At 73.9% G+C, this 42,519-nt stretch carries 51 protein-coding genes, 1 pseudogene and 1 riboswitch (1 of these 53 running past the window's edge); of the genes and pseudogenes, 27 read left to right on the top strand and 25 right to left on the bottom strand.

All coding sequences use genetic code 11. The features are described from left to right. Positions 1-136, bottom strand: partial view of a peptide-methionine (S)-S-oxide reductase MsrA gene (gene msrA / locus O2V63_RS13275; protein ID WP_269168035.1) — the beginning only. Its footprint begins 518 nt before the window's first position; the window shows 136 of its 654 coding nt (coding positions 1-136); the start codon lies at positions 134-136; its stop codon lies off the left edge, out of view. A gap of 97 nt (positions 137-233) precedes the next feature. Here msrA and O2V63_RS13280 point away from each other — a divergent pair, with 97 nt between their 5' ends. The 7 genes from O2V63_RS13280 to O2V63_RS13310 all read left to right on the top strand — a co-directional run bounded on the left by O2V63_RS13280 (position 234) and on the right by O2V63_RS13310 (position 5,139). Further along, positions 234-1,001, top strand: coding sequence for an SDR family NAD(P)-dependent oxidoreductase (locus O2V63_RS13280; RefSeq protein ID WP_269168036.1), 768 nt, complete (start codon positions 234-236; stop codon positions 999-1,001). Then, complete coding sequence (locus O2V63_RS13285) at positions 998-2,020, top strand: NADP-dependent oxidoreductase (protein ID WP_269168037.1); 1,023 nt, start codon at positions 998-1,000, stop codon at positions 2,018-2,020. Before O2V63_RS13280 ends, O2V63_RS13285 begins: the two co-directional genes overlap by 4 nt. A gap of 129 nt (positions 2,021-2,149) precedes the next feature. After that, the gene (locus O2V63_RS13290; protein WP_269168038.1) at positions 2,150-2,350 is read left to right on the top strand and encodes a hypothetical protein; all 201 of its coding nucleotides are present in this window, start codon (positions 2,150-2,152) and stop codon (positions 2,348-2,350) included. Between the two features lie 22 nt (positions 2,351-2,372). Next, positions 2,373-3,101 (top strand): alpha/beta hydrolase, encoded by a 729-nt coding sequence (locus O2V63_RS13295; protein WP_269168040.1) that lies wholly within the window; start codon positions 2,373-2,375, stop codon positions 3,099-3,101. Between the two features lie 81 nt (positions 3,102-3,182). Beyond that, positions 3,183-3,617 carry a hypothetical protein gene (locus O2V63_RS13300; RefSeq protein ID WP_269168041.1) on the top strand — a complete coding sequence of 145 codons (435 nt, stop codon included), beginning with the start codon at positions 3,183-3,185 and terminating at the stop codon, positions 3,615-3,617. A gap of 330 nt (positions 3,618-3,947) precedes the next feature. After that, entirely contained in the window at positions 3,948-4,376 is a 429-nt protein-coding gene (locus tag O2V63_RS13305; RefSeq protein ID WP_269168042.1) for a hypothetical protein, read from the top strand. 229 nt (positions 4,377-4,605) lie between these two features. Then, positions 4,606-5,139, top strand: coding sequence for a hypothetical protein (locus tag O2V63_RS13310; RefSeq protein ID WP_269168043.1), 534 nt, complete (start codon positions 4,606-4,608; stop codon positions 5,137-5,139). A gap of 132 nt (positions 5,140-5,271) precedes the next feature. Here the strand turns inward: O2V63_RS13310 and O2V63_RS13315 are convergent, their stop codons facing one another. After that, positions 5,272-5,697 carry a M67 family metallopeptidase gene (locus O2V63_RS13315; protein ID WP_269168655.1) on the bottom strand — a complete coding sequence of 142 codons (426 nt, stop codon included), beginning with the start codon at positions 5,695-5,697 and terminating at the stop codon, positions 5,272-5,274. Between the two features lie 190 nt (positions 5,698-5,887). Here O2V63_RS13315 and O2V63_RS13320 point away from each other — a divergent pair, with 190 nt between their 5' ends. Next, entirely contained in the window at positions 5,888-6,559 is a 672-nt protein-coding gene (locus O2V63_RS13320) for a DUF6461 domain-containing protein (RefSeq protein WP_269168044.1), read from the top strand. A 233-nt stretch (positions 6,560-6,792) separates the two neighbouring features. Here O2V63_RS13320 and O2V63_RS13325 read toward each other — a convergent pair whose 3' ends face one another. After that, positions 6,793-7,269 carry a hypothetical protein gene (locus O2V63_RS13325; RefSeq protein ID WP_269168045.1) on the bottom strand — a complete coding sequence of 159 codons (477 nt, stop codon included), beginning with the start codon at positions 7,267-7,269 and terminating at the stop codon, positions 6,793-6,795. Positions 7,270-7,703: 434 nt separating this feature from the next. Between O2V63_RS13325 and O2V63_RS13330 the strand changes: the two genes are divergently transcribed. Beyond that, positions 7,704-9,062: a hypothetical protein gene (locus tag O2V63_RS13330; RefSeq protein ID WP_269168046.1), complete on the top strand. Its 1,359-nt coding sequence runs from the start codon at positions 7,704-7,706 to the stop codon at positions 9,060-9,062. A 246-nt stretch (positions 9,063-9,308) separates the two neighbouring features. Here the strand turns inward: O2V63_RS13330 and O2V63_RS13335 are convergent, their stop codons facing one another. Beyond that, the gene (locus O2V63_RS13335) at positions 9,309-9,611 is read right to left on the bottom strand and encodes an antibiotic biosynthesis monooxygenase (RefSeq protein WP_269168047.1); all 303 of its coding nucleotides are present in this window, start codon (positions 9,609-9,611) and stop codon (positions 9,309-9,311) included. Here O2V63_RS13335 and O2V63_RS20860 point away from each other — a divergent pair. Continuing rightward, positions 9,612-9,857, top strand: a pseudogene (locus tag O2V63_RS20860) (MerR family DNA-binding transcriptional regulator); the annotation flags it as partial. Here the strand turns inward: O2V63_RS20860 and O2V63_RS13340 are convergent. The 4 genes from O2V63_RS13340 to O2V63_RS13355 form a co-directional block, all read right to left on the bottom strand. Next, positions 9,807-10,229: an RNA polymerase sigma factor gene (locus tag O2V63_RS13340; RefSeq protein WP_269168048.1), complete on the bottom strand. Its 423-nt coding sequence runs from the start codon at positions 10,227-10,229 to the stop codon at positions 9,807-9,809. The pseudogene O2V63_RS20860 and the gene O2V63_RS13340 sit on opposite strands and share 51 nt — an antisense overlap. Before the next feature lie 609 nt (positions 10,230-10,838). Continuing rightward, complete coding sequence (locus O2V63_RS13345; protein ID WP_269168049.1) at positions 10,839-11,897, bottom strand: 1-aminocyclopropane-1-carboxylate deaminase; 1,059 nt, start codon at positions 11,895-11,897, stop codon at positions 10,839-10,841. Beyond that, entirely contained in the window at positions 11,887-12,543 is a 657-nt protein-coding gene (locus O2V63_RS13350) for a GntR family transcriptional regulator (protein ID WP_269168050.1), read from the bottom strand. The genes O2V63_RS13345 and O2V63_RS13350 overlap by 11 nt, the downstream gene beginning before the upstream one ends. A gap of 326 nt (positions 12,544-12,869) precedes the next feature. After that, entirely contained in the window at positions 12,870-13,223 is a 354-nt protein-coding gene (locus O2V63_RS13355; protein WP_269164012.1) for a winged helix-turn-helix transcriptional regulator, read from the bottom strand. 105 nt (positions 13,224-13,328) lie between these two features. Here O2V63_RS13355 and O2V63_RS13360 point away from each other — a divergent pair, with 105 nt between their 5' ends. Further along, positions 13,329-13,982, top strand: a complete 654-nt coding sequence (locus tag O2V63_RS13360; RefSeq protein ID WP_269168051.1) for an FMN-dependent NADH-azoreductase — start codon at positions 13,329-13,331, stop codon at positions 13,980-13,982. A gap of 14 nt (positions 13,983-13,996) precedes the next feature. Here O2V63_RS13360 and O2V63_RS13365 read toward each other — a convergent pair whose 3' ends face one another. The 5 genes from O2V63_RS13365 to O2V63_RS13385 are packed head-to-tail and all read right to left on the bottom strand — an operon-like array spanning position 13,997 to position 18,537. Then, the gene (locus tag O2V63_RS13365; protein WP_269168052.1) at positions 13,997-14,548 is read right to left on the bottom strand and encodes a GNAT family N-acetyltransferase; all 552 of its coding nucleotides are present in this window, start codon (positions 14,546-14,548) and stop codon (positions 13,997-13,999) included. Continuing rightward, on the bottom strand, positions 14,545-15,270 hold the full coding sequence (locus O2V63_RS13370; protein WP_269168053.1) for a GntR family transcriptional regulator: 726 nt from the start codon (positions 15,268-15,270) through the stop codon (positions 14,545-14,547). Before O2V63_RS13370 ends, O2V63_RS13365 begins: the two co-directional genes overlap by 4 nt. Further along, on the bottom strand, positions 15,267-16,064 hold the full coding sequence (gene nagB / locus O2V63_RS13375; protein WP_269168054.1) for a glucosamine-6-phosphate deaminase: 798 nt from the start codon (positions 16,062-16,064) through the stop codon (positions 15,267-15,269). The genes O2V63_RS13370 and nagB overlap by 4 nt, the downstream gene beginning before the upstream one ends. A 2-nt stretch (positions 16,065-16,066) precedes the next feature. Continuing rightward, the gene (locus O2V63_RS13380; RefSeq protein WP_269168055.1) at positions 16,067-17,221 is read right to left on the bottom strand and encodes an N-acetylglucosamine-6-phosphate deacetylase; all 1,155 of its coding nucleotides are present in this window, start codon (positions 17,219-17,221) and stop codon (positions 16,067-16,069) included. A 23-nt stretch (positions 17,222-17,244) separates the two neighbouring features. Beyond that, a complete protein-coding gene (locus O2V63_RS13385) occupies positions 17,245-18,537 on the bottom strand; it encodes a PTS transporter subunit EIIC (RefSeq protein WP_269168057.1) in 1,293 nt (430 codons plus the stop codon). 213 nt (positions 18,538-18,750) lie between these two features. On the opposite strand from O2V63_RS13385, the gene O2V63_RS13390 reads away from it, so the two are divergent. Genes O2V63_RS13390 through O2V63_RS13400 form a run of 3 tightly spaced genes read left to right on the top strand, consistent with a single transcriptional unit; the run spans position 18,751 to position 19,980 of the window. Continuing rightward, on the top strand, positions 18,751-18,981 hold the full coding sequence (locus O2V63_RS13390) for a PTS glucose/sucrose transporter subunit IIB (RefSeq protein ID WP_269168058.1): 231 nt from the start codon (positions 18,751-18,753) through the stop codon (positions 18,979-18,981). Then, positions 18,978-19,454: a PTS sugar transporter subunit IIA gene (locus tag O2V63_RS13395; RefSeq protein WP_269168059.1), complete on the top strand. Its 477-nt coding sequence runs from the start codon at positions 18,978-18,980 to the stop codon at positions 19,452-19,454. The genes O2V63_RS13390 and O2V63_RS13395 overlap by 4 nt, the downstream gene beginning before the upstream one ends. 16 nt (positions 19,455-19,470) lie before the next feature. After that, complete coding sequence (locus O2V63_RS13400; RefSeq protein ID WP_269168060.1) at positions 19,471-19,980, top strand: PaaI family thioesterase; 510 nt, start codon at positions 19,471-19,473, stop codon at positions 19,978-19,980. A gap of 104 nt (positions 19,981-20,084) precedes the next feature. On the opposite strand, the gene O2V63_RS13405 is transcribed toward O2V63_RS13400, so the two are convergent. Beyond that, positions 20,085-20,597 carry a VOC family protein gene (locus O2V63_RS13405; RefSeq protein ID WP_269168061.1) on the bottom strand — a complete coding sequence of 171 codons (513 nt, stop codon included), beginning with the start codon at positions 20,595-20,597 and terminating at the stop codon, positions 20,085-20,087. 55 nt (positions 20,598-20,652) lie between these two features. Next, positions 20,653-21,261, bottom strand: a complete 609-nt coding sequence (locus O2V63_RS13410; protein WP_269168062.1) for an ATP-dependent Clp protease proteolytic subunit — start codon at positions 21,259-21,261, stop codon at positions 20,653-20,655. A 174-nt stretch (positions 21,262-21,435) separates the two neighbouring features. Between O2V63_RS13410 and O2V63_RS13415 the strand changes: the two genes are divergently transcribed. Both O2V63_RS13415 and O2V63_RS13420 read left to right on the top strand, forming a co-directional pair. Continuing rightward, positions 21,436-22,044, top strand: a complete 609-nt coding sequence (locus O2V63_RS13415) for a GNAT family N-acetyltransferase (protein WP_269168063.1) — start codon at positions 21,436-21,438, stop codon at positions 22,042-22,044. Positions 22,045-22,160: 116 nt separating this feature from the next. After that, the gene (locus O2V63_RS13420) at positions 22,161-23,459 is read left to right on the top strand and encodes an Nramp family divalent metal transporter (protein ID WP_269168064.1); all 1,299 of its coding nucleotides are present in this window, start codon (positions 22,161-22,163) and stop codon (positions 23,457-23,459) included. Between the two features lie 262 nt (positions 23,460-23,721). On the opposite strand, the gene O2V63_RS13425 is transcribed toward O2V63_RS13420, so the two are convergent. Then, the gene (locus tag O2V63_RS13425; RefSeq protein WP_269168065.1) at positions 23,722-24,714 is read right to left on the bottom strand and encodes a helix-turn-helix transcriptional regulator; all 993 of its coding nucleotides are present in this window, start codon (positions 24,712-24,714) and stop codon (positions 23,722-23,724) included. A gap of 61 nt (positions 24,715-24,775) precedes the next feature. Here O2V63_RS13425 and O2V63_RS13430 point away from each other — a divergent pair, with 61 nt between their 5' ends. After that, on the top strand, positions 24,776-25,183 hold the full coding sequence (locus O2V63_RS13430) for a VOC family protein (RefSeq protein ID WP_269168066.1): 408 nt from the start codon (positions 24,776-24,778) through the stop codon (positions 25,181-25,183). A gap of 183 nt (positions 25,184-25,366) precedes the next feature. Further along, complete coding sequence (locus O2V63_RS13435; RefSeq protein WP_269168067.1) at positions 25,367-25,921, top strand: dihydrofolate reductase family protein; 555 nt, start codon at positions 25,367-25,369, stop codon at positions 25,919-25,921. 127 nt (positions 25,922-26,048) lie between these two features. Here O2V63_RS13435 and O2V63_RS13440 read toward each other — a convergent pair whose 3' ends face one another. The 3 genes from O2V63_RS13440 to O2V63_RS13450 form a co-directional block, all read right to left on the bottom strand. Further along, complete coding sequence (locus O2V63_RS13440) at positions 26,049-26,429, bottom strand: GntR family transcriptional regulator (RefSeq protein WP_269168068.1); 381 nt, start codon at positions 26,427-26,429, stop codon at positions 26,049-26,051. A gap of 5 nt (positions 26,430-26,434) precedes the next feature. Beyond that, positions 26,435-27,373 (bottom strand): hypothetical protein, encoded by a 939-nt coding sequence (locus O2V63_RS13445; protein ID WP_269168069.1) that lies wholly within the window; start codon positions 27,371-27,373, stop codon positions 26,435-26,437. A gap of 218 nt (positions 27,374-27,591) precedes the next feature. Further along, a complete protein-coding gene (locus O2V63_RS13450) occupies positions 27,592-28,071 on the bottom strand; it encodes a hypothetical protein (protein WP_269168070.1) in 480 nt (159 codons plus the stop codon). 26 nt (positions 28,072-28,097) lie between these two features. Here O2V63_RS13450 and O2V63_RS13455 point away from each other — a divergent pair, with 26 nt between their 5' ends. Next, a complete protein-coding gene (locus tag O2V63_RS13455) occupies positions 28,098-28,892 on the top strand; it encodes an SDR family NAD(P)-dependent oxidoreductase (RefSeq protein WP_269168071.1) in 795 nt (264 codons plus the stop codon). 96 nt (positions 28,893-28,988) lie between these two features. On the opposite strand, the gene fabG is transcribed toward O2V63_RS13455, so the two are convergent. The 5 genes from fabG to O2V63_RS13480 all read right to left on the bottom strand — a co-directional run bounded on the left by fabG (position 28,989) and on the right by O2V63_RS13480 (position 33,327). Continuing rightward, entirely contained in the window at positions 28,989-29,744 is a 756-nt protein-coding gene (fabG, locus tag O2V63_RS13460; protein ID WP_269168072.1) for a 3-oxoacyl-ACP reductase FabG, read from the bottom strand. A gap of 63 nt (positions 29,745-29,807) precedes the next feature. Beyond that, a complete protein-coding gene (locus O2V63_RS13465; RefSeq protein ID WP_269168073.1) occupies positions 29,808-31,253 on the bottom strand; it encodes a DUF6297 family protein in 1,446 nt (481 codons plus the stop codon). Positions 31,254-31,415: 162 nt separating this feature from the next. Further along, entirely contained in the window at positions 31,416-32,093 is a 678-nt protein-coding gene (locus tag O2V63_RS13470; protein WP_269168074.1) for an ABC transporter ATP-binding protein, read from the bottom strand. Then, a complete protein-coding gene (locus O2V63_RS13475) occupies positions 32,093-32,722 on the bottom strand; it encodes a TenA family protein (protein ID WP_269168075.1) in 630 nt (209 codons plus the stop codon). The genes O2V63_RS13470 and O2V63_RS13475 overlap by 1 nt, the downstream gene beginning before the upstream one ends. Beyond that, positions 32,719-33,327, bottom strand: a complete 609-nt coding sequence (locus tag O2V63_RS13480) for a TenA family transcriptional regulator (protein WP_269168076.1) — start codon at positions 33,325-33,327, stop codon at positions 32,719-32,721. The genes O2V63_RS13475 and O2V63_RS13480 overlap by 4 nt, the downstream gene beginning before the upstream one ends. Positions 33,328-33,372: 45 nt before the next feature. Further along, positions 33,373-33,483, top strand: a riboswitch (TPP riboswitch). Between O2V63_RS13480 and O2V63_RS13485 the strand changes: the two genes are divergently transcribed. The 7 genes from O2V63_RS13485 (at position 33,474) to O2V63_RS13515 (ending at position 38,752) form a co-directional block, all read left to right on the top strand. Beyond that, positions 33,474-34,817, top strand: a complete 1,344-nt coding sequence (locus O2V63_RS13485) for a purine-cytosine permease family protein (RefSeq protein ID WP_269168077.1) — start codon at positions 33,474-33,476, stop codon at positions 34,815-34,817. (Overlaps the previous riboswitch by 10 nt.) After that, on the top strand, positions 34,814-35,440 hold the full coding sequence (thiE, locus tag O2V63_RS13490; RefSeq protein ID WP_269168078.1) for a thiamine phosphate synthase: 627 nt from the start codon (positions 34,814-34,816) through the stop codon (positions 35,438-35,440). The genes O2V63_RS13485 and thiE overlap by 4 nt, the downstream gene beginning before the upstream one ends. Continuing rightward, entirely contained in the window at positions 35,437-36,549 is a 1,113-nt protein-coding gene (thiO, locus tag O2V63_RS13495) for a glycine oxidase ThiO (RefSeq protein WP_269168079.1), read from the top strand. Before thiE ends, thiO begins: the two co-directional genes overlap by 4 nt. Beyond that, positions 36,546-36,752 (top strand): sulfur carrier protein ThiS, encoded by a 207-nt coding sequence (thiS, locus tag O2V63_RS13500; RefSeq protein ID WP_269164040.1) that lies wholly within the window; start codon positions 36,546-36,548, stop codon positions 36,750-36,752. The genes thiO and thiS overlap by 4 nt, the downstream gene beginning before the upstream one ends. A gap of 1 nt (position 36,753) precedes the next feature. After that, positions 36,754-37,581 carry a thiazole synthase gene (locus O2V63_RS13505; protein ID WP_269168080.1) on the top strand — a complete coding sequence of 276 codons (828 nt, stop codon included), beginning with the start codon at positions 36,754-36,756 and terminating at the stop codon, positions 37,579-37,581. Continuing rightward, the gene (locus O2V63_RS13510) at positions 37,578-38,165 is read left to right on the top strand and encodes a thiamine phosphate synthase (protein WP_269168081.1); all 588 of its coding nucleotides are present in this window, start codon (positions 37,578-37,580) and stop codon (positions 38,163-38,165) included. Before O2V63_RS13505 ends, O2V63_RS13510 begins: the two co-directional genes overlap by 4 nt. Before the next feature lie 146 nt (positions 38,166-38,311). After that, complete coding sequence (locus O2V63_RS13515; RefSeq protein ID WP_269168082.1) at positions 38,312-38,752, top strand: ATP-binding protein; 441 nt, start codon at positions 38,312-38,314, stop codon at positions 38,750-38,752. An 11-nt stretch (positions 38,753-38,763) separates the two neighbouring features. Here O2V63_RS13515 and O2V63_RS13520 read toward each other — a convergent pair whose 3' ends face one another. Beyond that, on the bottom strand, positions 38,764-41,181 hold the full coding sequence (locus O2V63_RS13520; protein WP_269168083.1) for a SpoIIE family protein phosphatase: 2,418 nt from the start codon (positions 41,179-41,181) through the stop codon (positions 38,764-38,766). A 187-nt stretch (positions 41,182-41,368) separates the two neighbouring features. Here O2V63_RS13520 and O2V63_RS13525 point away from each other — a divergent pair, with 187 nt between their 5' ends. Beyond that, positions 41,369-42,508, top strand: coding sequence for an FUSC family protein (locus O2V63_RS13525; RefSeq protein WP_269168084.1), 1,140 nt, complete (start codon positions 41,369-41,371; stop codon positions 42,506-42,508). Positions 42,509-42,519: the final 11 nt, after the last annotated feature.

The raw sequence follows: 42,519 nt of genomic DNA on the forward strand, positions 1-42,519 counted from the left end.
GGCCCTCGGGGAAGGGCGGCTGGATGCGGTTGCCGTTGACCGCGTGCACCTCGGGGATGCCGGGCAGCGGCTCGGTACGGCCGGTCAGGGCGTCCGCCGCGGTGACCGGCTGGGTCTTGGCGCGGGAGAAGAACATGCCTCGACTGTAGGTCCGTCCTGCAGGGCGTCCCGCCCTGCGCCAAGGTGGCGGGGACGCAAGGCAGCGCCACCGACGTGGAGGAGACCGCAGACACATGGGGACAGACGAGCTGTCGGGCCGGGTGGCCCTGGTGACCGGAGCGGCCAGCGGCCTGGGCCGGGCGGTCGCGGTCGCCCTGGCCGAGGCCGGGGCGACGGTCGCACTGGGCGACGTCGACACCGAGGGCGCGGAGAAGACCCGCGCCCAGATCGGCCGGGACGCCGAGGTGGTGGCGCTCGACGTCACCGACGACGCCGCCCGCCGCCGGGTGGTCGCCGACCTGTTCGCCCGGCACGGCGACCGGTTCGACCTGCTGGTGAACGTCGCGGGCATCGACCGCCCCGGCTACATCACCGACATCGACCTGGCCGACTACCGGATGGTGCAGGCGGTGAACTGCGAGGGCCCGGTCTTCCTGACCAGCGAGTTCCTCAAGACCGTGCAGCACCGCCCGGCCGACACCGTCGCCGACGTGGTGCACGTGACCTCGCTGTCGGCGGTGACCTCCGGGAGCGGGGCGATCGCCTACAACAGCTCGAAGGCCGCCTTCCGCAGCGCCACCCGGTGCATCCAGCGGGAGCTGCGGGAGAAGGGCACGGTCAGTGCGGACGGCACCGAGGTGCCCTTCCCGGCGCGGGTGCACAGCATCGTGCCGGCCGCGATGGACACCCCGATGATGGAGCGCTGGGGCATCCCGGCGCACCGGATGATGCCGCCGTCCGACGTGGCCCGGATGGTGCTGACCATGGTCACCATGCCGGACACCAGCTTCGTGCCCGAGGTCTTCGTGATCCCCCGCAACGAGCCGGACTTCCCGCGATGAGCATCTCCACCCGTGAGTGGCAGCTGGTCCGGCGCCCGCACGGCGAGCCGGTGGCCGAGGACTTCCGTCTCGTGACGACGGAGCGGCCGGACCCGGCGGACGGCGAGGTCGTGGTGCAGACCATCGCGATGTCGGTCGACCCGTACATGCGCGGCCGGATGAGCGCCGCGAAGTCCTACGCCGCCAGCTGGGAGCTGGGCGAGACGATGCAGGGCGGGACGGTCGGGCAGGTGATCGCGTCGCGGTCGGACGCCGTCCCCGAGGGCGCGCTGGTGCTGCACGGCCTGGGCTGGCGGGACGTCGCCGTCGTCCCGGCGAAGCACGTCTCCGTCGTCGAGCCGCTGCCGGGCCTGCCGCTGTCGCTGTACCTGGGCGTGCTCGGCATGCCGGGGCTCACCGCGTACGCGGGGCTGTTCCGGCTGGCCGGCTTCCGTGAGGGGGACGCCGTCTTCGTCTCGGGCGCGGCCGGGGCGGTGGGCAGCCTGGTCGGCCAGTTCGCCCGGCTGCGCGGGGCCTCACGGGTCGTGGGCAGCGCCGGGACGCCGGAGAAGGTGCGCTGGCTGCGCGAGGAGCTGGGCTTCTCTGCGGCGTTCGACTACCACGACGGAAAGGTCGCCGACCTGCTCGGCGCCGCCGCACCGGACGGGATCGACGTCTTCTTCGACAACGTGGGCGGGGAGCACCTGGAGGCGGCGATCGGCGCCTTCCGGACGTACGGGCGGGCCGCGCTGTGCGGGTCGATCTCCGGCTACAACGCGACCACCGCGCCGCCCGGGCCGCGGAACCTGGGGTTCATCGTCGGCAAGCAGCTGACGCTGCGCGGGTTCATCGTGGGCGACCACGCCGACCTGCGGCCGGAGTTCGTCGGCGCGGTGTCGGGGTGGCTGCAGGACGGCTCGCTCGTCGCCCGGGAGACGGTGGTCGACGGGCTGGACTCCGCCGTCGACGCGTTCCGGGCACTGCTGAGCGGTGGCAACACCGGGAAGATGGTCGTCCGGCTGGCGCCCGACCCGGCCTGACCCTCGCTGGGGTCGACCCGGTGATCACCACGGGCTGAGGGCTGTCTCCTGCTGATCGAGGCGACCCTCAGCCCGTGGTGATCATGGCGACCCGGTTGCCGGACGCCGGATCAGGGCAGAGTGCCGATCATGTGGCTCTTCCTCACCCGCCGTTTCCGCATGTGGGTCATCCTCACCGTCCTCGCGCCGCTGGCCACGAAGGTGCTGCGCAACCTGGGCCAGGCCCTGGAGAAGCGCAGCGGCCCCTCGGCGGTCAGCAACGGCCTGCTCAAGGCCGGCGACCTCGGGGAGAAGGCGCGTGTGAAGCTGGGCGGCAAGCGCCGCCGTTGACCGCCCCCACCCCGAGGACGACGTGACCGAGATCCCCAGCCCGGACGCCGACCGCCCCGATCCCCGCTCCCCCGAGCTGGAGCAGCGGTCGGCGGTCGGGGAGACCCGGGGCATCGCCCTGTTCTGTCACGGCGGAACTCCCGCCAGCATCGAGCCGCCGAAGACCCGGGCGCTCTCGCTGGTGCGGATGCGGGCCTTCGAGCAGTACGTGCACGCCACCACCGCCGACCAGGGCATCGCCACCGCCGTGCTCCGGTACCGGGTCGCCGGCTGGAACGGGGAGGCGGCGGACGCCTACCAGGACGTCCGCTGGGCGATCGGGCAGCTGCGCGAGCAGCACGGCACCGACGTCCCGATCGTGCTGGTCGGGCACTCGATGGGCGGCCGGGCCGCGCTCCGCGCGGGCGGGGAGCCGTCGGTGACCGCGGTCTGCGCCCTCGCCCCGTGGACCCCGCCCGGTGAGCCGGTCATGCACCTGGGCGGTCAGACGGTGGTGATCCTGCACGGCCGCGGCGACCGCTGGGTGCCCCCGCGGCTGTCCGCGGAGTTCGCCGTCCGCGCCCGGCGGGCGAAGGCCCGGGTCGCCCGGTTCACCATCGTCGGTGGGCACGGCATGGTCCGGCGGTCACAACGCTGGCACCGCTTCGCCCGGGACGTCGTCCTGGCCGGGACAGGCCTGGCGCCCATGCCGGAGGCGATCGCCGATGCCCTGGCCCAGCCCAGCCCCGAGGGCCTCGCCGTCCCGCTCTGACCCCTCACCGAGGCCCGAACGCGCGTGCGCGATGCGGGTCGGGGTCTGGACGCGGGCTGCCGACTCGGGGACGGTTCCGAGGTGGACCGTTCCTACGTCACCTACAGCGCCCGGAGCCGACACCGCCAGCGCCGCTTCCTGAGCACCGCGCGGCTGAACGCCGTCGGGTTCGGCGCCCTCGGTGGGGCGTGCCTGGTCGCGGCGGCCCTCTGCACACCGGTGCTGCGGAGGACGGGCTGGCCACTGGCGGTCCGGGCCGCGCCCGGACCGGTCGTCGTGGTGACGGGCCTGGTCGTCCTCGACCGGCGGAAGTGGGCCGGGATGGTCACGAGCTTCTCGTTCACCGACGACCCGGCGGAGATGCGGGCGGTGGCCGACCAGTTGAGCGCGCGCGGCCTGCCGGTGAGCCTCGAGGAGCGTCCTCCGGGAAGGCCCGTCCTGCGCTACGCCCACCGGCACGCCCCGCGGGTGCACGCCGCACTGGCGGACCTGGGGATCTCCGTGCCCGTTCCCTGACCACTACGACGATCCGCCGGGCCCTCGTCAGGGCGCTCTCCTCGGACCTTCGCCGCGTTGGAGTTGCAACTGGCGCACTGGTCTTCTGCTGAATGGTGGTTCGCGTGTCCAGGAGGTCCGCTGCCCGCGACCACGACGCGCTGAGCCCGCAGGGACAGATGGCGGGCACTGCCCCAGCGCCCCCGGCATGCGGACCGACCGATCCAGGGGAGCTCGAGCACGACCGGCTCGAAGAGACGGGCTGTCGAGCCGTTCAGCGCCGTTCCGGCAACGCCGGGGCGAGCGCTGCTGCGCCCCCGGAACCGGCGCCGCGTGGTGCAGGATGTCGCCGTGAGCGACGCGGCGGGCTGGATGCGGCTCAGCGGTGACCGGCCGGCCAGGACGTCCTCGGCCACGCTGCTGCTGATCTTGGTGGCCTGGGTGGTGGTGCCCCCGCTGCTCGCGTTCGGCGGCGCGATCGGTGCCGCGCCGTTCCTCGGCGAGCAGCCGACCACCGCCGAGCGGGCGCAGGCGACCGGGCTCTTCGTCGTTGCGGCCGTTCTCGCACTGGGCCTGCCGTTGCTCGGCGTCATGCTCACCTGGCGCACGCGCAAGGCCGCAGCTGCCTGCTTCGGAGCCGCCATGATCGTCGTCGCGATCCTCATCGCGCCCCTGCTGGCGCAGGAGTTCCGGGGCGACGTCGGGGGCGCGCAGGTCGACTCAGGACCTCCGGTCTGCCAGGAGCACAGCGGCGGCGACAACCGCTGCCCAGGCGGCTGATCAGCCAGAGGCGGACGACACGTCGTAGGAGTGCACGTCCGCCGGCCCGTCCGGGGTGATCTCCGGGCCCGGGGGTCCACCAGTGGCTCGCCCCACGCGACGAAGGTGGCGATCCCCGCTCCTCGAGCAGCTCGTCCAGCCCCCCCAGCTCAGTGAGAGCTGGACGTCGGTCCTCCGTGCAGCTAGACCGTTGCGCATGACCATCCCGCTGCCCGGCCTCGACATGCCCGTGCTGGTGCTCACCGGCATGGACCTGTGGGTGAGCGGTACGGGACTCGATCGGGTTGGCGGTGCCTCCAGGCCCGAGTTCTGGACGACGGTCGAGGTCGCGCCGCAGCCGGGTGACCAGGACGCGCCGTGGCGACTCACCACGCTCGCCCGCCGTGGGTGCCGGCCTGGCGGGAACGGCGGCTGGTCGGCAGACTCCGGCCTGCCGGACATCGCTGGCTCCGCTGTCGAGGGGGTGCTGCTGAGCAGTGCCCCCGTCGGCGCTCCGCGGGATGAACTGCACCTGCTGATGGAGTCTGCCCACGATGTCGGCCAGCGGGCCGGCGCCGCGCTCAGTGACCCGGCCGTCTGGGCACCGGGCGTGCTCGACGTCGACGGGCACCGGTTCATGTTGTGGGTGCACCACCGCGACGAGGGTTTCGCAGCAGTCGCGGATCTGGGGCCGGTCATGGTGAGCGCGCACGGGCGGACGCCGCCGTCCCGGTGGGCCGGCTCGTTGCTCGACCCCGCGGCCGCTCGGCGCCTGTTGCGCTGACACGCGAGGCAGCGGCCTGGATGAGCCGGACCCGATGACGAGGCGTCATGAGGTGGCTCACGGCGACCGTGCGGGCGGCAGGTCATCGAAGACGCGGCCCATCACTGCTTCATCGTCCGAGTGACCGGATGGTCAGGACTCGACGACCTCGACGTCCTCCTCGCGCACCTCGCCGTCGACGATCCGGAAGCTGCGGAACTCGACCTCGTCGCCGGCCAGGCCGGTCCGGGCGCCGTGCTCGCGGGTGGACACCAGCACGTAGTGCGCCTCGGGCTCGGAGGCGTAGCTGATGTCGGTGCGCGAGGGGCGGGCCTCGGTGGCGGTGTGTGAGTGGTAGATGACCACGGGCACCTCGTCCCGGTCGTCCATGTCGCGGTACAGCTTCAGCAGGTCGGCGCTGTCGAACTCGTAGAACGTCGGCGAGCGGGCCGCGTTGAGCATCGGGATGAAGCGCGCGGGCCGGTCGCTGCCCTCGGGGCCGGCGACGACGCCACAGGCCTCGTCCGGGTGGTCCTCCCGGGCATGGGCCACGATGGCGTCGTAGGTCACGCGGTCCATGCGCAGCACGCGAGGGAGCGTAAACGCTGCCGAAGAGCGTCACCTCCGTCATCACCACAGGCGATCGAGGCTGCGCCGTCGGACATTCGCCTTCCGACTGCCCGCCGTGCAGTTGGACGAGGCTGGTCCGTCCGTCTTGCCCCTTACGCTGCGGGCACGCAGTCATGCAACGAGCAACAGGATGCCGACCGTGAACTCACGCTTCGACTGGTTCCCCACCTGGCTGAAGCAGCACCTGTTGCTGACATTGACCGTGCTCTCCGCACCGGACCCCAGCCGGCTGCTCGCCACCTTCGGGTCGAGGGACTGTGACCGCGGCGTCCTGTCGTTGCGCGAGGCATACGACATCGACGAGACCACGGTCCGTCTCGGCGCGGCGGACGGCTGGACCTATGCGGTGGAGCACCGGTCGACGACAGCGGCCGACTCTGGCTTCCTGGAACGCCTGACCTCGGACGGCTCCTTGGCGGTCACCCTGTGCTTCACCCCGACGATCAGCGGGGTGCACGTCGCGCGTGGCGGCGAGTACCTGGCCGGCTTCGAACCCGATGCGCCCGACTTCATGCGCTGGGGCTCGGCTCCCCGTGCTCTCGACCCGCAGATCCAGGAGGCCGGGTTCGGGCACGAGGACCTTCTGCCACGAGGCGCAGCCTGCGCCTCGTTCCTCCAACTGCTGACCGACGTGGCACTGACCCCGGCCATGCTGGAGGACCCGCTGCCCTGCGCCACCCTGCCGGTCCTCCCCGGAACCCGGCGCACCGCCGAACCGAACCCTGCTGATCCGGCTCGGATCCCGCTCATGCCGGGTGCCCTCTTGCCCGAGGGATCCCAGGGCACGGGAGGCGGCACCGCGCGACTGTGAGGGCCTGACCAAGGATGGCCCGGTGCGAGCGCCTGTCCAGCCATCGAGCGGTGACGCCCTTGCGCCTCCTTGCGTCAGCACGTGCGGCACCGTCACTGGCGGACACGCCGCAAGCCGACAGCAGGCCTGTTGTCGGCATCAGGCCTGACGACGCGATCACGGCTGGTCAACCGAGCGGATCAACAGAACCTGGGCAGTCCCCGGTGCGGTCGACCAGAGCGCAAGTGGGCGGCTCAGTCTTCGATGCTCACGACTTCGCCAGCGGCGCCAAGCCACCGAGTCCTGTCGAAGTACGCCTGATCGCAGGCGGTGTCTCGCGTCGTCAGGCCTGGACTCATGCCGGTGGTCACCGTGAACTCGACGCACACCCGAGCCGTGAAATCCAGATATGTACCACCGGAGCCACTCTGGTCATGGCCGTCGAATGCCACCTTGACCTTCACGGTCTCGTCGGAGACGACATCCTGGCTGAAGGTCAATACGTTGCCGTAGTCGTCGGGCACTTCCTGACGTACCGCGTCCAGCAATCCGTCCCCTCGGGGCAGATCGGGCGCCTCGACCAGGTCTTCCAGTTGAGCCTTGGCGTCGTTGGCGCCCGCCAGTACCTGCTCGACAGCTCGGTCGCGCGCGCCGTCGTGGTCCGTGGTGCACCCGGCTGCGGCCAGGGCAAGGCACACAACGATCGATACCGCCGCAGGCGTAGGACGCACGTCATCGGCCCATCTGATCGGAGTGTGCCTCGCCAGGTTCACAAGCCGGACTCCCAGAGCGTGCGATGGAAGGAGGCCGTGCAGCGCGCCTGCCCGGAGATTCCTGCCGGTGATCCCGGTACGGCCCCGGCCGCCAGGTCACCTGCGGCATCAACGGCTCGATCACCGCCCACTGCTCATCGGTCAGCTCCGTGCGAGTGCCCACCCGTTCAAGATCCCCCCACGGACACCATCGATGGGGAGACACGCCCTGACCCACTCCATGCACTCAATCGATCAAGGTGGCAGCTGCAGGACACATCGTTCACGGATGCGTCAGGCGCGCCTTGCCACCGTCGACTGGTCCTGACAGCGTGGCCTCATGACCATCAACTGGGGCATGCCTCTCCGCCGTGGCTGAGCCACGCCGCCGCAACCTGCGCCCGGGTCTCCTGGTGCCGGTCGGTGAGCGGATCTGGGTCATCGATGAGGTGCAGCCGGTCGCCGTTGTCCTGGACGCTGGAACTGGCGCTCTGCAGACGGTGGTCGCCTGGCCGCAGGTGCCGCCGCCGGTGGCGGAGAACTGGCGGGGCTCCTGGCAGGTGCGTCCCGCGGCGGACGGGCTGTGGGTCCAGCAACCGGGCGGTCCGCTCGCGCTGGTCACCGAGGACGGATTCCGCAGCGGCCACCTCACCACCGGCCTGACGTTGGGTGGGGTCTCCGCCCACGGGGCATGGTGCCTGCCCGACCCGCCCGTGCAGGACATCGCCGCACGCGAGGACACCCCGCCCCCCGGAGGGGGCGGTGTCCACCAGTTGCTCGTCGCCCACCCAGAGCGCACCACGAGATCGGTGTACGTCGACTCACCGGTGCACGGTGCCCGCTCCATCGACGGAGACCTCTACCTGCAGGTGGAGTCCGGTCGCTGGAGTCGCCGCAACCTGGGCACCGAGGACAGTTGGGTCCTTGAACCGGAGACGACCTGGCTGCACCTGCCGGCACAGGATCCCATCCCGCCTCGGCTGAGCCTCACCACTCACACCTCCGCCGCACCGCGCGGCGAGCAGGTCTTGGACCTCGAGGGCGGCCGACAGCACACCTCCGGCTGGCTGAGACTGCCCGGGTCGTCGGAACGACGGCAGACGCCCTCATGGTCGACCGCAACACCTCGTGGGATCACCTGGTACGCCGGTCGGGATCGGGAACACCCCGGTCGCGATGTGGCAGCCGTCGCTTGGGACCCCGCCTCCGGCACTGAACTGTCCCGGACGCGGCTGGGCCCGGGCATGGTCCGGGCGATGACGGCGACCCAGGACTGGCTGTGGATCGCGATCGAAGGGCCGCGCAACTTCGCCACCTACAGCGACCCGTCACCGACCCGCCTGGTCCGGCTGCGAGCCGACGGCGGCCGCTTCGAGACCGTGCTGCCCCCAGACACCGTGAACATCACCGACAACTGCTGGCCACTGCCACCCGAACCGATCGACGCGGCCGACTACACGGCCCATTGGCGTGAGCGCCTCACTGACCTCGAGCACTACTGGACCCACTCCGATGGTCGACGCGGACCGCTGACCGGCGGGATCAGCAACAGCAGTGTCGCTGTGGTCGGCAGCTGGCCCAACACCGAACTGCACGTCACCTTCGCCCATGCGCTCCGGCCCGGTCACCGGATACGCCGGATCGTGCCTCTGTTCGACGAACTTGGCCGCCACGCCGCCCCTGAGTACGCCGCCATCCACCTGATGGAGACGCTGGACACCGAAGACCTCCCCAATACCGCACCGATGGACGCCGACTACCTGGACGTGTAGGTACGGAGGATCCGGTGCTCTATCAGGGCGTCCTCGGCGCGCAAGCGACGATCGGCGTCAAATGACGATCATCGGCGTTGCGGGTGACGAGCTGGCTCAGGGTGGACAGTCCGAACGATCACAAGGAACTCCGATCGCGTCCGACAACGACGCCCTCACGTACGACGAGCCACGGATACGAATGAGTCGTGGTCTGGGTCGACATCACGCCGAGAGCCTCGGTGACGGGTCGCGTCCCGGACCAGGTCAGGACGCGGTCGGCTCCACGAGCAGATCGCTGACCAGTTCGAGCGTCAGCTCGGGGAAGCGTTCGACCACCGACTCCGACATCAACCGCTCCCCGTCGTGTTCGTCGAACACGCAGCGCTCCCGGGTGGCCGCGTCGGGCCAGCAGGCATAGGCGACCCACGTGCCATCGGCTGCGCGGTGCAGACGGGACCCGTAGCTGCCGCAACCGGCGTGGATCGCACGAGTCACTCGTTCCCAGCCGTCACGGAACTGCTCCTCGCCGCCTGGCCGTAGCCGCCACCGGTAGACCACCGCGAACATGTGTCCTCCTCGTCCGGCGACGCGCAGCGCGTCGTCCAGGGCGACCCTCACATCTCAAGGGCACTTGAGATCAACCCGTCAGCCGCCAGGCTGCCGCCGTGCTGGCTGACCATCGGGGAGCTGTCCTCCCGGGCCGGGCTGCCGCCGGCGACCCTGCGCTACTACGAGGGGATCGGCCTCATCAGCAGCACCCGGTCAGCGGGTCGCCACCGTCGCTCTGCGCGCTGGACATTGCGCCGGCTCGCCGTCGTGGCCGCCGGGCAACGCGTGGGACTGTCCCGGGCCCTCGTACGTCAGCTGCTCCCAGGCGAACAGCAGCAGGACGTCGCGGTCAGCGGCCTTGAGACCGGCCAGCGCGGCTGCGATCGGGCCGCGCAGCGCCTGGGCGGTCAGTCGGTCGGAGAGGTCGTCGTCGGCCGGCAGTGCAGGCGCGAGCGGAGCGGTGCGGCTCAGTGCCCGCAACCGACGTTGTTCGGTGCGCTGCTGGCCGTGGACCAGCTGGGTGGCGATGCCCAGCAGCCAGGGGCGGACCTCGACGTGCACGGCGCGGTAGGCAGAGCGGCGGCGGAACGCGATGAGGAACGTCTCACTCAGCAGATCGTCGGCCAGGTCGCCCACCCGTCGGCTACTGAGCAGTGGTCACTCCCGCTGCTGCCGCGCCACAGCCGTCACGCACCAGACGTTCAACGCCGGCTCGGTCAGACACCGGAACGGGTGCGTACGGTCTGGTCCGACCAGGCCGTCGATGGGATGGGCGGAGGGGGCTGCTCCGCTGCCACCCAGAGCCATGTCCCGGTACCGGTTGATCGGCGCGCCCATCGTCGAGTCGACGTTGTTGGGCACACTCGCCGGAGCGACGGCCCAGCTCCTCCTGCCCGGCGTCCGCCGGGAGCCTGGTCAACGGCGTCGTGCCTGGCTTCGCGCTGGGCCTCGTGGCGGGAGCGTTGCTCGCTGGAGTGACCCATCACGTCGACGGCCAGCGCTCGGATCTCACCGGGCACGCTGCGCCGTCGTTCCCCCTGGTGGCCGGTGCCTGTGTGCTCTCCTTCTTCGTCATGGCGGCGGCCACCTCCAACCCGCAGATCCCATGGCCGGGGCGCATCGTCTTCTGCGCTGGAGTGGCCACAGCGTCTGGCTGCGTCACGTACCGAGCTCTCCGGTCTCAGGAGCACCAGGCGAGCAGCGTGCGAAATCGGCGGCGCCGATGACCTCGCCGGCTCAGCGGCGTCAGGAGAAGAGGGCGCTGTAGCCGTTCAGCGCCGGCTGCCCGCCGAGGTGGGCGTAGAGCACGGTGGACGACCGGTCGATCTCGCCCCGGCCGACGAGGTCGATGGTCGCGGCCATCGACTTCCCCTCGTACACCGGGTCGGTCACCATGCCCTCGGTGCGCGCGGCCAGCTCCATCGCCCGGATCGTCGTCTCGTCCGGGATGCCGTAGATGCCGGCGTGGTATCGCTCGTCGAGCTCCACGTCGTCGAGGGTCAGCTCGCGCTGCAGCCCGATCGCCGACGCGGTCCGCTGGGCGATCCGCAGCACCTGCTCCCGGGTCTCCGCGGGCTTGGCCGAGGCGTCCACGCCGAGCACCCGGCGCGGCCGGGCACCGGCCTCTTCCAGCTGGGCGAAGCCGGCGACCATGCCGGCCTGGGTCGACCCGGTCACCGAGCAGACGACGACGGTGTCGAAGAAGACGCCGAGCTCCGCCTCCTGCGCCGCCACCTCGTGCGCCCAGTTTGCGAAGCCCAGCCCACCGAGCGGGTGGTCCGACGCACCGGCCGGGATCGGGTACGGCTTCCCGCCGGCGTCGGTGATCTCCCGGAGCGCCGTCTCCCAGCTCTCCTTGAACCCGATGCCGAAGCCGGCCTTGACCAGCCGCACGTCGGCCCCGGCGAGCCGGGAGATGAGGATGTTGCCGACCTTGTCGTAGACGGCGTCCGGCCAGTCGACCCAGCTCTCCTGCACCAGCACGCACTTCAGCCCGAGATGCGCGGCGACCGCGGCGACCTGCCGGGTGTGGTTGCTCTGCACGCCGCCGATCGAGACGAGGGTGTCGCAGCCCTGCGCCAGCGCGTCGGCGACCAGGTACTCCAGCTTGCGGGTCTTGTTGCCGCCGAAGGCGATGCCGGAGTTCACGTCCTCCCGCTTCGCCCACACCGCCGCGCCGCCCAGGTGCGCGGTCAGCCGGTCGAGCCGGTGCACCGGCGAGGGGCCGAACAGCAGGGAGTGGCGGGGGAAGTCGGCCAGGGTCGTCGCCCTCGGGGCGGCGGGCGGGGCCATGTCAGTCGTCATCGGGGGTCTCCTCCAGTTCGGACAGCAGCGCCGTCCAGATCTCGGTGGTGGTGGCAGCGGCTTCGTCGACGTCCCCGGTTGCGCACGCGGCAATCAGCCGGTCGTGCAGGCTGACGGACTCTCGGCCGTGCGCGGCTGCGAACCGCTGCCGCTCCAGCCGGCGGATCGCCGGGGTGAAGCGGTCGATCGTGGCCCGGACGGCGCCGTTGCCGCAGCGGTCGAGCAGGACGTCGTGCAGCTCGTCGTCGGCGGCCAGCGCCCCGCCGGCGTCCCCGCGGTCGACGGCAGCAGCGAACCGCTGGTTGGCCGCCCGCATCGCCGCCACGTCGTCGGCGGTCACCAGCGGCACCGCCTCGCGGACGGCCAGCTCGTGCATCGCCCGGACGACGACGGCGGCGCCCCGCACCTGGTCGAGCACCAGCGGCGTCACCCGAGTGTGGCTCTGCGGCTTGGCCTCCACCAGCCCCTCGTCGGTCAGCCGGGCCAGGGCGGCGCGCACCGGGGCCACCGAGAGACCGAGCCGGCTGGCGAGCGCGGCGTCCTTCACCACCGTCCCGGGCGGGAGGTCACCGGCCACGATCGCGTCGCGGATCCGGGTCAGCGCCTCGTCGCGCAGCAGCACGCGCGGCACAGGGTCGAGAGGCATGACTGACATCTGACATGTCAGTTGACTGCGGTGTCAAGGGCCGGATAGCTGCGGTCGTCGGCAGGGCGGGCGCTGTTTCGCCCGGCGCACCGCCGCCAGCATCGACGGCATGGACTGGACCACCACCCCCGCCGAGGCCGCCGCCCACTTCGTCCGGCGGCTAACCGTGGAGACCGACGTCTCCGACGTCCACGCGGCCCTGGAGTCCGGCCGGCCCGGCTTCGTGCTGGTCGACACCCGCAGCGCGGAGTCCTGGGCGCAGGGGCACGTGCCCGGCGGTCGACCCGCTCACCGCCCCGGCGGGGGTCAGCTGCGGCTGCTGAGCCTCAGTGCCGGCCCGCACACGACTGCGCGGGGAGGCTCTCGCGGGCCCAGGTGGTCAGCTGCTCGAGCACCGGCGTCAGGGACCGGCCCGCGTCGGTCAGCTGGTAGCTCACCGCCACCGGCGGCCCGTCGTCGACGGTGCGCTGGACCAGCCCCGCCGCGGCCAGCTCGGTCAACCGGTCGGAGAGCACGGAGTCGCTGATCCCGCCCACGGCCCGACGGAGCCCGGTGAACGTCGCCGGCCCGCCGGCGAGCACGCCGATGATCAGCCCGTTCCACCGCTTGCCGAGAAAGCCGAACGCGCGTGCCAGCGCGTCGTCGCACGCCTCCGGCGTGTGCACCAGGTCCTCGGCCACCCGGTCATCGTAGGACCGCTGCCCCTCGTGCTCCTGCGATCGAAGTGCTAGCTTTCCCGAAGTGCTAGCAATCGGCTAGCTACTAGCTCTGAGGGAGTGCTTGCCATGTCACTGTTCCGTCTGGACGCCAGCATCCGGGTCGAGGGGTCGGCCAGCCGCGAGATCGCCGACATCGTCGAGCGCGAGTGGCGGGCCGGGAACCCCGACGCCCCGGTCACCCGCCGGCACGTCGGCACCGAGCCGCTGCCGGCCGATGCGTGGGGTGCAGCCGTCGCCGGCTCCTACCTCCCGGCCGAGCAGCGGACGCCGGAGCAGGCCGGCGCGCTGGCCCTCGCGGCGACGCTGACCGACGAGCTCGTCGACGCGGAGGCCCTGCTCTTCGCCGTCCCGCTGTACAACTTCGGCATCTCCCAGCACGTCAAGACCTGGGTCGACCTGGTGATCACCGACCCGCGGATGGGCCCGCGGGCCGAGCCACCGCTGGCCGGCAAGCCCGCCGTGCTGGCGGTGGTGCGCGGCGGCAACTACAGCGCGGGCACCCCCCGCGAGGGCTGGGACCACGCCACGTCCTGGCTGCGGCGCATCCTGGCCGACGTCTGGCAGCTGGACCTCCGGGTGGTCGAGCGGGACTTCACCCTGGTCGGGGTCAACCCGGCGCTGGACTCCTTCACCGAGCTGGCCGCCGAGCTCAAGGCCACCGCCGAGCGGGAGGCCGCCGAGCACGGCCGGCTGCTCAGCAGCACCCGCGTCGCCGCCTGAGGCGCCCCCCTGGCTCAGTGCAGCGCCGGGGGTGGGTCGTCGGAGAGCCGGGACCAGAGCAGCTCGTCGTGCTTGACACCGTCCCCGTAGCGGTAGGACCGGCGCAGCCTGCCTTCGCGGGTGAACCCTGCCTTGGCCGCCACTCGGCCGGAGGCCGCGTTCTCCACTGCGTGGTAGAGCTCCACCCGGTCGATGCCCGCGGCGAAGGCCCAGCGGCAGACCGCATCCGCCGCGCGTGCCGCCACGCCTCGCCCCCGGGCGGCCGATGCGACCCAGTAGCCCAGCTGAGCATCGCCCTGCACGCGGTCGACCGAGTGCAGGGACACCGACCCGAGCAGCGTCCCGACGGCGTCGGTCACCGCCCAGGACGCCCGGTCACCGCCGCTCCAGTCGGCCAGCCGGGCGACCATCTCGCGCACCTCGTCCGGGGAGCCGAAGCCGCGCGCGTTCCACTGCCGCAGCGCGGGGTCGGCGGCGAGCGCCCAGACCGCCGCCTGGTCCTCGCTGCGCCACGGCCGCAGCACCAGCTCGTCGACACCCAGGGTGCAGGGCTCCAGGCCGCTCACCCGGCTCCCAGCTCGACGGTCATCGCCACCTCGTAGCGGTCACCGCGGTAGGTCGACAGCGCGTGCTCGACCGGCCGACCGGCGCTGTAGGAGACCCGGTCGAACACCAGCACCGGGCGGGACGGCGACACCCCCAGCAGGACGGCGCACCCCCGGTCGGCCTCCGCCGCCCGCACGGTCTGCTCGGCCCGCTCGATCGCACAGCCGTACCGCTCGGCGAACAACGTGTAGAGGGAGCCGGTGAGGTCGGCCCCGTCCAGGTCGGGCGCCACCGCCACCGGGTACCAGCCGTCGTCCACCGACATCGGCTGGTCGTCGGCCAACCTCAGCCGGCGCACGTGCCAGGCCCGCTCCCCCGCGGCCAGCTCCAGCGCGGCCCGGGTCGCCGGCGGCGGCACGGCCCGGGCGACCGCCAGGACGACGGTGCTCGGCCGCAGCCCGAGCCGGCGCATGTCCTCGTGGAAGGAGGCCAGGTGCAGCCTCGACCGCGCGGGCCGCTCCGCCACGAAGGTGCCCTTGCCGCGCACCCGCACCAGCACGCCCTCGCTGACCAGCTGGCCGATCGCCTCGCGCACGGTGATCCGGCTGACCCCGTGCTCGACGCACAGCTGGCGCTCCCCGGGCAGCGGAGCACCCGCGGGCAGTCGGGCCGCCAGCTCGGTCAGCCGGCCACGCAGCTGCTCGTGCTTGGGCACCACCCCGTCGACGATCAGCGCGGTCACCACCCCTGGTCGGTCAGCTTGTGGCTCAGCACGTAGCGGTAGTAGTCGGCCCGGGCCAGCTGGGCACCGGCCGCCTCGTCGACGACGAGGGTCACGTGCCGGTGCAGCTGGAGCACCGACGCCGGGCAGGACGCCGTCAGCGGCCCCTCCACCGCGGCGGCGATCGCGGCTGCCTTGGCCTCCCCGGTCGCCACCAGCACCAGGTGCTCGGCCCCCAGGATCGTGCCCAGCCCCTGGGTGATCACGTGCCGGGGCACCGCGGCGACGTCGTCGCCGAAGAACCGCGCGTTGTCGATCCGGGTCTGTTCGGTGAGCGTCTTGACCCGGGTCCGGCTGGCCAGCGACGAGCCGGGCTCGTTGAACCCCAGGTGCCCGTTCGCGCCGATCCCCAGCACCTGCACCGCCACCGGCCCGGCGGCGAGCAGTCGGTCCTCGTAGTCGCGAGCAGCCTGCAGCGGGTCGGCCGCCGCGCCGTCCGGGCCGTGCACCACCGCCGGGTCCAGCCCGAGCGCGTCGGTCAGCTCCCGGCGGATCACCGCGCGGTAGCTCTCCGGGTGGCCGGCGGGCAGGCCCACGTACTCGTCGAGCAGGAAGGCCTGCACGCCGTCGAAGGACAGCCCCTCCTCGCGGTGCCGACGCAGCAGCTCCCGGTAGGCGAGCAGCGGCGAGGACCCGGTGGCCAGGCCCAGCACCACCGGCCCGCCCCGGCCCAGCGCGGCCAGCACCGCCCCGGCGACGGCGTCGGCGACGACCCGCCCGCAGTCCTCGGGGGTGGGCAGCAGGACGACCTCCACGGTCAGCTCTCCTCTCGTTGCACCCACGCGCCGGCCCGCAGGACGGCGGTGGGGTTCAGGTCTGGGTCGGTGACCAGGACGTCGGCCCGCCGGCCCGGGGCCAGCTCGCCGACGTCCTGCCGGCCGAGCAGCCGGGCCGGGGTGCCGCTCGCGGCCAGGACGGCGTCGGCCAGCGGAACGCCGGCGGCCACGGTCGCCCGGACGACGTCCACCAGCCGCGCGGTGCCCCCGGCGATGGCGGCCGACCCGCCGGTGAGCCGGGCGACGCCGTCGCGCACCACGACCGGCAGCGAGCCGAGCCGGTAGCTGCCGTCGGCCATCCCGGCAGCGGCCATCGCATCGGTGACCAGCGCGATCGCCCTCGGACCGACCAGGTCGAACACGGTCGCCACCGTCTCCGGCGAGAGGTGCACGCCGTCGCCGATCAGCTCGACCACCAGCTCACCGCGCGCCGCGGCCGCCAGGCAGGCGGCCACGGGCCCCGGCGCCCGGGACAGCAGCGGCGGCATGCCGTTGAACAGGTGGGTCGCCGAGAGCCGGCCCCCGGGGGCCGCGGCCCGGATTGCGGCGGTGACCTCGGCGGCGTCTGCGTCGGTGTGCCCGAAGCTGGGCAGCGCCCCGTGCGCGCGCAGCAGGTCGACCAGCTCGGCCCGGTGCGCGGTCTCCGGCGCCAGGGTCATCGCGACGACCGTCCCTCGCCCCGCCGCCAGCAGCTCGGCCAGCAGCGCCGGATCCCCCGGGACCAGCGCGGACGGGTCCTGGGCGCCGCACCGGGCGGCGGACAGGAACGGCCCCTCCAGGTGCACCCCGGCCAGCTCGCCGGCCTCGACCAGCGGGGCCAGCACGGCCAGCCGCTCTCGCAGCACCGCCGCCGGTGCCGAGACCAGGCTGGCCACCAGCGTCGTCGTCCCGCGTGCCCGGTGGTGGGCGGCTGCGGCGCGCACCCCGGCGACGTCCGCGTCGGGGAAGCCGTGCCCGGCGGCGCCGTGGCAGTGCAGGTCGACCAGCCCGGGCAGCAGCAGCGTCTGCGGCGCGGGGGCCGGCAGCGCACCTGTCCAGTCCCGCGCCGGGCCGGCGAACGCGACCCGGTCGCCGGCGACGGCGAGCACCCCGTCGTCGACGACCGAGCCGCCGGTGACCAGCCGGCCCCGCAGCACGGGACCGGCCGGCGCTGGCCTGCTCAGGATCGCGGACCCTCCTCGACCGTGCTGGTGACGGCGCCGGTGCCCGGCGTCGCGGCCGGCCGCGGCGCGTCGTCGGTGCTGCCCACGACGGCCTCCGCGTCCTCCTCGCGGCCCGGCGTGCGCAGGTTCCACTTGCGGATGACGAAGCGGAACAGGACGTAGTAGATGACCGCGTAGACCAGCCCGATCGGGATCAGCCACAACGGCCTGGTGGCGATGCCGAAGTTGAGCAGGTAGTCGATCGCACCGGCGGAGAAGGTGAAGCCGTCGTGGATGCCCAGCGCGTTGGTCAGCGCCAGCGAGCTGCCGGTGAGCAGGGCGTGCACCAGGTAGAGCGGCCAGGCCACGAAGAGGAAGGAGAACTCCAGCGGCTCGGTGATGCCGGTGAGGAACGCGGTCAGCGCGGTCGAGAGCATCACGCCGCCGACGATCTTCTTCTGCTCCGGGCGGGCCTCGTGCCAGATGGCGATGGCGGCGGCGGGCAGCGCGAACATCATGATCGGGAAGAAGCCGGTCATGAAGGTGCCGGCCGCCGGGTCGCCGGCGAAGAACCGGTCGATGTCGCCCGAGGCGCCCTCGTAGTCGCCGAGGACGAACCAGACCACCGAGTTGAGGATGTGGTGCAGGCCCAGCGGGATGAGCAGCCGGTTGACCACGCCGAAGACGCCCCCGCCGACGACGGTGTTGGCGTCGACCGCCTCGCCCAGGTTGGTCAGCACGGTGTTGAACGCCGGGTAGACGAACGACATGAGCACGGCGAGGACCAGCGTCGAGCCCGCGGTGATGATCGGGACGAAGCGCCGTCCACCGAAGAAGGCCAGGTAGGTCGGCAGCTTGACCCGGTAGAACCGCTGCCACAGCACGGCGGTCAGGACGCCCACGAGGATGCCGCCGAGCACCCCGAAGTCGATCATCGCCTGCTCGCCGTTGCGATCGAGCTCGCCCTCGAGCACGACCGGGCTCATCGCCGCGAACACGGCGTCGAGCACCAGGTAGCCGACGACGGCGGCCAGCGCGGTCGAGCCGTCGGCCTTCTTGGCCCAGCCGATCGCGATGCCGACGGCGAAGATCAGCGGCAGGTTGCCGAAGAGCGCGTCCCCAGCGGCGGCCAGCACCGCGGCAACGGTCTCCATCGACTCGTACCGGCCGAGCAGGTCGGGCTGCCCCAACCGCAGCAGGATGCCGGCCGCGGGCAGCGCGGCGATCGGCAGCATGAGGCTGCGACCCAGGCGCTGCAGGCCGGCGAGGCCTCGGCGTTCCTTCGGTGGCGCGGCGGACAGGGCGGCCATGGCGAGCTCCTCGAGGGGCGGATCGGGGGCGTTCACCGGCCATTCCCGCAGACGTCGACCAACCGGTAACGTCCGGTAATGACCAGTTGTCCCGGGAGGATGGCGGGCGCGACCGAGCCCTGTCAACACCCTGGACGCGAGCCGGTCGAGCCGCTTTCCTGGGCGCCTCGACAGCCAGTGCCGCGACCTCCCGGTCGCCGAGAGGAGATCCACATGGGCAAGGCCGAGCAGATCGTCGCCGGACTGGGCGGGGCAGCCAACATCGACGACGTCGAGGGCTGCATCACCCGGCTGCGCACCGAGGTGAAGGACCCCTCGCTCATCGACCAGGCGGCGCTCAAGCAGGCCGGGGCGCACGGCGTCATGGTCGCCGGGAAGATCGTCCAGGTCGTCGTCGGCCCGGAGGCCGACTCGCTGGCCGACGACGTCAACGACCTGCTGTGACCGCCGCGGCCCTCGTCGTCGCGGCGCCGCTGGCCGGCACCGTCGTCCCGATGACCGAGGTGCCCGACCCGGTGTTCGCCGCCTCACTGGTCGGCGCGGGCGTGGCGGTCGAGCCGGGTCCGAACGCCGGATCGGTCGAGGTGGTCGCACCGGTGACCGGGCGGCTGCTCAAGGTGCACCCGCACGCCTTCATCGTGCTGACCCCGGAGGGCCAGGGCGTGCTGGTCCACGTCGGGCTGGACACGGTGAAGCTGGCCGGCGAGCCGTTCACCCTGCACGTCATGGAGGGTGACGAGGTCACCGTCGGGGACCGCGTGGTGACCGTGGACCTGGCTGCGGTGCGAACGGCCGGCCTCTCGCCGGTCAGCCCGGTCGTGGTGATGGACGCCGCCGCGGAGACGGTGCCGCCGGTCGCCGCCGGCCGGGCCGTGGTCGCCGGTGAACCCCTGTTCCGCTGGCCCGCGGAGGGCTGAGCGTTACCGTCCGGACGTGACCGAACGGGAACGGACCTTCGCCTGGGGCGATCCGATGCAGACCGCGACGGCCGCCCGCACCTCGGCCGGGCTGGACGTGCTCCGGGCAGTGGTGGCCGGAGAACTCCCCGGGCCGCCGATCGCCGACACCCTCGGCTTCGACCTCATCGAGGTGGAGCCGGGCCGCGTCGTCTTCGCGTTCGACCCGGCCGAGTACCACTACAACCCGATCGGCTCGGTGCACGGCGGCGTCTACGCGACGCTGCTCGACTCGGCCACCGGCTGCGCCGTCCACTCGATGCTGCCCGCCGGAGTGGGCTACACCAGCCTGGACCTGACGGTGAAGTTCCTCCGCCCGATCACCCTGGACACCGGCCGGGTGACCTGCGTCGGCACGGTGACCCACCTGGGCGGCCGGACGGCGCTGGCCGAGGCCCGCCTGCTCGACGCCGCCGACCGACTGCTCGGCACGGCGAGCAGCAGCATCCTGGTCATCCGCCCACAGCCCGGCTCCCAGGTCGGCTGACACCTCGGGCGCCCACTGCGCAGTTGCGGTCGCCCAGTGCGGCGTGTCGCGCCGTGTCGGCGACCAGAACTGCGCACTCGACGGGCGAGTGGGCGGCGGAGGGGTCAGGCCGGGACGCTGACGCCGATGCCGCCCTTCGTCTCCGCGCCGTAGCGGGCGATCTCGGCGTCCAGGTCCAGCGGCAGGGTCGTCGCGCCCTGCGCCTGGACGTCCGGGGTGATCAGGTCGGCCGGCAGCAGCCAGGAGACCTCGAACTCGATGCCGTCCGGGTCCTCGGCGTAGAGCGCCTTCGTCGTGGCGTGGTCGGAGGCCCCGGCCAGGGCGCCGGCGTCGGCCAGGGCGCTGCGGATCCGGGCCAGCTCGGCGAGCGTGTCGACCTCCCAGGCCAGGTGGTACAGCCCGACGGTGCCGCGCCCGGCGCCCGAGGGGCCGGCCTGCGCACCGACCGCGAACAGGCCCAGGTCGTGGTCGTTGGTCGACCCCTCGGCCTGCAGGAACGCCGCCCGGCCGGGCATCTCCGTCTTCACCCGGAAGCCGAGGACGTCGCGGTAGAAGGCGGTGCTGCGGTCGACGTCCCGGACGAAGAGGACGGCGTGGTTGAGGCGCTGGACGGGCACGGTGCACTCCTGCTGGTCGACGAGGGCCCCAGTCTGCGCGCATTTGCTTGACAGTTCAAGCAAGTGCACCCGGGAGTGCGGCCGCGTCCCGGAGCACGTGGTCGATGAGGCCGTACTCCCGCGCCTCGGCGGCGGTGAACCACCGGTCGCGGTCGGAGTCCCGCTCGACCTGCTCGACGTCCTGCCCGGAGTGGTGCGCCTGCAGTTCGTTCAGCTGCCGCTTGAGCCGCCCGAGCATCTCCGCCTGGATGGTGATGTCGGCCGCGGTACCGCCCAGGCCGGCCGAGGGCTGGTGCATCATCACCCGCGCGTGCGGCAAGGCGTACCGCTTGCCGGCAGCCCCTGCGGTGAGCAGGAACTGACCCATCGACGCCACCATGCCCATCCCGTAGGTCGCGACGTCGCAGTCGACGAACTGCATGGTGTCGTAGACGGCCATTCCGCCGGACACGGATCCGCCCGGTGAGTTGATGTAGAGGTGGATGTCCCGCGTCGGGTCCTCGGCGGACAACAACAACATCTGCGCAGCGAGCTGATTGGCGATCACGTCGTCGACCTCGCGCCCGAGGAAGACGATCCGCTCCCTCAGCAGCCGGTCGTAGACGGCGTCTCCCAAGGTCGACGCGGTGCTGGTCTCTGCTGCCCGGAACTGTTCGCTGGTCATCGCTGACTCTCCTGCTCGACGTCGGAATGGACAGGGCCACTCAAGTGCGCGGCGACCGGAGAAGTCGAGGAGGAATGGCGGATTGCGCAGTCGGCGCAATTATTGCGCTCTCCGCGAATGGTGGTTGACGCACTCGCCCGGCGGCGGCGCGACCGCCCGTGGTCTGATCGACCGGTGAGCGAACCCCCCGTCGTGCGCAAGGCCACCCGCGCCGACGTCCCCCGGCTGGCCGCCACGCTGTCCCAGGCCTACCCCGACTACCGCTGGACCTCCTGGGCGCTGCCCGAGGACGGCCGCACCCAGCGGCTGTCCCGCTGGGCGGAGCTGTGGGGCGCGTTGATCCCCGTCCTGGCCGGGACCGCGTGGGTGACCGACGACGTCGACGCGGCGGCCGCCTGGGTGGCCCCCGGCGCACCGCCGCACGACGCGGACGTCCAGGCGGTCGTCGACCGGGACCTGCCCCGGGTGCTCGGTGCCCGCCAGCCGGTCGTGCTGGCCAGCGAGCGACTCGGGGCGCTGGGCCGCCCGGAGGAGCCGCACTGGTGGCTGCACGCCGTCGGCACCCGGCCCGCCGCCCGGCACCAGGGGCTGGGGGCGGCAGTGCTGCAGCCGGTGCTCGAGCGGTGCGACGCCGACGGGGTACCGGCCGCGGCGACGGTCTACACCTCGACCGTCGTCCGCTGGCTGCAGCAGTCCGGCTTCGCCGTCACCCACTCGACCCGGACGGCGGTCGACCACGAGCTGCCGATCTGGACCCTGGTCCGCCAGCCGAAGCGCAGCTGACCCCGGGCGAGGTGAGCCTGACCTGACCCCCGGGGGCCACAGGTCGGCCCGGTTGGCCCCCACGGGTCGGGCAGGACAGGAGCGACCGCCCCGCTCCAGCCACCCGCGAGGTCCCCGTGTACCTGTCGAAGACCGAGGCCGCCGTCCTCACCAGCACGCTGCCGCGCACCCTGCCGCGGGCCACCCCACCGGCGCCGAAGGTGAAGCGGCGGCTGTGGCCGCTGCTCGGGCCGGCGTTCGTCGCTGCGGTCGCCTACGTCGACCCCGGCAACTTCGCGACCAACTTCTCCGGCGGCGCCTCGTTCGGCTACACCCTGCTGTGGGTGATCGTCGCGGCGAACCTGATGGCGATGCTCATCCAGACGCTCACCGCCAAGCTGGGGCTGGCCACCGGTCGGGACCTGGCCACCTGCTGCCGCGAGCGGTTCCCCCGGCCGGTCACCTGGGGACTGTGGGCACAGGCCGAGGCGGTCGCGATCGCCACCGACCTGGCCGAGATCGTCGGCGGGGCGGTCGCCCTGAACCTGCTGTTCGGGGTGCCGCTGTGGATGGGCGGGATCATCACCGCGATCGTCGCGTTCGTCCTGCTGGCCGCCCAGTCGCGGGGGTTCCGGCCGTTCGAGCGGGTGATCACCGGGCTGCTGCTGGTGATCGGTGGCGGCTTCGTCTACACGCTGATCGGCGCCGGGGTCGACCCGGGCGGCGTCGCCTCCGGCATGGTGCCCAGCTTCGCCGGCACCGACAGCCTGCTGCTGGCTACCGGCATCCTGGGCGCGACGGTGATGCCGCACGTCATCTACGTGCACTCCGCGCTGACCCCGGGCCGGTACGGCGACACCGTCACCGCGGGGAGGTCGCACTCCGGACGGCGCGGGCTGCTGCGCGCCCAGCGGATCGACGTCTTCATCGCGATGGGGCTGGCCGGGCTGGTCAACGCCGCGATGCTGGTGATCGCCGCCCAGCTGTTCACCTCCGGCGACGGCATCGAGTCGCTGGAGAGCGTGCACGCCGGCCTGGGCGACCAGCTCGGCAGCGGCGCGGCCCTCGCCTTCGCCATCGCCCTGCTCGCCGCCGGGTTCGCCAGTTCCTCGGTCGGCACGCACGCCGGCCAGGTCGTGATGGCCGGCTTCCTGCGCAGGCACATCCCGGTGCTGGTCCGCCGGCTGATCACCCTCGCCCCGGCGCTGCTGGTGCTGGGCCTGGGTGGCGACCCGACGACGGCGCTGGTCTGGTCCCAGGTGGTGCTGTGCTTCGGCATCCCGTTCGCCCTGGTGCCGCTGCTGTGGCTGACCTCCCGCAAGGACCTGATGGGCGGCTGGGTCAACCGGCGGGTCACCACGCTCACCGGCTCGGTGGTCGCCGCGCTGATCATCGCGCTGAACGGCTACCTGCTGGTGAGCACCTTCCTGGGCTGATCGGCGTGACACGCTCCGGTCATGGGACTCCTACGAACGGCCACGACGTACCTCGGGGTCGATCGGGCCCCTCTCCTGGAGGGGTTCAGCAAGAGCTCCAGGGGTGTCCGGCTCCCCGTGTGCCAGCGGTGCGGCGCGCTCGTCGCCTACGAGGCCCAGCAGGTGCACTCCGACTGGCACGCCGCCGCACGGTCCTGACGGGGCTCCCCGGGTCCTCCTCGCCGCGTGGTGCGCAGCATCTCCGCCTGACCCGGACGTCCGATCAACTCAGGTGCCCCACCAGCCGGGCCGAGACGACCGCCATCTCCGCCCGCAACTCGTCGGGTTCCACCTCCGAGACGTCCGCACCGAAGGTGGCGAGGATGCCGACGACCCCGGCCCACGACCACGCCCCCACGGTGAACCGGCACTGGCGGGCCGACACGCGCTCCACGACGGCTCCGGCCGGTGCCCAGCGGGCGGCCAGATCGGCGGGCAGCTCCATCAGGACGCTGCCCGTGCAGGGCCACCGGGCGACGGTGTCCCCTCGGTCGTGCCGGTTCACCACGTACTCGGCGACGTCGACCGCGGGGAGCGGCCGGCGCTCGAACGACATCCCGGTCGGTGCGAGCGGGTGGATCCGGTCCACCCGGTGGACCACCCAGCCCCCGGCGGCCAGGTCGTAGGAGACCAGGTACCAACGGCCGGCCCAGACGGCCAGGTGGTGCGGCTCGACCCGCAGCGGCGGGCTGAAGTCGGTGCTCCCCGGCTCGGGACGGTGACCGTCGGGGCCGAGGAGGTCGAACCGCAGCAGGTGGCCGCGGCGGACCGCGTCACCCACGGCGGCCAGGGTGGCGCGGTCGATCGGTGGGGCGGCGAACTCCCAGACGTTCGGGATGGCGGTGACCCGGAGCGCGTCCACCTGCGGCCGGAGGTGGACCGGGAGCACCTGGCGCAGGGTGGTCAGCGCCCGGGCCGCGCCGTCCCCGACACCGGCCACCGTGACGGGTGCGGTCTGCAGTGCCAGCGCGACGGCGACGGCCTGTTCGTCGTCGAACAGCAGCGGCGGGAGGGTGCCGCCCGCCGCCAGCCGGTACCCGCCGGTGGGCCCCGAGGAGGTGGTGACCGGGAAGCCGAGTTCCCGGAGGGCGTCGACGTCGCGGCGGAGGGTCCGGGAGCTGACGGCCAGCCGGCCGGCGAGCTCCCGCCCGGACCAGGCCCGGCCGGTGCTCAGCAACGACAGCAAGGTGAGCGCACGGGACGACGTGGTGGCCACGGCCCCACTCTGACCCCGGTCGCGGACACCCGGCGTCCTCGACCGCTGCGACGGTCCTCCCATGACCGACAGATCAGGCTCCCGCATCGACCACCTCAACATCGCTGTGCCCGACCTCGCCGCCGCGATGGCGTTCTACGAGCCGGTCCTCGCCTCGATCGGGATCGCCCAGATGCTGGTGGTCCCGGCCGGGGACCACGGCCCGGCGATGACCGGCTATGGCTGGTCCGACCGGAAACCGTTCTTCTGGCTCGTCGACGACGGCACCGTGGGCACCAACATGCACCTGGCCTTCACCGTCGACACCCGGGACGAGGTGCACGTGTTCCACCAGGCCGCGCTGGCCGCCGGCGCCACCGAACGGGAAGCACCCGCCGTCCGCCCGGAGTACCACCCCGACTACTACGGCGGATTCGTCGACGACCCGCACGGGATCAACCTGGAGGCGGTGTGTCACCACCCGGCCTGACGCCCACTGGGCTCGCGCACCACCGGGCGGCACGATGACGCGCTGGACCTCGACGCTGTCGCCGTGCAGCCCTCCACCCCGGTGGACCCCAGCTACGGCTGAGCACCGCATCGCCGATGAGGAACGGCGCCGGGCGCCGTCTCAGCTACGACACCGCCGAGCACCGACCGAGGAGCACGAGACATGGGCGCGATCAAGGTCCACGAGTTCACCACCGTCGACGGGGTGGTCGACGCCCCGATGTGGACGATGGAGTACGGCTTCCCCGACGACCTGGCCGCCTCGATCGGCGCGCTGACCGGCTCCTCGACCGGGATCCTGCTCGGCCGGAACACCTTCGAGATGTTCGCCCCGGCCTGGTCGACCCGCACCGTGGAGGACGACGAGGGCGCCCCGTTCTTCAACGACACCTGCAAGTACGTGGTCAGCTCCACGATGACCGACGCCGAGTCGGTCTGGCGGAACTCGACCGTGATCGGCGGCTACTCGGCCGACCGGATCCGGGCGCTCAAGGACGAGGCGGACGGCGACCTGTACGTCAGCGGCAGCGCCACGCTGGTGCGCGCGCTGCTCGCCGACGGGCTGGTCGACGAGTTGCACCTCTACGTCTACCCGCTGGCCGTCGGGACGGGCATCCGGCTCTTCCCGGAGGGGACGTCGCAGGCGATGAGCCTGATCGGCACCGAGAGCCTGTCCAACGAGGTGGCCCACCTGACCTACGGCCCACCCGCCGGCTGACTCGACTGCATCCGGCGTCGGCGCACCCGCCGCGGCTGCTGCTTCGCCTCCTCGGCCAGCTGCCGGGCGGCGATCACGGACGCAGGCTCCGTGCCCCCGGAAGGCGGCCGGGCGGGCTCCACGGGGTTCACGTCCTTGACCGCATCGCCGCGACCAGCGCCGAACGCAGCACGGCCACCGTGGTCCCGTCGTCCAGCCCCGCCCGGACGGCCCGTTCGGCGAGCTCGGCCGCGGCCTGCCGGACGTCGTCCGGCAGGGGAGGGACCGCCGGTGGGCTGGTGACCACCGTGCCGGTGCGCCGCCGGCTCGCCACCAATCCGGTCGCCTCCAGCTCCCGGTAGGCCCGCGCGACCGTGCCCACCGCAACGCCGAGGTCGGCGGCGAGAGCGCGGATCGTAGGCAGCCTGGCGCCGTCCAACAGCAGCCCGCCGTGGATGAACGTCGCTACTTGCGCACGGATCTGCTCGTACGGCGGCGTCGGGCTCGTGACGTCGACGGTGATGTCCACCGTGGTCAGTGGCCCGTGGGGAGTGGGGCATCGGCCGGCCGCCGCGGCGCGCGAGCGGTGAACAGCCCGACGCCGGCCAGGATGGCGAGGAACCCGAGGACGGCGAGGAACCCTCCGATCCAGGGGAGCGCGCCGACCGCTGCGCCGACGGCCACTCCGTTGACGGACCCGGTCTCCACGACGCTCATGGCCGCGTTGCGGATCGACAACCCGCTGACCGTGAGCAGTCCCCCGACGGCGACGAGCGCCGCCGTCGTCGCCCCGCGCAGGACGCGGTGGGCGGACGCCCGACGCAGCACTGCCTCCGCACGTTCGTCCGCCGTGCCCAGCGCGGGCCGCTCGGCGACCACCCACAGCGCGGCGAAGGTCAGCGCTGCCAGGAAGACGAGTCCTGCGGCCGTGGGCCCGCCGTAGTCCACGCCGGCGAACGGTGCCGCAGCTCCGGACAGCTGACCGTCGGCGGCGGTCACGGTGACGGTGCGGCCATCCGGGCCGGACAGCAACGCGCCTGCGACGACGATCAGCAGACCGGCGGCCAGCGTCGCCAGCGCAAGCCGGAGCAGCCAGCGCGGCACCGAGTCGAGCAGACCGCGCCGTACCAGTCGGGCACGCCGGACGTCGCCCGCCGGCTTCGGCCAGGTCAGCTCGCCGACCAGCACGGTCCCCGTGTGCGCCAGCCCGAACGCCAGCGGCATCGAGATCAGCGCGACACCAGCCCGCCCCGCGAGCGCCTCACCGGTGATCCAGGAGAGATTGGCGGTGTAGCCCGCGCCCAACGCCGCGACGACCCCGGCGACCAGGGCGACCAGCGAGATCCGCCCGGCGTGGCGTCGCGCCTCGGCCACGGTCGCCTCACTGCGCTGTGAGGGACGACGGAGCGCCATCGCGGCGACGACGACGGCGACGACGATCACCAGCAGGCCGAACAGGGGGAGGAGTCGCATCAACCGATCCCGTCACTGAGTCATTGTGTCAACTGATCGAGACAATGACAGATGGGACCCCAGGTGGCAAACAGGCTGCGGTCCCGGCGCCCGGCGCCCGGCGTGCGCCTCGCCCTTGCGCGGCTCCTTGCACTGCTGGGCTCGTGCATCGGCGCGAGAGCAGGCAGAACCGCGCAAGAGCCCCGCGACGAACCGCGTCGTCTGGGACGGCTGGACCGTCAGGGTGGTGGGGCCTCGCCGACCTCGGCGAACAGGGGAACGTCGCTGCTGATCCCGGCCACCGCCTGGTCCGCGCCACCGGCGGGTTCGGCGACCGCCGGGGGCACCAGCACCTCGATGCCGTCGCCTTCCGGGCGGGCGGTGGCGGCGGCGAGGACGCCCGGGTGCTCCCGGAGCAGCCGCTCCGCCTCGGCCCGGAGCCCACCCGGGCGGTACGGGGTCTGCTGGACGGCCACCTCGAAGCCCGGGTCGGCCAGCAGGGCCAGCACCCGCTCGGGCAGCTCGCCGTGCCAGCGCACGGTCAGCCGCTTGCGATCCAGGCTGATCCCCGGGGTGCCGAAGTCCGGCGAGTCCCCGGCCACCTCGCTCAGCCGTTCCAGCAGGTCGTAGATCGCCGTCGGGCCACCCGGGTAGGCCACGAACTCACCGTGGCCCAGCCGCGGCGCCGGTCCGGCGGAGGGCTTCTTGCGTGCTGCCATGCCCGCCATCATCCAGGCTGGGCCGCATGGAGATCTCCGGTGCACGGATCTGGGTGACCGGCGCCTCGACCGGCATCGGCGCGGCGCTGGCGACGGAACTGGCCGACCGCGGGGCCCGGGTGGCGATCAGCGCCCGCAACGCCGAGCAGCTCGCTGAGGTGGCGGGGAGCCGGATGGTCGTCGTCCCGGTGGACGTCACCGACCGGGCGGCCACCGTGGCGGCCGGCGAGCGGGTGCGGGAGGCCCTGGGCGGGCTGGACGTCGCCGTGCTCAACGCCGGCACCTGGTCGTCGTTCCACGTGGAACCGTGGGACTCGCAGCTGTTCGCCGACCACCTGCAGGTCAACGTGATGGGCGCGGTGCACACCATGGAGGCCGTCGTCCCACAGATGCTGGCCGCCGGGCGTGGCCGGGTCGTCGGAGTCGCCTCGGTCGCCGGCTACCGCGGGCTGCCCGGATCGGAGGCCTACAACGCGGGCAAGGCGGCGCTGATCAACCTGCTGGAGAGCCTGCGCGGGTCACTCGCCCCGCGGGGCGTCGTCGTGCAGATCGTCAACCCGGGGTTCGTGACCACCCGACTGACCGACCGGAACACCTACCCGATGCCGTTCAAGGTCCCCGCGGACGCCGCCGCCCGGACCATCGCCGACGGCATCGCCCGGGACAAGGCCGAGGTCGTCTTCCCGGTGCCGATGATGGTCGCGATGAAGCTGGCCCGGCTGCTCCCGGTGCGGGTGTGGACCCGGCTCACCGCCGAGCTCGCCCGCCGCGGCGTGACCAGGCGGCCCGGCGACGCGCCGCCGCCGTCCGTCGAGCAGTGATCAGGTGACCTGATCGATGACTGTCCCCCCGCACCAACGCTGGTGCAGGGGGACAGTCGGTGATCAGGGGACCTGATCAGTGCTGCGGGCCCGGGATCAGGCGCGGGGGCCGCCGGCGACGTAGATGACCTGGCCGGACACGAAGCCCGCACCCTCGCTGCACAGGAACGAGGCGGTGTGCGCGATGTCCTCGGGCTGGCCGACCCGGGCGACCGGGATCTGCTTGGCGGCCATCTCCTTGAACTGCTCGAACGGCACGCCGACCCGCTCGGCGGTCTGCGCGGTCATCTCGGTCTCGATGAAGCCGGGGGCGATCGCGTTGGCGGTCACGTTGTACCGGCCGAGCTCGATGGCGAGGGTCTTGGTGAAGCCCTGCATGCCCGCCTTGGCCGCGGAGTAGTTGACCTGGCCGCGGTTGCCCAGTGCCGAGACGCTGGAGAGGTTCACGATCCGGCCGAACTCGGCCTCGACCATGTGCTTCTGCGCGGCCTTGCTCATCAGGAAGGCGCCCCGCAGGTGCACGCCCATGACGGCGTCCCAGTCGGCAACGGTCATCTTGAACAGCAGGTTGTCGCGGGTGATGCCGGCGTTGTTCACCAGCACGGTCGGCGCGCCGAGCTCGGCGGCGATCCGCTCCACCGCGGCCTCGACCGACTCCTCCTCGGCGACGTTCGCGCCCACCGCGAGCGCCTCGCCCCCGGCCTTCTGGATCTCCTCGACCGTGCCCGCGCAGGCCGCCTCGTCCAGGTCGAGCACGGCGACCGCCATCCCGTCCTGGGCGAACCGCCGTGCGATGGCCGCGCCGATCCCGCGCGCCGCTCCCGTGATGATCGCCGTCCGCTGCTGAGCCACTGCATCTCCTCGTCGAGTTCGTCGGCGGGCCCAGTCGTCCGGCCCGCCGTCCTGCCCCACTGCTTAGCACCAGGCACGCGGGGCGCCCGCACCCGGCCGGGTCAGGCCGGGCCGGGCCGTGCCGACGGCGAGCGCGCCCAGCGCCAGCGACCACAGCAGCCCGGCGCCGACCAGCCACCAGGGAGCGGTGCCGAGCAGCAGGGCCAGGGCGACCGGCGTGGTGCCCAGCAGGCCGACGTCCGGCCCGCGCACCAGCGTGCTGCTCACCCCGACCGGCACGGCGCCCATCGGCGAGGCGAGCACCGGCCCGGACCAGTCCAGGTCCGGGCGGTAGCCGGCGCGCACGGCCGCTCCCGCCCACGCCGGTGCGGTGACCGCGCCCAACGTCAGCCACGCCACCGGCGCGCCGGTGCCCTGGCCGACGAGCAGCGCCGAGGCCCCGCAGACTCCCACGAGCGCCGCGGCCGGCACGACCGCCCGGGCCCAGACGACCGCCGCGCCACCCAGCGGCAGCCCGCGGTCGGCGGCCGGCGCGGCGGACGCCCGCCGGCTCGGCTCACCCAGCGACGTGGCGGCTGTCCACCAGCCGAGGACGACGGTCACCGCCACCAGCGCCGGCACCTCGGCCAGCCCCTCGGTGCGCGCGGCCAGCACCGGCAGCGCCGCCCCGACCGCCAGCTGCCCCCAGCGCCACGGGGACCGGGCCAGCACCGCCAGGTCGCCGGCGACCACCGCCTGCCAGGGGTGCTGTACCCAGCGCCAGGACAGCGGCCGCCGTGGCCGGTGCACCGTCGTCCCCAGCGCCCGGCCGAGCTCCCGGGTGTCCAGCGAGAAGACCGATGCGGTGGCGTACTGCGCGGTCTCCCCCGACGCACGGAGCGCACCGGCGGACAGGTCCGCCAGCCGGCGGTCGGCCAGGACCAGGCAGAGGACGGCGGCCCCCAGCAGCGCACCGAGCAGCCCCAGCGCCACCGGCGCCGGAAAGGACCAGGCCCGACCCGCGACGTCCGGCAGGGCCACCCCCAGCCCGGCGAGCACGCACCCGGCGACGGCCGGGCCGACCAGGGCGAGCGCGGTGACCGCCCCGGCGACCGCGGGCACCCAGCGGCCGCCACCACCGGCCTGCCGGACGACGAGCACCGCGACGGCGGTCACCGCCAGCAGCGCACCGGCTGCCAGCCCGGCGAGGACGCCGGCCGGTGTCCGGTTCCAGGCCAGCACCACCGGGACGCCGACGACCAGCGCCGTCGCCACCGCCAGGCCGACCGCCCGGCGCAGCTCGCCGCGGAGCAGTCCGCGGCGACCCGCGGGCAGCGGCAGCCACCACACCACGGTCGCGGGCGTGGCGCTGACCGGTCCGAGCCGGGCGAGCAGCGCGGTCAGCCCGGCGGTCAGGGACAGCGCGACGGCCACCGCGGTCAGCGAACCCGGGAGCACCGCCGCATCGGCGGCCGGGCGGGCGGCGATCTGCTCGCGGAGGCTGGAGACCGTGCCCCCGCAGAGCGCCACGAAGACCCCGGCGGAGGTGAGGCCGGACAGGGTGTCCCCGACCCGGGTCAGCCAGCTGGTGTCGGCGCGGGAGGCCGTCGCCCGGCGGGTGTACCGGCGGACGGCGGTGCCGCTCCACTCCTCCGCCGGCCGCGCCCGCAGCGGGGCCGTCGCTGCCGTGGCTCAGCCCTCCTGCAGCGCCGCGACGGCGTCCTCGGGTGCGACCACCGGGCACTCGTCCTCACCGATGACCAGGGCCTGGTCGGCGAGGGTGCCGATGAACGTCGGGTCGTGGCTGGCGAACAGCACCGCACCGCCGGCGTCCACCAGCGCCGCGAGCCGGTCGGCCAGCGCCCGGCGCATCCCGGTGTCCAGTCGGCGTTCCGGCTCGTCGAGCACCAGCAGGTCGGCCGGTCGCACCAGCGCGCCGGCCAGCGCCAGCCGCCGGCGCTGGCCGGAAGAGAGCGCCGAGGGCAGCGCGCCGGCCCGGTCGGTCAGCCCGAAGGCGGCCAGCTCCGCCTCGACCACCCCCTCGGCGTCGGTGACCCCGTGGGCGCGGGCGGTGAGCAGCAGGTGCTCCGCACCGGTCAGTGACGGGAAGAACGCGTCGTCGTCCAGCACCCCGGCGACCGCCCGGCGGAAGCCGGCGTCCCGCTCGTCGACCGGGCCACCGGCGAAGCGCACCGTCCCGGTCAGCGGCGGCAGCAGGCCGACCATCGTCTGCAGCACGGTGGACTTGCCCGCGCCGTTCGGGCCGACCAGTGCGACCGCCGTCCCGGGCGCGACCGACACCGTCACCGGGGCGCACACCGGCTCGTCGCCGTAACCGACCGACAGCTGCTCGGCGGCCAGCAGGACCATCAGCCGGGCCCCGCACCACCGCGCCACGCGGCGTCGAAGAAGCCGATCTCCAGCTCCATGGCCCGGCGGTAGGCGCGCCGCACCGCGGGGGTGTCGGCCGCGGTGTCGTCCAGCAGCCGCTCCAGCGTGGCCGCCAGCTCCTCGAAGGCCGGGTCGGCGTAGGTGGTGACCCACTCGGTGTACGGGGTGGCCGGGCGGCCGGCCAGCGACTGCCCGAGGTGGGCGTACAGCCGCATGCACGGCGTCATCGCCGCACAGGTCAGGCCCGCACCCCCCAGGGCCGCCGTGGCGAGCAGGAACTCGGTGTAGGCCAGCGTGGCCGGCAGCGGCTCGACCACGGCCAGGTCGATGCCCCAGCGCGCCGCGTAGCCCTCGTGCAGCCGGAGCTCCTCGCGGACGCCGGCGAGCAGGTCGGCGAAGACGTCCAGGCCGGCCCGGTCGGGGCTGTGCGCCGCGCCGAGGGCGTAGGCGCGGGCGAAGGACTCGAGGAAGAACGCGTCCTGGGCGACGTAGCCGGCGAACCGGTCGGTCGGCAGGCTCCCGTCGGCGATGCCCTGCACGAACGGGTGCGCCAGCGCGACGGCGGCGAGGTCGGCGTTCTCGGCCCAGAGCCCGACGGCGAGGCTCACGGCCCCTGCACCGCCGCATCGCTGAGCGCCATGTCCCAGAAGGCCACCTCGGCAGCGACGACGTCGAGGAAGACCGCGTCCCTGCCCCCGCCGACCGCGTCGGCCGCCGCCTCCAGGCCGGCGACGTAACCGGCGAAGCCTGGCACGGTCCAGTGCTCGACGAACTCGCGGTAGGCCGGGGCCCCGGGCAGCGCGGTGGTCCAGGCGTCGAGGTACGTGCGCTCGATGGTCCACAGCGCCGTCAGCGCGACCGGCACCTCGGCGGCGTCCAGCCGCTGCAGCAGCTCGGCATAGGCCGCGGTGGCGGGCAGCGCGGGGGCGGTGAGGTCCAGGCCGCGGGCGGCCGCCTGCTCCTCGAACCAGGCCAGCTCCTCGACCAGCGCGACCAGGCCCCCGGCCAGGACCGCCTGCGCAGGCCGCGGCGCGCGGGCCAGCAGCCGGGCCTGGAAGCGCAGCAGGTCGGCGACGAAGCGCGCGTCCTGCACCAGCCAGGTGTCGAAGGCGCCGGCGGGCAGCGACCCGTCGCGCACCGCGGTCAGGAACGGGTGCGCGGTGGCCCCGCGCCAGATCTCGGGATGACGTTGCAGCAGCTCGGTGACCGGCACGGCGCGGACTCTAACGAGGTGGCTATGGTGACCCCGTCATGGCGTCGAGCCATGTGCGGGAGCTCGGAGGACCGGGCTGAGAGGGCGGCTGACGCGCCGCCGACCGCTGGAACCTGACCGGGTAATGCCGGCGTAGGGAGCCCGTGATGAGCACGTCCGGAACCGTCCACACCAGCGCGTCCCACGCGGACGCACCGCTCACCCTGACCGAGCCACCGGCCCGCACGCTGGGCTTCCGCGAGTCCGCGGGCCTGTGGGGCAACCTGGGCATCAGCCTGCTGCTGCCGGTGGCCGCCGTCTACGTCGTCCTGCCCGGGCAGCCGCTGTCGGTCACGCTCGGCGCGATCGTCGTCGGCGCGGTGATCGGCGCCTCGCTGCTGGGGCTGGCCGCCGCCGCCGGTGCCCGGGAGGGGGTGCCGGGGATGGTGCTGCTGCGCGGCCTCCTCGGCCGGCGGGCCTCCTACCTGCCCACCGCGCTGAACCTGGTGCAGTGCATCGGCTGGGCCACCTTCGAGATCGTGATCATCGCCGAGGCGGCGTCCCGGGTGCTGGACGCGCCGCGCTGGCCGTTCGTGCTGGTCGCCGGCGTCCTGGCGACCGCGATGGCGCTGCGCCCCCTCGGCGTGGTCAAGGTGCTGTCCCGGTACGCGGTGTGGGCGGCGCTGGCCGCGATCGCCTACCTGTTCGTCGAGGTGCTGTCCGAGCCGCGGGCGGCCCTGGACGGCGGCGGCGCCGCGTCCTTCTGGACGGCGACCGACATCGTGATCGCCCTGCCGATCTCCTGGTTCCCGCTCGCCGCCGACTACACCCGGCACGTGCGCAGCGGCCGGGTCGCCGGCACCAGCGCCGCCCTGGGCTACGGCCTGGCCACCGTCGCGATGTTCACCCTCGGCGTGCTGGCGCTGGCGGCCTACGGCAGCTCCGGGCTGGACGTCATCGACGCGCTGCTGGCCGTGCCGCTGGGCGCCCTCGCCGTGCTGGTGCTCATCACGGTCGAGCTCGACGAGGCGTTCGCGAACGTCTACTCCACGGCCGTGTCGGCGCAGAACGTGGTGGCCCGGCTGGACCGCCGGCTGCTCGCGCTGGGCGTCGGTGCCACCGCCACCCTGCTCGCGCTGAGCTTCGACATCGTCGCCTACGAGCCGTTCCTCTTCCTGATCGGCGCGGTCTTCGTGCCGCTGATCGGCGTCTTCCTGGTCGCCTACGCGCTGAGCGCCCCCGGCCGGTGGGACACCTCGGACACCGCCCCGGCCCGGTTGGTCTACCTGCTGCCGTGGCTGGCCGGGTTCGTCGCCTACCAGCTGACCCTGCCGACCTTCTTCTCCGGCGTCGGCGCAGGCTGGACCACCTGGTGGACCGCCCGCCAGACCGATCTGGGCATCGACCCGGCCAACGGCTGGTCGGCCTCGCTGATCAGCCTGGCCGTCGCCGCGCTGCTCACCGCGGTGATCGCGCTGCTCGGCGCCCGCCGCGGGCGGCAACGGGCATGACCTCCCCGCTGGGCCCCTTGCACGTCCTCACCGACGCCGACGGCGGGCCGGGAGCGCTGGCCGTGGTCGCCGCCGCGGTGGCCGCCGGTGCGCCGGTGGTGCAGGTGCGGGCGAAGGGCTGCAGCGACCGGGTGCTGTACGACTTCGCCCGGGCCGTGGTCGAGCTCTGCCGGCCGGCGGGCACCACCTGCCTGGTCAACGACCGGGTCGACGTCGCCCTGGCCGTCGGCGCCGACGGGACGCACCTGGGCGCCGGCGACCTCCCGCTCGCCGCCGCCCGGCGGGTGGCCGGGCCGGGGCACCTCCTCGGCGGCACGGCGCGCGACCCCGAGCTGGCCCGACAGCTGGTGGCCGAGGGCGCGGACTACCTGGGCGTCGGCCCGGCCTTCGCCACCACCACCAAGACGGGACTCCCCGACCCGATCGGGGTCGCCGGGGTCGGTGCCGTGGCCACGGCGGTGCCGGTGCCGGTGATCGCCATCGGCGGGGTCACCGCGGCGCGGGTCGGCGAGCTGCTGGCCGCCGGCGCCACGGGGGTCGCGGTCGTGGGTGCGGTCACCGCCGCCGCTGACCCGGGCGCCGCGACGGCCGAGCTGCTGCGCGCACTGGCGGGCGCCCGGTGATCGACGTGGCGGTGGCCGGCGGTGGCCTGATCGGGCTGTCGGTGGCCTGGCGGGCGGCGCAGCGCGGCCTGTCGGTCGCCGTCGTCGACGACGCCCCCGGCGCCGGCGCTTCGGCGGCCGCCGCCGGGATGCTCGCGCCGGTCACCGAGGCGGCCTACGGGGAGGAGGCGCTGCTGCGGCTGTGCCTGACCTCCCTGCAGCGCTACCCGGTGTTCGCCGCCGAGGTGGAGGCGGCCAGCGGCCTGCCGGTGGGGCTGCGCACCGCCGGCACCCTGGTGGTCGGCTTCGACGCCGACGACGCGCGGGCGCTGGACGCGCTGCACGGCTACCAGCAGGAGCTGGGGCTGGCCGTCGAGCGGCTGACCCCGCGGGAGGCCCGCCGCCGGGAGCCCGGGCTGACCCCGCGGCTGCGCGGTGGGCTGGCCGTCGAGGGCGACCACTCGGTCGACGGCCGGGCGCTGCACCGCGCGCTGACCGCAGCCGCCGAGGCCGCCGGGGTGCGCCTGGTCCGCGACCGGGTGGCCGGGGTGCAGGTCGCCGGCGGACGGGCCACCGGGCTGCAGCTGGCCGGCGGCGAGGAGCTGGCCGCCGGCACCGTCGTCCTGGCCCTGGGGGCGCACAGCAACACGCTCCCCGGGGTGCCGCCGCTGCCGATCCGGCCGGTCAAGGGGCAGATCCTGCGGATGGCCGGTGCGGCGGGGCTGCTCAGCGGCACGGTGCGGGCGCTCGTCCGCAGCCGGCACGTCTACCTGGTGCCCTACGGCGAGGACGGGTTGATCGTGGGGGCGACCACGGAGGACCGTGGCTTCGACGCCACCGTCACCGCCGGCGGGGTGCACGACCTGCTGCACGACGCGATCGAGGTGGTGCCCGGGGTGACCGAGCTGGAGCTGGTCGAGACCCTCGCCCGCTGGCGGCCCGGCACCGACGACAACGCCCCGCTGCTGGGACCCAGCACGCTCCCCGGGCTGGTGCTGGCCACCGGCCACCACCGCAACGGCGTCCTGCTCACCCCGGTGACCGGTGACCTCGTCGCCGAGCTGCTGGCCACCGGCGAGCTGCCCGAGCTCGCCGCACCGTTCACCGTCGAGAGGTTCCCCCACCGATGACCATCTCGTTGACCGTCAACGGCAGCCCGGTCGAGCTGGCCGACGGCACGACCGTCGCCGCGCTCGTCGCCGACCGCACCAGCGGGCACGACCGGGTCGCGGTCGCACGCAACGGCGACGTCGTCCCGCGCAGCAGCTGGGCGACGACCGAGCTCTCCCCCGGCGACCGCCTCGAGGTGCTCGCCCCCACCGCAGGAGGCTGAGATGGAAGAGGACCGCGAACTGACCGAGGAACTGGCTCCCGCCCTCGAGCAGGAGGAGGCAGCCGATCCCTTCACCCTGGGCGGGGAGACGTTCACCTCCCGGCTGATCCTGGGCACCGGCGGCCTGCCGAGCCTGGAGGTGCTGGAGCGGGTGGTCCGCGCTTCGGGCACCCAGCTGGTGACCGTGGCGCTCCGCCGGGTCGAGGCGGCCGCGGGCAGCACGATGCTGGAGGTGCTCGACCGCTGCGGGGTGCGGCTGCTGCCCAACACGGCCGGCTGCCAGACCGCCCGGGAGGCGGTGCTGACCGCCCAGCTCTCCCGGGAGGCGTTCGGGACCGACTGGATCAAGCTGGAGGTCATCGGCGACGACCGCACGCTGCTCCCCGATGCCGTCGAGCTGATGGACGCCGCCGAGCAGCTGGTCGCCGACGGCTTCACCGTGCTCGCCTACACCACCGACGACCCGATCCTGGGCCGGCGGCTGGCCGACGTCGGTTGCGCCGCCGTCATGCCGCTGGGCGCGCCGATCGGCAGCGGGCTGGGCATCCGCAACCCCTACAACATCGCGCTGCTCCGCGAGGAGGTCAGCGTGCCGGTGGTGCTGGACGCCGGCATCGGCACCGCCTCGGACGCCGCACTGGCGATGGAGCTCGGGTGCGACGCGGTGCTGCTGGCGTCGGCGGTGACCCGGGCCCGGGAGCCGGTGCAGATGGCGCTGGCCATGCGGCAGGCCGTCGAGGGCGGCCGGCTGGCCCGGGGCGCGGGCCGGATCCCGCGCCGCTGGCTGGCCGAGGCGTCGACGTCGATGCAGGGGCTGCCGGAGCTGTGAGCCTGCCGCGGCTGCTCGTGCTCACCGACCGCACGCAGTGCCGGGGCAGCCTGACCGCCACCGTGGCCGCCTCCGTCGACGCCGGGGCCCGGGCGGTGGTGCTGCGGGAGAAGGACCTGCCCCTCGCCGAGCGGTCGCGGCTCGCCGGGCAGCTGCAGGCCCTGCTGGACCCGGTGGACGGCGTCCTGGTGTGGGCGGGGGCCGCCGGCAGTGCGGGGCGCTCCGCCGTCCACCTGTCGGCGGCCGACCCGCTGCCGGCGCCGCGGCCCGGCTGGCTGGGCCGCTCCTGCCACTCCGCCGCCGAACTGGCCCGGGCCCGGGCCGAGGGCGTGGACCACGCCTTCCTGTCCCCGGTGTTCCTGACCGCCTCCAAGCCCGGCCACGGCCCGGCCCTCGGGCTCCCGGGCCTGGCCGAGCTGATCCCGCTCGGGCCGCCCGTCTTCGCCCTGGGCGGCATCGGCCCGGACGACGTCCCCGGCTGCCTCGCCGCCGGCGCCTGGGGGGTCGCGGTGATGGGCGGGGTGATGCGCGACCCGTCCTCCGTACACGATCATCTGGCCGCACTGGCCGCACTGGCCGACTGAGCGGGCGACGCGCCGCTCGACTGGCGCGACCCACCCCGGACCGGTGAGGTGGGCATCACATCGAGTTCATGATTAGACCTGTCTCTGCCGAGACAAGACAGGGGTTCGCCGTGATGCAAGCCGCGGCCAGACAGCGAGGAGACCGGGTGACGGGCGAGCGCACCAGCCTTGCGTGGCCGTCGTCCCCTCCACCACCGGCCGAGGACGGCTGGGAGTGGACGCTGAGCACCGTGGCCGAACTCCCCAGGGTCCGTGCCCAGTTGCGCCGCGGGCTGGCCGAGGAGTCCCGGGGCGACCGTGCGGCCGCCGAACTCGACGAGGCCGTCGTCCTGGCGTTCGACGAGATGGCCTCCAACGCCCTCCGGCACGGGGGTGGCGGGGTGCTCGCCCGCGTCCAGCGGACGCCGCAGGCCTGGTTGATCGAGGTGCGCGACTCCGCAGCCCAGCGCCCTCCACAGCCGGCTGTCGGGCGTGACCCCAGCCTGGGCGGGCTGGGCCTGTACCTGATCGCCGAGATGGCCGACGCGCACGGCTGGCACCTCACCGGAGACCAGAAGAGCGTCTGGGCGTTGCTCCCCCGCCGCTGAGCCGGCTCAGGTCAGCAGCGCAGCCGGACGGCGACCAGTGCGACGTCGTCCTCCGACCCCTGCGGGCGCAAGCGCGCGACGATCGCGTCCAGCAGTTCCTCCAGCGGCAGCTCCCCCAGCTCGGCGAGCAGCCCGACCAGCCGGGCAACGCCGTCGTCCAGCGGCAGGTCGGAGCCCTCGACCAGGCCGTCGGTGTACAGCAGCACGGTGGAGCCGGGGTCGAGCACCGTCACCTGTTCCCGCCGGGAGGTGGTCGGTTCGACCCCGAGCATGAGGTCGGCCCGTTCCGTGGCCAACACCTCCACCCGGCCGTCGGGGGTGTGCACCAGCAGCGGCGGGTGGCCGGCGTTGGACCAGCGGAGCCGGGTCTCGCCGCGGACCTGGTCGACCTGCTCCAGCCGGGCCACGGCCGCGGTGGCCAGGGTGCGCACCTGCAGCCCCTCCATCGCCAGGTCCAGGTCGGAGAGCACCGCCGCCGGTCCGCCACCGCTGCTGTAGGCGATGCCGCGCAGCAGGCTGCGCAGCTGCCCCATCGCCGCGGCGGCGACCGTGTCGTGGCCGACGACGTCGCCGATGGCCACCACCGTCGCCCCACCGGGCTGGAGGAACGCGTCGTACCAGTCACCGCCCACCTGGGCGGCCTGGACGGCGGGCACGTACCGCACGGCGATCTCGGCGTGCTCGGGCTCAGGGGGGTCGGTGAGCAGGCTGCGCTGCAGCTCCTCGGCCATCCGGCGCTGCTGCTCCTGCAGTGCCGCGCTGTCCAGCGCCACCGCCACCCGGTCGGCGACCTCGCGCAGCAGTTCGCGCTCCCGGGCGTCCATCGGGGCCCGGTCCCGGCCGCGGTACAGGGTCATCGCCCCGAGCACCCGCCCCCGGGCGACCAACGCGAGCGCCACCGCCGTGCCGGGGTCCAGCGTCCAGTAGGCCTCCCGCACCTCGCCGGCCGGCAGCACGTTGCCCACGGCGGCCGCCATGTCGGGGACGACGGTGAGCTCGCCGGTCGCCAGGGCGGCCACGATCGGGGCGGTGTTGGTGAGCGCGGCCAGCCGGAGCCGGGCATAGCTGGCCGCGACCGGGCGCGCGGCGGGGTCCCGGTGCCAGCTGGCCACGTCGTGCAGCCGGCCGTCCTCCTCGACCAGGCTGGCGATCGCCCAGTCGCAGAGGCCGGGCACCACGGCCTGGGTCAGCTCCTGCAGCGCGCCGCTCGCGCCGCGCCGGTCGATGAGGGCGGTGGACAGGGTGTCCGACACCCGGGCGAGGAGGGCGAGGCGCTCGGCGTCCCGTCGGGTGGCCTCCTCCGCGCGGCGACGCTCGGAGATGTCGAGGAAGTACACCGACAGGCCCTCGGCGCTGGGCCAGGCCCGCACCTCGTACCAGCTGTCCAGCGGCGGCGGGTACCACGCCTGGAACACCGAAGGCTCGCCGCTCTCCATCGCCTGCCGGTAGTGCACCTCGAAGTCGCTGCCCACCGCATCGGGGAAGAACTCCCAGAGGTCGCCGCCCAGGAGGACCTCCCGCCCACTGCCCAGCAGCCGCTCGGCCTCGACGTTGACGTAGGTGAACGCCCAGTCCCGGCCGAGGGAGAAGAAGGCCGCCGGCATCGACTCGAGCACCCGGGAGACCTGCGTCTCGGCCCGCCGCCGCTGGGTGGAGTCGTGCGCCACCCCGACGACCCGGACGGCCGTCCCCGCGTCGTCCAGGACGGCGCGGCCCCGGGCGCGCACCCAGCGGACCTCACCGCTGGGCAACCGGACCCGGTGTTCCTGGTCGAATCCCTCGCCGGTCGTCAACGCCGTGCTGATGGTCGCTCGCACGCCCTCCGCGTCGTCCGGGTGCAGCCGCTCGATCAGTGCGCTCAGCGTGCCGGGGAAGGCAGGGCGGTCCCAGCCGTAGACGGCGAGCAGCCGGTCGTCCCACGTCAGCTGGTCCCCGACGGCGTCCCAGTCGAAGCTGCCGATCTCGGCCGCGTCGATGGCCAGGGCCCACCGCCACCCGGCGGCCTCCGACTCGGCGCTGACCTCGGCCAGCCGGAGCTCCGCCGCGACGCACTCGGCGAGCAGCTCCAGCACGGCGACGTCCCGGTCGGTCCAGTCCCGGGGCGCTGCGCCGAAGACGCACAGGGCGCCCTGCCAGCCGTCCAGCGGCACCCCCAGGTAGGCACCGACCTCACCTGCGCTGATCGGCAACCGGTCCGCGACCCGGGGGTCCACCGCCGCGTCCCGGACGACGAGTGGCTGCCCCAGCTCGACGGTCACGGCACACAGCGACGCGGCCAGCGGGAGTTCGGTACCCGGCCGCCCGGCGCCCGGACCGCTGACGACGGCCGCAGTCTGCACCTCACCGATGAGTGAGACCTGGGCGACGTCGGGCCCCAGCAGCCGGACGGCCAGGTCAGCCAGCCGCTGCACCACAGGGCCGGCGGCCACCGCCGCAGCACGGGCAGCTGCCCCGCGGGCGGGGTCGTCCAGCGCCATCTGTCCCCCGCCCTCGCTCCCGTGCGACTCGGACGGGGCCCCTCGCCGCCGCAACCGGACCCGATCATGCCTGCTCGCGCCCGGAACGGTCGCGGGGGCGTGCCGCGCGGATCCCCCGTCGGCGAGGGACGATGGCCGGGTGCAGGGAACCGCCGCCCCCCGGTCGCCGAACCGGCGGCCGAGTCGATGGGATCCCCGGTCCTGGTCCGGTGCCCTGGAGCGCACCTGGGCCCGGAACCCGCAGATCGGCCTGGCCCTGCGGGCCGCCGTCGCGGCGACGATCGCCTGGGCCCTCATCCAGCTGCTGCCCCAGCCCGCACAGGAGTACCCCTACTACGCACCGTTCGGCGCGGTGATCGCCATCTCCAGCACGCTCGCCGGGTCGGCCCGGTCCACGGCGCAATCGGTCTCCGCCATCGCGATCGGCGCCGCGGTGGCCCTGGCCGTCGACGCGCTGGCCGTGCCGAACGTGGCCAGGATCGGCGTCGTGGTGACCGCCGGGATGCTCCTCGCCGGCTGGCACCGGCTGGGGGGCTCCGGCAGCTGGGTGCCCACCTCGGCGCTCTTCGTGCTGATCATCGGCGGCAGCGACCCGGTGGACTACGTGCTGGGCTTCGCCGGGCTCACCTTCCTCGGCGCGCTGATCGGGACCGCCGTCCTCGCCGTCTTCCCGCCGCTGCCGCTGGCGCCCTCGCAGACCGAGCTCGGCCGGTTGCGCGACCTGCTGGCCGCCCAGCTGGAGGACCTGGCGGACGGCCTGCAGCAGGAGCACCCGCCCACCGAGGACGAGTGGCGCGAGCGCATCCACACCATCGACCCCGTGCTGGCCCAGATGCGTGCGGCGGTGCAGCAGACCGACGAGGCCCGCCGGGGCAACCTCCGGGCCCGCCGGCACCAGCAGGACGCCGACCGGCAGTACGCCCAGGCCCGGGCGCTCGAGCGTCTCACCCTGATGGTGGAGGACCTCACCCAGCTGATCGCCGAGACCGAGACCGCCGACGTCTCCCACGTGGCGCTCGGCCCGGCGCTGCGGCCCTCCGCGGCCTCGGCACTGACCGGCCTGGCCGACGTGCTGCGCTCGGTGGAGGGGCCGGCGGCCGCGCCGGACACCACCCGCGCCGCCTACGACGAGCTGCACGCCCTCGAGGTGCAACTGCGGCGGGCCAGGCAGAGCACCGACGACGACCTGTTCGCGGCCAGCAGCGTCGCGCTGGCGATCCGGCGCTGCCTGGCCGCGGTCGTGCCCGAGGAGCTGGCCGAGGACGAGGCGCCGGACTGACCCGACCGACG

It is taken from the genome of Modestobacter sp. VKM Ac-2977, from assembly GCF_026968045.1.
Taxonomy (GTDB): domain Bacteria; phylum Actinomycetota; class Actinomycetes; order Mycobacteriales; family Geodermatophilaceae; genus Modestobacter.

Excerpts from the sequence above, each read along its gene's own strand:
- O2V63_RS13280 (WP_269168036.1), top strand. The coding sequence starts at position 234 with ATGGGGACAGACGAGCTGTCGGGCCGGGTGGCCCTGGTGACCGGAGCG.
- O2V63_RS13285 (WP_269168037.1), top strand. The coding sequence starts at position 998 with ATGAGCATCTCCACCCGTGAGTGGCAGCTGGTCCGGCGCCCGCACGGC.
- O2V63_RS13290 (WP_269168038.1), top strand. The coding sequence starts at position 2,150 with ATGTGGCTCTTCCTCACCCGCCGTTTCCGCATGTGGGTCATCCTCACC.
- O2V63_RS13315 (WP_269168655.1), bottom strand. The coding sequence starts at position 5,697 with ATGGACCGCGTGACCTACGACGCCATCGTGGCCCATGCCCGGGAGGAC.
- O2V63_RS13335 (WP_269168047.1), bottom strand. The coding sequence starts at position 9,611 with ATGTTCGCGGTGGTCTACCGGTGGCGGCTACGGCCAGGCGGCGAGGAG.
- O2V63_RS13345 (WP_269168049.1), bottom strand. The coding sequence starts at position 11,897 with ATGACGACTGACATGGCCCCGCCCGCCGCCCCGAGGGCGACGACCCTG.
- O2V63_RS13350 (WP_269168050.1), bottom strand. The coding sequence starts at position 12,543 with ATGCCTCTCGACCCTGTGCCGCGCGTGCTGCTGCGCGACGAGGCGCTG.
- O2V63_RS13360 (WP_269168051.1), top strand. The coding sequence starts at position 13,329 with ATGTCACTGTTCCGTCTGGACGCCAGCATCCGGGTCGAGGGGTCGGCC.
- O2V63_RS13385 (WP_269168057.1), bottom strand. The coding sequence starts at position 18,537 with ATGGCCGCCCTGTCCGCCGCGCCACCGAAGGAACGCCGAGGCCTCGCC.
- O2V63_RS13390 (WP_269168058.1), top strand. The coding sequence starts at position 18,751 with ATGGGCAAGGCCGAGCAGATCGTCGCCGGACTGGGCGGGGCAGCCAAC.
- O2V63_RS13410 (WP_269168062.1), bottom strand. The coding sequence starts at position 21,261 with ATGACCAGCGAACAGTTCCGGGCAGCAGAGACCAGCACCGCGTCGACC.
- O2V63_RS13430 (WP_269168066.1), top strand. The coding sequence starts at position 24,776 with ATGACCGACAGATCAGGCTCCCGCATCGACCACCTCAACATCGCTGTG.
- O2V63_RS13435 (WP_269168067.1), top strand. The coding sequence starts at position 25,367 with ATGGGCGCGATCAAGGTCCACGAGTTCACCACCGTCGACGGGGTGGTC.
- O2V63_RS13445 (WP_269168069.1), bottom strand. The coding sequence starts at position 27,373 with ATGCGACTCCTCCCCCTGTTCGGCCTGCTGGTGATCGTCGTCGCCGTC.
- O2V63_RS13450 (WP_269168070.1), bottom strand. The coding sequence starts at position 28,071 with ATGGCAGCACGCAAGAAGCCCTCCGCCGGACCGGCGCCGCGGCTGGGC.
- O2V63_RS13455 (WP_269168071.1), top strand. The coding sequence starts at position 28,098 with ATGGAGATCTCCGGTGCACGGATCTGGGTGACCGGCGCCTCGACCGGC.
- O2V63_RS13470 (WP_269168074.1), bottom strand. The coding sequence starts at position 32,093 with ATGGTCCTGCTGGCCGCCGAGCAGCTGTCGGTCGGTTACGGCGACGAG.
- O2V63_RS13485 (WP_269168077.1), top strand. The coding sequence starts at position 33,474 with ATGAGCACGTCCGGAACCGTCCACACCAGCGCGTCCCACGCGGACGCA.
- thiE (WP_269168078.1), top strand. The coding sequence starts at position 34,814 with ATGACCTCCCCGCTGGGCCCCTTGCACGTCCTCACCGACGCCGACGGC.
- thiS (WP_269164040.1), top strand. The coding sequence starts at position 36,546 with ATGACCATCTCGTTGACCGTCAACGGCAGCCCGGTCGAGCTGGCCGAC.
- O2V63_RS13505 (WP_269168080.1), top strand. The coding sequence starts at position 36,754 with ATGGAAGAGGACCGCGAACTGACCGAGGAACTGGCTCCCGCCCTCGAG.